The organism is Rhizobium cerradonense (assembly GCF_030182455.1).
GTDB lineage: Bacteria > Pseudomonadota > Alphaproteobacteria > Rhizobiales > Rhizobiaceae > Rhizobium.
Genome location: NZ_JAQJCK010000027.1, coordinates 1 through 50,078 on the forward strand (window position 1 = coordinate 1; position 50,078 = coordinate 50,078).

50 protein-coding genes and 1 other RNA gene are annotated in these 50,078 nt (G+C 61.0%); 17 read left to right on the forward strand and 34 right to left on the reverse strand.

Annotated features, from left to right (window positions below):
• Nucleotides 1-273, forward strand: a 273-nt coding sequence (locus tag PH547_RS30820) for an ISAs1 family transposase (protein WP_285169429.1), incomplete at its 5' end; no start/stop codon positions are given.
• A 29-nt stretch (nucleotides 274-302) separates the two neighbouring features.
• On the opposite strand, the gene PH547_RS30825 is transcribed toward PH547_RS30820, so the two are convergent.
• The 11 genes from PH547_RS30825 to recR form a co-directional block, all read right to left on the reverse strand.
• Nucleotides 303-1,154: an alpha/beta fold hydrolase gene (locus PH547_RS30825; protein ID WP_104821517.1), complete on the reverse strand. Its 852-nt coding sequence runs from the start codon at nucleotides 1,152-1,154 to the stop codon at nucleotides 303-305.
• A 91-nt stretch (nucleotides 1,155-1,245) separates the two neighbouring features.
• On the reverse strand, nucleotides 1,246-2,178 hold the full coding sequence (truB, locus tag PH547_RS30830; protein ID WP_285170289.1) for a tRNA pseudouridine(55) synthase TruB: 933 nt from the start codon (nucleotides 2,176-2,178) through the stop codon (nucleotides 1,246-1,248).
• 15 nt (nucleotides 2,179-2,193) lie between these two features.
• Nucleotides 2,194-2,607 carry a 30S ribosome-binding factor RbfA gene (gene rbfA / locus PH547_RS30835; RefSeq protein WP_285170290.1) on the reverse strand — a complete coding sequence of 138 codons (414 nt, stop codon included), beginning with the start codon at nucleotides 2,605-2,607 and terminating at the stop codon, nucleotides 2,194-2,196.
• A gap of 68 nt (nucleotides 2,608-2,675) precedes the next feature.
• Nucleotides 2,676-3,284, reverse strand: a complete 609-nt coding sequence (locus PH547_RS30840) for a hypothetical protein (RefSeq protein WP_104821520.1) — start codon at nucleotides 3,282-3,284, stop codon at nucleotides 2,676-2,678.
• 149 nt (nucleotides 3,285-3,433) lie between these two features.
• A complete protein-coding gene (infB, locus tag PH547_RS30845) occupies nucleotides 3,434-6,175 on the reverse strand; it encodes a translation initiation factor IF-2 (protein WP_285170291.1) in 2,742 nt (913 codons plus the stop codon).
• Between the two features lie 101 nt (nucleotides 6,176-6,276).
• A complete protein-coding gene (locus PH547_RS30850) occupies nucleotides 6,277-6,969 on the reverse strand; it encodes an RNA-binding protein (RefSeq protein WP_104821522.1) in 693 nt (230 codons plus the stop codon).
• Nucleotides 6,966-8,576 carry a transcription termination factor NusA gene (nusA, locus tag PH547_RS30855; protein ID WP_283048333.1) on the reverse strand — a complete coding sequence of 537 codons (1,611 nt, stop codon included), beginning with the start codon at nucleotides 8,574-8,576 and terminating at the stop codon, nucleotides 6,966-6,968. Before nusA ends, PH547_RS30850 begins: the two co-directional genes overlap by 4 nt.
• Nucleotides 8,577-8,637: 61 nt before the next feature.
• Nucleotides 8,638-9,243, reverse strand: coding sequence for a ribosome maturation factor RimP (rimP, locus tag PH547_RS30860; protein ID WP_107106459.1), 606 nt, complete (start codon nucleotides 9,241-9,243; stop codon nucleotides 8,638-8,640).
• A gap of 498 nt (nucleotides 9,244-9,741) precedes the next feature.
• A complete protein-coding gene (locus PH547_RS30865) occupies nucleotides 9,742-10,011 on the reverse strand; it encodes a cyclase (protein ID WP_283048337.1) in 270 nt (89 codons plus the stop codon).
• Nucleotides 10,012-10,268: 257 nt separating this feature from the next.
• A complete protein-coding gene (locus PH547_RS30870; protein ID WP_285170292.1) occupies nucleotides 10,269-11,525 on the reverse strand; it encodes a lytic murein transglycosylase in 1,257 nt (418 codons plus the stop codon).
• Nucleotides 11,526-11,539: 14 nt separating this feature from the next.
• A complete protein-coding gene (recR, locus tag PH547_RS30875; RefSeq protein WP_104821528.1) occupies nucleotides 11,540-12,145 on the reverse strand; it encodes a recombination mediator RecR in 606 nt (201 codons plus the stop codon).
• A gap of 57 nt (nucleotides 12,146-12,202) precedes the next feature.
• Here recR and PH547_RS30880 point away from each other — a divergent pair, with 57 nt between their 5' ends.
• Nucleotides 12,203-12,820 carry an MOSC domain-containing protein gene (locus PH547_RS30880; RefSeq protein WP_285170293.1) on the forward strand — a complete coding sequence of 206 codons (618 nt, stop codon included), beginning with the start codon at nucleotides 12,203-12,205 and terminating at the stop codon, nucleotides 12,818-12,820.
• Between the two features lie 100 nt (nucleotides 12,821-12,920).
• On the opposite strand, the gene PH547_RS30885 is transcribed toward PH547_RS30880, so the two are convergent.
• Nucleotides 12,921-13,457: an RBBP9/YdeN family alpha/beta hydrolase gene (locus PH547_RS30885; protein WP_285170294.1), complete on the reverse strand. Its 537-nt coding sequence runs from the start codon at nucleotides 13,455-13,457 to the stop codon at nucleotides 12,921-12,923.
• A gap of 111 nt (nucleotides 13,458-13,568) precedes the next feature.
• On the opposite strand from PH547_RS30885, the gene PH547_RS30890 reads away from it, so the two are divergent.
• Nucleotides 13,569-14,045 carry an Lrp/AsnC family transcriptional regulator gene (locus tag PH547_RS30890; protein ID WP_285170295.1) on the forward strand — a complete coding sequence of 159 codons (477 nt, stop codon included), beginning with the start codon at nucleotides 13,569-13,571 and terminating at the stop codon, nucleotides 14,043-14,045.
• 21 nt (nucleotides 14,046-14,066) lie between these two features.
• Here PH547_RS30890 and PH547_RS30895 read toward each other — a convergent pair whose 3' ends face one another.
• The 3 genes from PH547_RS30895 to ffs all read right to left on the reverse strand — a co-directional run bounded on the left by PH547_RS30895 (nucleotide 14,067) and on the right by ffs (nucleotide 16,532).
• Complete coding sequence (locus tag PH547_RS30895) at nucleotides 14,067-14,390, reverse strand: YbaB/EbfC family nucleoid-associated protein (protein ID WP_104821532.1); 324 nt, start codon at nucleotides 14,388-14,390, stop codon at nucleotides 14,067-14,069.
• Between the two features lie 111 nt (nucleotides 14,391-14,501).
• Entirely contained in the window at nucleotides 14,502-16,388 is a 1,887-nt protein-coding gene (locus PH547_RS30900; protein ID WP_285170296.1) for a DNA polymerase III subunit gamma/tau, read from the reverse strand.
• 47 nt (nucleotides 16,389-16,435) lie between these two features.
• An RNA gene (gene ffs / locus PH547_RS30905) (signal recognition particle sRNA small type) lies at nucleotides 16,436-16,532 on the reverse strand.
• 91 nt (nucleotides 16,533-16,623) lie between these two features.
• Between ffs and PH547_RS30910 the strand changes: the two genes are divergently transcribed.
• From PH547_RS30910 to PH547_RS30935, 6 genes are all read left to right on the forward strand, one after another.
• Nucleotides 16,624-17,034 carry an HIT family protein gene (locus tag PH547_RS30910; protein ID WP_104821534.1) on the forward strand — a complete coding sequence of 137 codons (411 nt, stop codon included), beginning with the start codon at nucleotides 16,624-16,626 and terminating at the stop codon, nucleotides 17,032-17,034.
• Nucleotides 17,031-17,990: an NAD(+) diphosphatase gene (nudC, locus tag PH547_RS30915; protein WP_104821535.1), complete on the forward strand. Its 960-nt coding sequence runs from the start codon at nucleotides 17,031-17,033 to the stop codon at nucleotides 17,988-17,990. Before PH547_RS30910 ends, nudC begins: the two co-directional genes overlap by 4 nt.
• Before the next feature lie 9 nt (nucleotides 17,991-17,999).
• Nucleotides 18,000-18,686, forward strand: a complete 687-nt coding sequence (locus PH547_RS30920) for a helix-turn-helix transcriptional regulator (protein ID WP_104821536.1) — start codon at nucleotides 18,000-18,002, stop codon at nucleotides 18,684-18,686.
• Between the two features lie 84 nt (nucleotides 18,687-18,770).
• Complete coding sequence (locus tag PH547_RS30925; RefSeq protein WP_283048354.1) at nucleotides 18,771-19,007, forward strand: hypothetical protein; 237 nt, start codon at nucleotides 18,771-18,773, stop codon at nucleotides 19,005-19,007.
• Nucleotides 19,008-19,202: 195 nt separating this feature from the next.
• Nucleotides 19,203-19,571, forward strand: coding sequence for a VOC family protein (locus PH547_RS30930; RefSeq protein WP_104821538.1), 369 nt, complete (start codon nucleotides 19,203-19,205; stop codon nucleotides 19,569-19,571).
• Nucleotides 19,572-19,742: 171 nt separating this feature from the next.
• On the forward strand, nucleotides 19,743-20,141 hold the full coding sequence (locus PH547_RS30935) for a VOC family protein (RefSeq protein WP_285170297.1): 399 nt from the start codon (nucleotides 19,743-19,745) through the stop codon (nucleotides 20,139-20,141).
• A gap of 206 nt (nucleotides 20,142-20,347) precedes the next feature.
• Here PH547_RS30935 and PH547_RS30940 read toward each other — a convergent pair whose 3' ends face one another.
• Together PH547_RS30940 and PH547_RS30945 are read right to left on the reverse strand one after the other, a co-directional pair.
• Nucleotides 20,348-21,202, reverse strand: a complete 855-nt coding sequence (locus PH547_RS30940) for a prephenate dehydratase (protein WP_104821540.1) — start codon at nucleotides 21,200-21,202, stop codon at nucleotides 20,348-20,350.
• Nucleotides 21,203-21,226: 24 nt separating this feature from the next.
• On the reverse strand, nucleotides 21,227-21,982 hold the full coding sequence (locus PH547_RS30945; protein WP_104821541.1) for a 3-deoxy-manno-octulosonate cytidylyltransferase: 756 nt from the start codon (nucleotides 21,980-21,982) through the stop codon (nucleotides 21,227-21,229).
• Between the two features lie 151 nt (nucleotides 21,983-22,133).
• On the opposite strand from PH547_RS30945, the gene PH547_RS30950 reads away from it, so the two are divergent.
• On the forward strand, nucleotides 22,134-22,715 hold the full coding sequence (locus PH547_RS30950; RefSeq protein WP_104821542.1) for a c-type cytochrome: 582 nt from the start codon (nucleotides 22,134-22,136) through the stop codon (nucleotides 22,713-22,715).
• 69 nt (nucleotides 22,716-22,784) lie between these two features.
• On the opposite strand, the gene PH547_RS30955 is transcribed toward PH547_RS30950, so the two are convergent.
• Entirely contained in the window at nucleotides 22,785-23,948 is a 1,164-nt protein-coding gene (locus tag PH547_RS30955; protein ID WP_104821543.1) for a patatin-like phospholipase family protein, read from the reverse strand.
• Nucleotides 23,949-24,154: 206 nt separating this feature from the next.
• On the reverse strand, nucleotides 24,155-25,099 hold the full coding sequence (locus tag PH547_RS30960; protein WP_104824933.1) for an AEC family transporter: 945 nt from the start codon (nucleotides 25,097-25,099) through the stop codon (nucleotides 24,155-24,157).
• 405 nt (nucleotides 25,100-25,504) lie between these two features.
• On the opposite strand from PH547_RS30960, the gene PH547_RS30965 reads away from it, so the two are divergent.
• Nucleotides 25,505-26,497 (forward strand): adenosine kinase, encoded by a 993-nt coding sequence (locus PH547_RS30965; RefSeq protein WP_104821544.1) that lies wholly within the window; start codon nucleotides 25,505-25,507, stop codon nucleotides 26,495-26,497.
• Between the two features lie 96 nt (nucleotides 26,498-26,593).
• Here PH547_RS30965 and PH547_RS30970 read toward each other — a convergent pair whose 3' ends face one another.
• Both PH547_RS30970 and PH547_RS30975 read right to left on the reverse strand, forming a co-directional pair.
• Nucleotides 26,594-27,202, reverse strand: coding sequence for a cadmium resistance transporter (locus PH547_RS30970; RefSeq protein WP_245463914.1), 609 nt, complete (start codon nucleotides 27,200-27,202; stop codon nucleotides 26,594-26,596).
• Between the two features lie 90 nt (nucleotides 27,203-27,292).
• A complete protein-coding gene (locus PH547_RS30975) occupies nucleotides 27,293-27,832 on the reverse strand; it encodes an SH3 domain-containing protein (RefSeq protein ID WP_104821546.1) in 540 nt (179 codons plus the stop codon).
• A gap of 181 nt (nucleotides 27,833-28,013) precedes the next feature.
• Here PH547_RS30975 and PH547_RS30980 point away from each other — a divergent pair, with 181 nt between their 5' ends.
• On the forward strand, nucleotides 28,014-29,015 hold the full coding sequence (locus tag PH547_RS30980; RefSeq protein WP_104821547.1) for a 2-hydroxyacid dehydrogenase: 1,002 nt from the start codon (nucleotides 28,014-28,016) through the stop codon (nucleotides 29,013-29,015).
• Nucleotide 29,016: 1 nt separating this feature from the next.
• Here PH547_RS30980 and PH547_RS30985 read toward each other — a convergent pair whose 3' ends face one another.
• The 6 genes from PH547_RS30985 to PH547_RS31010 all read right to left on the reverse strand — a co-directional run bounded on the left by PH547_RS30985 (nucleotide 29,017) and on the right by PH547_RS31010 (nucleotide 37,547).
• On the reverse strand, nucleotides 29,017-29,496 hold the full coding sequence (locus PH547_RS30985) for a GNAT family N-acetyltransferase (protein WP_104821548.1): 480 nt from the start codon (nucleotides 29,494-29,496) through the stop codon (nucleotides 29,017-29,019).
• Nucleotides 29,493-30,263 carry a molybdopterin-synthase adenylyltransferase MoeB gene (locus PH547_RS30990; protein ID WP_104824934.1) on the reverse strand — a complete coding sequence of 257 codons (771 nt, stop codon included), beginning with the start codon at nucleotides 30,261-30,263 and terminating at the stop codon, nucleotides 29,493-29,495. Before PH547_RS30990 ends, PH547_RS30985 begins: the two co-directional genes overlap by 4 nt.
• A gap of 38 nt (nucleotides 30,264-30,301) precedes the next feature.
• Nucleotides 30,302-31,429 carry a DNA replication/repair protein RecF gene (gene recF, locus PH547_RS30995; RefSeq protein WP_285170298.1) on the reverse strand — a complete coding sequence of 376 codons (1,128 nt, stop codon included), beginning with the start codon at nucleotides 31,427-31,429 and terminating at the stop codon, nucleotides 30,302-30,304.
• A gap of 308 nt (nucleotides 31,430-31,737) precedes the next feature.
• On the reverse strand, nucleotides 31,738-32,886 hold the full coding sequence (gene dnaJ, locus PH547_RS31000) for a molecular chaperone DnaJ (protein ID WP_104821550.1): 1,149 nt from the start codon (nucleotides 32,884-32,886) through the stop codon (nucleotides 31,738-31,740).
• A gap of 84 nt (nucleotides 32,887-32,970) precedes the next feature.
• Nucleotides 32,971-34,887 carry a molecular chaperone DnaK gene (dnaK, locus tag PH547_RS31005; RefSeq protein ID WP_104821551.1) on the reverse strand — a complete coding sequence of 639 codons (1,917 nt, stop codon included), beginning with the start codon at nucleotides 34,885-34,887 and terminating at the stop codon, nucleotides 32,971-32,973.
• 293 nt (nucleotides 34,888-35,180) lie between these two features.
• Entirely contained in the window at nucleotides 35,181-37,547 is a 2,367-nt protein-coding gene (locus PH547_RS31010; RefSeq protein ID WP_104821552.1) for a transglycosylase domain-containing protein, read from the reverse strand.
• 256 nt (nucleotides 37,548-37,803) lie between these two features.
• On the opposite strand from PH547_RS31010, the gene PH547_RS31015 reads away from it, so the two are divergent.
• The 3 genes from PH547_RS31015 (at nucleotide 37,804) to PH547_RS31025 (ending at nucleotide 38,796) form a co-directional block, all read left to right on the forward strand.
• Nucleotides 37,804-37,992 carry a hypothetical protein gene (locus tag PH547_RS31015; RefSeq protein ID WP_104821553.1) on the forward strand — a complete coding sequence of 63 codons (189 nt, stop codon included), beginning with the start codon at nucleotides 37,804-37,806 and terminating at the stop codon, nucleotides 37,990-37,992.
• A gap of 85 nt (nucleotides 37,993-38,077) precedes the next feature.
• Complete coding sequence (locus PH547_RS31020; RefSeq protein WP_260303263.1) at nucleotides 38,078-38,200, forward strand: hypothetical protein; 123 nt, start codon at nucleotides 38,078-38,080, stop codon at nucleotides 38,198-38,200.
• 353 nt (nucleotides 38,201-38,553) lie between these two features.
• Nucleotides 38,554-38,796: a DUF982 domain-containing protein gene (locus PH547_RS31025; RefSeq protein WP_104821554.1), complete on the forward strand. Its 243-nt coding sequence runs from the start codon at nucleotides 38,554-38,556 to the stop codon at nucleotides 38,794-38,796.
• Nucleotides 38,797-39,023: 227 nt separating this feature from the next.
• On the opposite strand, the gene PH547_RS31030 is transcribed toward PH547_RS31025, so the two are convergent.
• From PH547_RS31030 to PH547_RS31055, 6 genes are all read right to left on the reverse strand, one after another.
• Nucleotides 39,024-39,860 carry an SH3 domain-containing protein gene (locus PH547_RS31030; RefSeq protein ID WP_104821555.1) on the reverse strand — a complete coding sequence of 279 codons (837 nt, stop codon included), beginning with the start codon at nucleotides 39,858-39,860 and terminating at the stop codon, nucleotides 39,024-39,026.
• Nucleotides 39,861-40,604: 744 nt separating this feature from the next.
• Entirely contained in the window at nucleotides 40,605-42,062 is a 1,458-nt protein-coding gene (locus PH547_RS31035) for an efflux transporter outer membrane subunit (protein WP_104821556.1), read from the reverse strand.
• A 352-nt stretch (nucleotides 42,063-42,414) separates the two neighbouring features.
• Nucleotides 42,415-43,359 (reverse strand): phosphoribosylaminoimidazolesuccinocarboxamide synthase, encoded by a 945-nt coding sequence (locus PH547_RS31040; RefSeq protein WP_285170302.1) that lies wholly within the window; start codon nucleotides 43,357-43,359, stop codon nucleotides 42,415-42,417.
• A gap of 129 nt (nucleotides 43,360-43,488) precedes the next feature.
• A complete protein-coding gene (locus PH547_RS31045; RefSeq protein WP_285170299.1) occupies nucleotides 43,489-45,234 on the reverse strand; it encodes an SLC13 family permease in 1,746 nt (581 codons plus the stop codon).
• A gap of 78 nt (nucleotides 45,235-45,312) precedes the next feature.
• Nucleotides 45,313-45,996, reverse strand: coding sequence for a phosphoribosyltransferase (locus tag PH547_RS31050; RefSeq protein WP_285170300.1), 684 nt, complete (start codon nucleotides 45,994-45,996; stop codon nucleotides 45,313-45,315).
• The gene (locus tag PH547_RS31055; RefSeq protein ID WP_104821559.1) at nucleotides 45,983-46,819 is read right to left on the reverse strand and encodes a pseudouridine synthase; all 837 of its coding nucleotides are present in this window, start codon (nucleotides 46,817-46,819) and stop codon (nucleotides 45,983-45,985) included. The genes PH547_RS31050 and PH547_RS31055 overlap by 14 nt, the downstream gene beginning before the upstream one ends.
• Nucleotides 46,820-47,174: 355 nt before the next feature.
• On the opposite strand from PH547_RS31055, the gene PH547_RS31060 reads away from it, so the two are divergent.
• Nucleotides 47,175-47,894 (forward strand): response regulator, encoded by a 720-nt coding sequence (locus PH547_RS31060; protein ID WP_283048381.1) that lies wholly within the window; start codon nucleotides 47,175-47,177, stop codon nucleotides 47,892-47,894.
• A 3-nt stretch (nucleotides 47,895-47,897) separates the two neighbouring features.
• The gene (locus tag PH547_RS31065; RefSeq protein ID WP_285170301.1) at nucleotides 47,898-49,247 is read left to right on the forward strand and encodes an ATP-binding protein; all 1,350 of its coding nucleotides are present in this window, start codon (nucleotides 47,898-47,900) and stop codon (nucleotides 49,245-49,247) included.
• 63 nt (nucleotides 49,248-49,310) lie between these two features.
• Here the strand turns inward: PH547_RS31065 and PH547_RS31070 are convergent, their stop codons facing one another.
• Nucleotides 49,311-49,517: a hypothetical protein gene (locus tag PH547_RS31070; RefSeq protein ID WP_104821562.1), complete on the reverse strand. Its 207-nt coding sequence runs from the start codon at nucleotides 49,515-49,517 to the stop codon at nucleotides 49,311-49,313.
• Nucleotides 49,518-50,078 lie beyond the last annotated feature (561 nt).

Genomic DNA, 50,078 nt, shown 5'->3' on the forward strand with positions numbered 1-50,078 from the left:
TATATCTCCTCACGGTCGATGACCGCGCTCCAGTTCGCCGAGGCCATACGTGGCCATTGGGCCATCGAGAACTCCCTCCATTGGGTACTCGACGTCACCTTCAACGAGGATGCCGCCCGATCTCGAACCGGGCATGGACCAGCCAACATGGCCGTCGTCCGACACTTCGCCATCAACATGGTTCGAAGCCATAACGACAAGCGCAGTATCAAACTCAGACGAAACAAAGCAGGCAGAAACCCACAATACATGGCCGAAATCATCCGAGCATAACTGTTAACCCGGATTCAGAGCCGTGCTTTTCAGCGCCCCGCCATGGCATTCCGGATCAGCGCATCGTAACCCTTGGGATCCTGCAGCATGGCGAAATGGCTGACGTCTTTCAGGATGACGAGCTTCGCTCCCGGAATCTCCTTCGCCATCATCTGCGTATGGTCTAGCTTGACCGCCTCGTCATGGTCGCCGATGGCAAGCGTGACCGGCACCGTGATCTTTCCAAGGTCGGCGGCCGTCCATGTCGGTTGCGTGGCCCACATCTGCGAGAGTTGCTTGACAAAGGCATCGTATTCGTTCGGCGTCGGTGACAGTTTCTTGTAATACTCGCCGGCGACATTGATGTATTCGTTGAACGTCTTGTTGCTCATGACGTCAGGCTTTACGCCGTCGGTCGTGACATTTGCCGCCTGAGCGATCACGCGCGTCAGCTTGTCGGGGTATTTCATCGCCATGTCGATGCCGATGATGCCGCCATCCGACCATCCGACCAGCGTCACCTTGCCGATCTTCAGATAGTCGAGCAGCGCGGCGTAATCCGAGGTCATCAGGTCGTAACCGAAGGGCTGCTGGCTGCGCGTCGAGCGGCCATGCCCGCGGCTGTCGGCAACGATGACCAGATGATCCCTCGCGAAATCGGCAACCTGATGGCCCCAGACGTCGGCGTTCCCAAGTCCGCCATGGATGAAGAGGATTGGATCGCCCGCACCGTATTCGGCATAATACATCTTGATGTCGTTGACATCGGCCATGCCGCTCGTCTTCGGTTGCGGCATCGGTGGAAAAGCCGGCAGCCCGGCCCAGCGCTCGGCGGAATTCGCGCTCGCTGCTGTGAGGAACAACGAAAGGACTGCCAGTATTCCGATGGTAATTCTGCGCATGTTCTCTCCCTTGAGGGCCGTCATGGCCCGTCGAGGAGCATATCGCATCGCAAATTACCCGCAATAGCTGTATCTTTCGGCTGGCCGAAGGTCAGCCGAACACGCGCTTCGGTCGGAATTCGCCCTGGCCGATCTCTCCAATGGCGATCAGCTTGCCGCGCGCCGTGGCATAGGCCTCGCTCTCGGCCACCGGCGCGTCGCGCCCGCGCACGAGAATGGGGTTGCCCATCTTCAGGCGATGCGCCTGGTCGTCGTTGATGACGAGATGCGGCAGTGCCGACAGCGCTTCCGCCGTATCGATCAGCAGAGCATCGAGAGCGGCGAGCCGTTCGTCCGCATCCTCGATTGCTTCGAGCGCGACGAGATCGGCGAGCGGCACCATCGTCTCCTCGGCGAAGGGCGCGACGAAGCTGCGGCGCAGGCCGGAAATATGGCCATAGCAGCCTAGATCGCGGCCGAAATCGCGCGCGAGGGCCCGAACGTAAGTACCCTTGCCGCATTCCACTTCGAAATGCGCCGTGTTGGCATCGGGGCAGGCGAGCAGCGTCAGACGGAAAATTTCCACCTCGCGTGACGGAATCTCGACCGTTTCGCCATCGCGGGCCAGATCATAGGCGCGCTCGCCGGCGATCTTGATCGCCGAAAACTGCGGCGGGATCTGGTGGATGACGCCCGTATATTTCGGCAGCAGCGCGCGAATATCCTCTTCGCTCGGACGCTTGTCCGAAGTCGCGGTCACTTCGCCTTCGAGGTCGTCCGTGGCGCGTTCTTCGCCCCAGGTGACGGTGAATTCATAGATCTTGCGGCCGTCCATGACGTAGGGAACGGTCTTGGTGGCGTCGCCAAGCGCGATCGGCAGCATGCCGGAGGCGAGCGGATCGAGCGTGCCGGCATGGCCCGCCTTCTGCGCCTTGAACAGCCACTTGATCTTCGAAACGGCCTCTGTCGAGCCGAAGTCCACCGGCTTGTCGAGGATGAGCCAGCCGGAAATCGGGCGGCCTTTGGGCTTGCGTGGTTTGGACATTCTCTGTCTCTGTTATCAGTCTTTGTCGGTATCGGTATCGCCGTCTTCGAGATCGCGTTGGACCTCCGGCGAACGCAACAGCGCATCGATTTTCTGGTAGTTGTCGAAGCTGGTATCGTCGCGGAAACGGACTTCGGGCATGTACTTCATCTGGCGAAGCTGCGGGCCGAGACGGCCGCGGATATATTTCGCGTGGCGGTTCAGCGTCTCGATGACGGCGCCGTGGTCGGAGACGCCGAGCGGGGTCACGAAGGCGGTGGCGATCTTCAGATCCGGCGACATCCGCACTTCGGAAATGGAGATCACGGTGCGCTCGATCAGGTCGTCGCGCACTTCGCCGCGCTGCAGAACCTGCGTGATCGCTGAGCGCACCTGCTCGCCGACGCGAAGCATGCGCTGCGAAGGCGCGGAAGAAGTTGGTCTGGTCATGGTTGTTCCGTTAGCAGCGTCCCTTGGACGCGATAAAGCGGGTCAAATGACTCGATCCGGCGCAAAGGTCAAGGCTGGACAGGGTTTGCGGCCCGCCAGAAGCCGAGAATCCTTGCGAAAGCGGCGTCCTGTTCGGCCTGATCGGCAAAAGCGGATACCGGGATATAGGTGACGAAGGATTCGAGGTCGAATTCGATACGGTCGTTTCGGCGCCCAATATCTTGGATCTCCGACCAGGCAAGCCACATCGATGAGGCCTGCGTGTTCCATGATGCGCCTTCAGGGGTGATGACTACGGTGATCGTGATGTTTGGGCGAATGCGCGATTGCATCGCTGCCAGGCGTCGAGCTGCCAGCCAGCGGAAATAAGGGACCAGGACGACATAGAGAATCAGGGTCGGCACCAACCAGATAAACGCGATGTCGCCCGTATCGATTGACGCTGGTAGCTCGAAAATAGGAATGAAAAGATCGTTGCGCAGGAAATAGAAGAGCGCCGGCACGCCAGCGCCGCAGCCGATCGCCAACAAGAGGGCCCAGCCCAATTTGCCGTAGCGGCTCACAGCGCGGCGAGCGGTAAAGCGGCGTCCAGTTTCCTGCATGACGGCGACATGATCGCTTGGCTGACGGACGAAGGATATAGCGATCCGGTCATCGCTTTCAGGCATTGCCGTCATCTCGACGCTTCTTCCTGTTCTTTGGTTCGTTCCAGGCACGGTGCACAGCGGCTTTACTTGCGAGGTCGTTTAAAACAAAAGACTTAGCCCTCAAAGAAAAACCGCCGGTTTCGGCCGGCGGTTTTGATATCTGGCAAATCGAAGATTGCTTAGAGCGTACGGGTAATATGCTCGACGCGGAAGCATTCGATCGTATCGCCAACGCGAATGTCTTCGTAGTTTTCGAACGCCATACCGCATTCCTGGCCGACATTGACTTCGGAGACTTCGTCCTTGAAGCGCTTGAGCGTCTTGAGCTTGCCTTCGTGGATGACGACGTTGTCGCGCACCAGACGAACGCCGACGCCACGCTCGACCTTGCCTTCGGTGACGCGGCAACCCGCGACCTTGCCGACCTTCGTGATGTTGAACACCTCGAGGATCTCGGCATTGCCGAGGAAGGTTTCGCGACGTTCCGGAGACAGGAGGCCCGACATCGCCGCCTTCACGTCATCGACGAGATCGTAGATGATGTTGTAGTAGCGGATTTCGATACCCTGACGTTCGGCGAACTGACGTGCCTGCGCATTGGCGCGGACGTTAAAGCCGATGATCGCCGCATTGGAGGCTTCGGCCAACGACACATCCGACTCTGTGATCCCGCCTGCGCCCGAATGGACGATCCGGGCACGAACTTCGTCGGTGCCAAGCTTGTCGAGTGCGCCAGCGATTGCTTCGATCGAGCCCTGCACGTCGCCTTTGATGACCAGCGGGAATTCCTTCACGCCAACAGCCTGGAGCTGGGTCATCATCTGTTCGAGCGAGCCGCGCTGACCGGACTGGCGGGCAGCCGCCTTGTCGCGCGCCAGACGCTGGCGGTATTCGGAAATCTCGCGAGCGCGGCTTTCGCTTTCGACGACCGCGAACTTGTCGCCTGCCGCCGGTGTGCCCGACAGACCGAGAACCTCGACCGGCGTTGCCGGCGTTGCTTCCTTCACATGCTCGCCCTTGTCGTTGACCAGAGCGCGTACGCGGCCCCACTGATCGCCGGCAACGACGATCTGGCCCGGACGCAGCGTGCCCTTCTGCACGAGGACGGTGGCGACGGAGCCGCGGCCACGGTCGAGCTGGGCTTCGATGACGGTGCCTTCCGCCGTGCGGTTCGGATTGGCCTTGAGATCAAGGATTTCTGCCTGCAGCAGGATGGCTTCCAGCAGCTTGTCGAGGTTGGTGCGGTTCTTCGCGGAAACTTCCACGTCGAGCACTTCACCGCCCATGGATTCGACGAAGACTTCGTGCTGCAGCAGTTCCGTGCGGACCTTCTGCGGATTGGCTTCGTGCTTGTCGATCTTGTTGATCGCCACGATGATCGGAACACCCGCCGCTTTGGCGTGGTTGATCGATTCGATCGTCTGCGGCATCACGCTGTCGTCGGCTGCCACCACCAGGATGGCGATGTCGGTCGCCTGGGCACCGCGGGCACGCATTGCCGTGAAGGCGGCGTGGCCGGGGGTGTCGATGAAGGTGATCTTCTGACCGTTCTGCTCGACCTGATAGGCGCCGATATGCTGGGTGATGCCACCGGCTTCGCCGGCCACCACGTTGGCGTGGCGGATGGCGTCGAGCAGCGAGGTCTTGCCGTGGTCGACGTGGCCCATGATGGTGACGACGGGAGGACGGGAAATCAGTTCGCCATCCTCGTCGGCAACATTGAAGATGCCCTGTTCGATATCGGATTCCGAGACGCGCTTGACCGTATGGCCGAATTCGCCGGCGATGAGCTCGGCCAGGTCGGCGTCGATAACGTCGCCCGGCTTCATCATCTGGCCTTCCTTCATCAGGAACTTGATGACGTCGACGGCGCGTTCGGACATGCGCTGCGACAGTTCCTGAATGGTGATGGTCTCCGGCAGCACGACTTCACGCGAGATCTTCTCGCGCGTTTCCTGCATCTGGCTGCGGCGGAACTTTTCCTGGCGGCGGCGCATGGCCGAAAGCGAGCGGCCACGGGCATTGCCGTCTTCGTCGACATCGGCCGTCGTCACCGTCAGCTTGCCGCGGCGGCGGTCATCGTCGGTCTTCGGACGCGTGGTGACAGGCTTTGCCGGTTCAGGGCGCACGAGCTTCCCGCGTACCGGGCCGCCACGCGACGGGCCGCGATCGTCTTCCTCTTCATTGACCCGGCGGCGGCTGACCGGTGTTTCCGTGGCAGCAGCGCCGGGGCGCGCAGCCTGGGGAGCCGCATCCGGGCGACGAGCAACGACAGGGGCTGCGGCCGGCTGAACCGCCGGCTTCGGTGCTTCCACCTTAGCTTCGACCGGCGCGGGCGCCTCGACCTTGGCTTCGGCGGCGCGGGCAGCCTCTTCGGCGGCGCGGCGGGCAGCTTCGGCCTGTTCGGCGATGCGACGTGCTTCTTCTTCCTGCTGGCGGCGAGCCTCTTCCTCAGCACGGCGGACCGCATCGGCGGCATCGCGAGCCTGGGCTTCGGCCAGTGCGCGGCGCCGCGCATCCATTTCGCCGGCCGACAGATGGTTCAGAACCACCGGACGCGACGAACGATCCTGCTGCGGGCGCTGCTGGTTGTTCTGGTTGGATTGCTGCGGCCGCTGCTGCTGGCCACCCGGCTGATGAATGCGCGGAGCCGGCTGCGGCGGGCGTGGCGGCTGCGGTGTCGGTTCCGCGACGCGCGTCACGGATGCCGTTGCGGCGGCCGTTGTCGTCGTCGGGGTGATCATTGGCTTTTCATCTTCAGGGCGTAGCGGGCGACGCTTGCGAGTCTCGACCACGACCGCCTTGGTGCGACCGCGGCCCATGTCCTGGCGCACGGTCCCCTGGTTCACGCCTGAAGGCTTCAGGGTGAGGGTCTTCTTACCCGAAACACTCAGCGTCTTGTCGTCTTTACTATCGGTCATTCCGTTCCCGTTCCTTCGGACAGGGTACGGAATCGTCCGTCACACCCTGTCGTTCAATGCATGTACCTTAATGAGGCGTCCGGTATCGACCGGTGACCGCGTCATTGTTTTCGCCGGCCAGCGCCGCCCGTTGCCCGGGACTGACCGCCGTTGCGGTACCGTTCGAGCAGGTTTGCGCGCTTCACTACACCCTCTCCTGCCTGCCCTGCAAGCGCTGCGGCATGGATAAAAGCGTTCTGGCCCATCAGTTCTTCCATTTCCGCCTCCGTGAAGACACGGAATGACGGTATTTCCTCTTCAGTCTCCATGCCAAGATGCCAGGCCTTGCGTGCCTGGTCGATCTTGCGAACGCCGTCGGCGGCGGCATCCATCGCATGGAACACGGCACGTGCCGAGCCGTTGCGAACGGCGCCATCAACCTTCGACGAGCCGCTGACGAACTGGCCCGCCTTGCGCGCCATGTGCATCATCCCGGCAAGTTGCGCCGCAAGAAGGCGGTCGACGGTGGCGCCGAGATCGCTCGGTGCCGTCACCTCCGCCTTCAGGGCGCGGGAGAACATTTTCTTCGCCACTGCCTTGTCCACCAGCGCCCGGTCGAGTTTGACCCAGCATCCGCGTCCCGGCAGTTGCCGCTTCAGATCGGGAACCACGGTCCCATCCGGAGCGGCCACGAAGCGGATCAGCTCGTCCGGCGATCCGCTTTCGCGTGTTACGATGCACATACGGCCATTTGTGCCGTCGCCCGAGAGATCGTCGTCTTCGGGCGGAGCCTTCGGCCCATCTGCGTTTATCATGCTTCCTGCTCGGCCTCGTCCTCGTCCTCCGATGCCTCTTCGGCCTCGGCAGCGAGATCGGCTTCCGTGATCCAACCGGCCAGCAGACGGGCCTGCACGACCATCTGCTCGGCTTCGACGCGCGACACTTCGAGCTTGGAGAACAGGCCTTCGAACTTCTTCGTTTCGCCGTTCTTGCGCTCGGTCCAGCCGACGAGATCGTCAGCGGCGCAGCCGGCGAAGTCCTCGATCGTCTTGATGCCGTCCTCACCGAGGGCGACCATCATCTGTGCGGTCATGCCGTTGATCTGGCGCAGCTCGTCGGAAACGCCGAGCGCCTTGCGCTTCTCGTCCATTTCGGCTTCCAGGCGCTCCAGATATTCGCGGGCGCGGTCCTGGATTTCCTGAGCGGTTTCTTCGTCGAAACCGTCGATGGACGAAATTTCGTCGAGATCGACATAGGCCAGTTCCTCGACGGCGGCAAAGCCTTCCGAAGCCAGAACCTGGCCGACCATTTCGTCAACGTCGAGCGCATCCATGAACAGGTTGGTGCGCTCGTTGAATTCCTTCTGACGGCGCTCGGATTCTTCCGCTTCCGTCATGATGTCAATGTCCCAGCCGGTGAGCTGCGAAGCGAGGCGGACGTTCTGGCCGCGGCGGCCGATGGCGAGCGAAAGCTGCTCGTCCGGAACCACGACTTCGATGCGCTCGGCGTCCTCATCGAGAACGACCTTGGCGACTTCGGCCGGCTGCAGCGCGTTGACGACGAAGTTGGCCGGTTCGTTGGACCAGGGAATGATGTCGATCTTTTCGCCCTGCAGTTCGCCGACGACGGCCTGGACGCGCGAACCACGCATACCAACGCAGGCGCCGACCGGATCGATCGACGAGTCGTTCGAAATGACGGCGATCTTGGCGCGCGAGCCCGGATCGCGGGCAACCGACTTCACCTGGATGATGCCGTCGTAGATTTCCGGCACTTCCATGGTGAAGAGCTTGACCATGAACTGCGGATGCGTGCGCGACAGGAAGATCTGTGGGCCGCGCTGTTCGCGGCGGACGTCGTAGACATAGGCGCGAACGCGGTCGCCATAGCGGAAGTTTTCGCGCGGGATCATTTCGTCGCGGCGGATGATGCCTTCGCCGCGGCCGAGGTCGACGATGACGTTGCCGTATTCGACGCGCTTGACGGTGCCGTTGACGATTTCGCCGACGCGATCCTTGAATTCGTCGAACTGGCGGTCACGCTCGGCTTCGCGCACCTTCTGCACGATGACCTGCTTGGCCGACTGCGCGGCGATGCGGCCGAAATCCATCGGCGGCAGCGGATCGGCGATGAAGTCGCCGAGGGCGGCGTCGGGGTTGCGGTCGCGGGCGAGTTCCAGCGGGATCTGCGTGGAATAGTCCTCGGCCTTTTCGACGACTTCGAGCAGGCGCTGCAGGCGGATTTCGCCGGTCTTCGGGTTGATGTCGGCGCGGATGTTCGACTCCGTGCCATAACGCGAACGCGCGGCCTTCTGAATCGCGTCCGCCATTGCGGCAAGCACGATCTCGCGGTCGATGACCTTTTCGCGCGCCACTGCATCTGCGATCTGCAGAAGTTCTAGCCGGTTCGCACTGACTGCCATTGTCTTTAGTCTCCGTCTTCCTGCCCTGGGGTTCCCGTCCCGTGAGCGGTTCGTTGATCGGTTATTCTTCTTCGTCCGCTTCGTTCTGGTTCGCAGCCTCGGCTTTCGCCAGCTTGTCGGCGCGCAGCGCATCGCGGATGAGATCGTCCGTCAGGATCAGCTTGGCGTCGGCCAGCGTGCTGAACGGAATGGTCACCTTCGGCTCCTCGCCGTAAGCAACCTGGTCGCGCTCGATCGTAAAACCATCGGCGCTGACATCGGCGATCTTGCCGCGGAACCGCTTGCGGTTATCCACCAGGATCGAGGTCTCGCACTTGATGAGATGGCCGATCCAGCGGCTGAAATCCGACTTGCGCACCATCGGGCGGTCGATGCCGGGCGAAGACACTTCCAGATGATACGCTTTATCGATCGGATCTTCCACATCCAGCACCGGCGAAATCGCCGTCGAGACCTCTTCGCAATCCTCAACGGTCATGGTGCCATCGTTGCGCTCGGTCATGATCTGCAATGTCAGGCCGTTCTGATTGAGGAGGCGCGCGCGCACCAAGCGGAAGCCCATGCCGACGAGCACGGGCTCGATGATGGCGGCGATGCGCTGGTCGAGGCCAGTTTCGACGATCAGCCGCGGTTCATTGGCGTTGTCTGCGTTTGTCTCTTCCGACAAGCGTTCACTCCTGCATTGTCCATGCATTGGGAGATCGAGCTAATAAAAAAGAGCGGGTCCTTGCGGCCCACTCTTCATCACACGATCAAGAATTTGATGCCGATATAAGCCCGTTCCCGTCAAATTGCAAGGTCTTCGCGCCGAAACCCGGCTTTGGCGGTTATTTGCGGAATTCTGCGGTAAATACCGCGAAGCCTTCCGAACCCAGCGCATAACGCCATGGCTTGATTCTTTGGCGCAATGATCCGCAAGTGTGCACCATCAGTAGTAAGGCGAGATGCACAACCGTCGTGGACCGTAAGCGCGCATAGCACTAGCGCGCTGCGGAAAGGGCGGCAGCACTTGATTTCCAAGCTGGCGATCGCGCCGGTAAGGTTGACTTTGGTCGCCATTTCCCCCGCAACGGTGCAGTGCTGCACGGCCGACCGCATCGCTGGCGCCTCAAACGATCCGCAGCCAAGCCTCTCCATGCCCTGCGAAAGTCACCTCAACCGGTTTTCAGGCCTTGTTGGTGAACCAAACCGTCGGTGCGCCCAACACGCCTCCCCGGCGCATCGCGGCCCCTAGTTCTTCCAGCTTACCGAAGGCTTGAGCTGCTTCAATCGTGGCAAACTCATGGATGACGGTAACGTCGTTGGGATTGTCGGTGGCTTGAAAGACCGCCTCTGCTGTAACCCCGTTTGCCTTCTGTACGGGCCGAAATTCATCGTATACTTTACGCCAGGCCGCGTAGTCCGAAACGTCGTGCCTTACAAACAGCGTCGTCATCTCATCCTCCCGCTTTTGTATTTTCACGCTGGGACGTCTGGCGTGTCAGCATATCACCGAAGAGACTCTCGCGCTTGAGGAATATCTGGCCGCTCGCGCTTCTGGCGATTTCTTGAGAGCGCGGACAAAGCGGACCTTGCGTCTGGGTCAGGTAAGTTCCGACAATCCGGTCGGCGAGGGACGAGAGGGGAAAAGGCACACAACTTGCGGAAAGCGCTCAAAAGCCGCCGCAGGTCGCACCTGCCGCCAAATTCCGCTTATTTCAGCACGCCGAGCATCGAGCTGTCGGGATAGCAGGTGGGCTTGCGGCCGCTCTTTTCCTGCCATTGGCCGATCGACCGCCGGGTCTTGTAGCCCGGCAGTCCGTCGGTGCCGCCGACGTCGTAACCCTTGTGCTCCAGGGTCATCTGCATGCCGGCGACGTCGGAGCGCAGCATCTTGCCGACATCACCCCATTGGCCCTGGAAAGCGCCGGAGCCATAGGCGATGCGGTCGGCGAGATTGCCGATATAGAGGCCGTAGAGGTCGGAGTTATTATATTCCTTGATGACGTAGAAATTCGGCGTGACGATGAATTCCGGCCCGTCGCGGCCGGCCGGCACCAGCATCATGCCGCTGGCGCGCAGCTCATCGGACGGAAAAGCCTTGCCGGCAATCCTGGCGATCCCAAGCACGCTCCATTGTGAAATCGGCTTGGCAAGATCCGGCCCTTCCTGCGCGCAGGAAACATTTTCCGGGATCGTCACTTCATAGCCCCAGCCGCGGCCGCGCTGCCAGCCCTTCTGCACAAGATAGTTGGCTATGGATGCAAGCGTATCCGGCACGGACGTCCAGATGTTGCGATGGCCGTCGCCGTCGAAATCAACAGCGTATTTCAGGTAGCTGGTCGGCATGAACTGCGGTTGGCCGAGCGCGCCGGCCCAGGAGCCCATGAACTGATCCGGCGTGACATCGCCATGCTCGAGAATGCCGAGTGCTGCGATAAGCTCGGTACGGAACATTTCCTTGCGCGTCGACATGAAGGCCTTGGTCGCCAGCACCTGGATCGCCGAATTCGGCAGTTTCGCCGCTCCGAAGCCGGTCTCGCGGCCCCAGATCGCCAGCACGATCGGACCAGGCACGCCATAGACTTTTTCGATCCTCTTCAGCGTCGGACCATATTGCGAAGCGAAGCTGCGTCCGGTCGCCGCCAGTTTCTGTAGCCGTGCCTCGTTGAAATAGGGAGCAGGCGAGGAGAATTCCGCCTGCGTCTGCGGCTGTTCCTTGGGCTTTGGAAAGCCTGGTGGGGCAAGATCCGGCAGATTCCAATTCAGTGTCACGCCGGAAAAAGCCGCCTTGAAGGTCTTTTCAGAAATGCCGTCCTTCTTCGTTTCCGGCCAGAGGTCCTTTTGCACCCAGCTCTCGAATTGCGCTTCGACATCGGCCCGGGAAGCGGCAAGGGCGGGGAGGGGGAGGAGACCAAAGAGGATGATAAGCATGCGCAAAATATACCGCGCCGTGTGCACTCTCCTCATACTCTGTCTCTCCTTCAAATCGTCGTCCGCGCCCGCAGCGCCGCCGTCAGCGTGCCTTCGTCCAGATAATCGAGCTCGCCGCCGACCGGTACGCCATGGGCGAGGCGGGTGATTTTCACCTCCAGGCCGGCGAGCTGGTCAGTTATATAGTGTGCTGTGGTTTGCCCCTCGACTGTGGCGTTGACGGCGATGATGATCTCCCGGACACCGCCCTCGTTGACGCGCTCTATCAGCCCGCGAATGTTAAGATCGTCGGGCCCGACGCCATCGAGCGGCGACAGCACGCCGCCAAGAACGTGATAGGCGGCATTCATCGCGCCGGCGCGCTCCAGTGCCCAGAGGTCGGCGACATCTTCGACGACGATGATGACGGACTGATCGCGCCGGTCGTCGGTGCAGACGGTGCAGGGGTCGACAGTATCGACGTTGCCGCAGCGCGAGCAAATCTTCACCTTGTCATAGGCATCGCCCATGGCATGGGAGAGAGGGCCGAGCAACTGGTCCTTCTTCTTGATCAGGTGCAATGCGGCGCGCCGTGCCGAGCGTGGGCCGAGGCCCGGCACTTTTGCCAGAAGCTGGATGAGTTTTTCAATTTCGGGGCCGGTGACTCGCTTTGCCATGGGAGGCTTTTAGCTCATATGCTGAAGGAACGGAATCGCGGAAGGGATGAACGCCCTATGAAAATTCTGGCCGTCTGCATCGGCGCCGCCGAAACATTGCCCGGCAAGAGCTACAAGACCGGAATCAATAAGCATGCGGTCGGCGGCACGGTCATGGTCGACGCCGAGGGTATCATCGGTGATGCCGTCTGCAATGGCGAACATCACGGCGGACGCGATCAGGCCGTGTATGTCGAAGGTTCGCTGACGCTGGATTGGTGGTCGAACGAGTTGGGTCGCAGGCTGGAACCCGGAGCGTTCGGCGAAAATATCGTCATCGAAGGGCTCGATAACCGCGAGGTCGCGGTCGGCGACAGATTCATAGCCGCCGATCTAGTTCTGGAGGTTACCTCGGCCCGCATTCCCTGTGCGACGTTCGCGGCAAAGATGGGTGATCCGAAATTTGTCAAGCGCTATATGCAAGCGGGCCGTCCCGGCATCTATTGCCGCGTCATCAAAAACGGCACGGCCACCGCCGGGACGCCGGTGACCTATGTCCCCTATGCCGGCGCCAAGGTCACCATGCCGGAAATGATGGCGACCTTCGGTAGACGATTGTCCCCGGAGGATCGGACGCGTTATCTCTCCGCGCCCATTCACTACAAGCTCAGGGCGCTTCTCGACGATGATTCTTAAAGCATGTCGCGCAAAAGTGCGTAGCGGTTTTGCGATAACGACATGCGCAAAATCAAAGACCTAAAGCGCGAGGAGCGAACGCTAGAGATCGCGATGCGCTTTAGACGAGCCCGGTGCGAAAACGCTCGAACAGTGCCCGACCTTCCGGCCAATCGCCAATTCCGGAATTCGCATTGATATGGCCGAGCGCGCCGACATCGATCAATGCGCTGCCCCAGACCGCAGCACTTTCCGTCGCATAGTCGAACGAACCAAAGGGATCGTTGGTGCTTGCGATGAGAAGCGACGGAAATGGCAGTCTTAAGCGCGGCGGATTGGCGAAGCTGGGGGCTTCCGTCAGATAGACGTCGCCCGTGGGATCGGGCGCCGAGACGAGGAAGGCGCCGAGGATGCCTGCAGGCGCAGATGCCGCCCAGTGCGCGACCAACTGGCAGGCGAGGCTATGGGCGACGAGGACCGGCGGCGTCCTGGAGCGGCTGATCTCCCGGTCGAGCGCGGCGAGCCAATCGGCCAATTCCGGCCTGTCCCAGCTCGCCGGCTGAAAGCGGCGCATCTCCGGATCCCGCCGTTCCCACAGGGTCTGCCAGTGGCCTTCCCCCGAACCGCCAAGGCCGGGGAGGATGATGATATCACTCATGTCTTCCTCTCGTACTGTGTTGACGCAGGGAGGGTGGCACGCCGCATTGGCAATTGACATTAGAGTCTATCGGGCAAATCCTGCTCTGGCCGATGAATTCAAGGTGCGAGAATGGAAAGTTTCGAGAAAGACCTGGATCCGACCGATCTGTCGATGATCGAGATCCTGCAGGAGGATGGGCGAATTTCCGTATCGGAACTTGGCCGCCGGGTAGGGCTTTCACAGCCCGCCGCGTCGGAACGCCTGAAAAGGCTTGAGGAACGCGGCATCATTGCCGGCTATCGTGCCGTCATCGATCCCGCTGCCGTCGGCCTCGGTATGATGGCAGTCGTCCGGCTGCGCACGACCCATGAGCACATACGCCCCTGCTTGAAACAGTTTTCGGAGATGCCGCAGATCATCGAGGTCCTGCGGCTGACCGGCGAGGATTGTTTCCTGCTCAAGGTCCTGGTCCCGACATCCTCAGACCTTGAAACCATCGTCGATTCCATTGCTCGCCACGGCGCGGTGACCACGTCGCTGGTATTGCGGAACGAGCCGGCGAAACCGATCGGTCGCGAGCTCATCCGCAAGACGATGGCGCGTTGACCGCGTTGAAGCGAACGCTTCTCAGAAAGGCAGCTTGAAACCGGGCGGGATCGGCAGACCGGCGGTCAGTTCGCGGGTCTTTTCGGCGGCCAGCGCCTCGGCCTTTTCCTGGGCGTCCTTGTTTGCAGCGACGATCAGGTCCTCGAGGATTTCAACGTCTTCTTCCTTGAAGAGCGACGGATCGATCTTGATGCCCAGCATCTGGCTCTTGCCGTTCACAGTGACGGTGATGAGGCCGCCGCCGGCTTTGCCTTCGGCCCGGATGTCGGCGATTTCTGCCTGCATCTTCTCCATCTTGGCCTGCATTTCCTTCACTTTGCCCATCATGCCCATGATGTCGCGCATCGTTGCTGGTCCTTCTCTTCCGTCTCTTTGTCTTGTTATTTTTGGTTACAATCTACGTCGAAAACCGCTTTACGCTTTTATCCTACGGCTCTTCGATTTGGTATCATACCCTTAGAATTCGATATCATCGCCCGGCAGAATATCGCCGTCATCGGATTCGGCAGTCGCCGGGGCGGCAGTTTGTTCTTCTTCCTCAGGGTCAGGCGCGCGGACGCGAACGTCGATGATCTTGGCGCCCGGAAATTGCGATAGGATCGCCGCCACATCGGGGTCCTGGCGGGCATCGGCGACCCGTTGCCGCTGCTCGTTCGCCTCGGCCTCCACCAGGGTCGGTTCGCCTTCGTCGCGGCTGAGGCTGACGATCCAGTGGATGCCGGTCCATTCCTTCAGCTTGACGGCAAGCTCGTTCAGCAGCGTCCCCGGCGCACCCGGCGCCAGGCTGACATCGAGCCGACCGGGCTCCAGCCGCACCGGGCGAACGAAGCTGCGCACTAGCGCCTTCATCTTCGGATCGCGCTTCTGGCCGGCGAGTTCCGCAATATCGGCCATCGAATTGACGGGAACCAGTGGCTTCGGCGCTTCGCTGGGTTTTGGCTCGATCCGGCCGATCACAGGACTTGCCTGTGGCTGCGTATTCGGAACCGACCGCAGCATGGCGACCGGTGCAGGCGGCACCAGCGCGGGCCGCGATGGTGCGGCTTCCACCGCGCGCGCCATGACATTGCCCTGATAGGAGACAGGCGTTCCCATGCCGTTGCCGGCAGATGGGGCGGGCGATGGACGCGTTCCACCGCCATTGCCATCCGAAAATTCGGCAAGCCGCCGCGCTGCGTCTTCCGGCGCCGGCAGATGGGCGGCATGCGCCAGGCGGATCAGCACCATTTCGGCGGCACCGGCCGTGCGGGCTGCGCTTTCGGTCTCCGGTATGCCCTTCAGCAGCATCTGCCAGAAGCGAGAGAGCGTGGTAACCGCCACGCCCTGGGCGAAATCAGCCGCCTTGGTGCGCTCGACCTCGCTCAGCGACGGATCGTCGGCGGCATCGGGCACATATTTCAGGCGGGTGACGAGATGGGTGAAATCGGCAAGATCGGTCAGCACGACGACAGGATTGGCGCCGGCTTCGTACTGGCTGTTGAATTCCGCCAATGCGGCGGCGACATCGCCCTTGATGACATGGTGGAAGAGATCGACGATGCGGGCGCGGTCGGCGAGCCCCAGCATCGAGCGAACGGCATCCGCTGCAACCACGCCGCTGCCATGGGCGATCGCCTGATCGAGCAGCGACAGCCCATCGCGGGCCGAGCCTTCGGCGGCACGGGCGATCATGGCGAGCGCTTCCGGCTCCGCCTCGATGCCTTCTTTCGCGGCGATGGTGGTGAACAGGCCGACTAGGTCGGAAGCGCTGATGCGGCGCAGATCGAAGCGCTGGCAGCGCGACAGCACCGTGATCGGCACCTTGCGGATTTCGGTGGTGGCGAAGATGAACTTCACATGCTCCGGCGGCTCTTCCAGCGTTTTCAGCAACCCGTTGAAGGCGGCCGTCGACAGCATATGCACTTCGTCGATGATATAGACCTTGTAGCGCGCCGAAACCGGACGGTAGCGCACCTGCTCGATGATCTCGCGGATATCGTCGATACCGGTATGTGAGGCGGCGTCCATCTCGATGACATCGACATGCCGGCCTTCCATGATCGCCTGGCAATGTTCGCCAGGCTCGCGCAGGTCGATGGTCGGGCGGTCGATCTCGGCGGTCTTGTAGTTGAGCGCGCGCGCCAGGATGCGGGCCGTCGTCGTCTTGCCGACGCCGCGCACGCCGGTCAGCATATAGGCCTGGGCAATGCGGCCGGTCTCGAACGCATTGGTCAGCGTGCGAACCATCGGCTCCTGGCCGACCATTAGGTCCGTGAAATCCTTGGGCCGGTATTTGCGAGCCAGAACCCGGTAACCGGTGCCGGTCGAAGCGGCATCTTTTGCTTGTCGCTCGGTGTCGCTCATCGCCCTGCTTGTCGCCCGCAGAAAGCCGGGCCTTGCTTTCGGAAAGGGTGGGAGGCTGGCACGATGACCCGTGCCGGGCTCGTTAGGGCTGCTTCCTTCCGGACCTGACCCGGTTGGCGAGTGGCTCGTCCACCACCAACCTCCCGGATGCACATATCGGCAATATCGGCATCAAAAGCAAGCCAAGGTCAAAAAAAACTGCTAAACATTTGATAAAACACTGGAGGACAACCCATTGCAGGATTTTGCGCTCGACAATCGTCTGGCGAATGACAGCGTTTCCGTCGCCATTACCGGCCTTTGCGACGTGCGGCTGATGAAGGATCGCCGCTGGCCATGGCTGTTGCTGGTGCCCCGTCGGCCCGGCATGTCGGAAATATTCGAGCTGACACCGCTCGACCAGGTGCTGTTGACCTTCGAGACGAATAAGGTCGCAGCCGCCTTGAAGGCGGTGACCGGAGCGACAAAAATCAACATCGGGGCCCTTGGAAATATCGTCCGTCAGCTTCATGTTCATGTCATTGCGCGGTTCGAAGGGGACACGAACTGGCCCGGCCCGATCTGGGGCTACGGCAAAGCGGAACCCTATGCGGACGAAGATATGAACAGCTTCATAGCCAAGTTGCGGGAAACGCTTTCACAATGAACCATTCCATCTTCTCTACGGATGCCCCCCACCCGGAAGCCAGCAGCCTCACCGCCTTTGCGGAAAACCAGCTTAACCGGGACGCCGAGCACCGCGACGAGGAATCGGTCGAGCGAGCTCTTTCCAAGGACGGCACGCATATCCTTGCTTTCGCCAGGGACAGGCTGGTCCTGAAACATGACGGCCAGGTGCTCGATCCGCTGTTTGCGCGCTACGAACTGCAGGAACTCGATCCCGACTGGGAGGCGGCGGTGCTGCTCGGTTACCGCAAGACCGGCGAACCGCGACTGGCCGTGCCGGTGCGCATCAATGCCGACGATCTCGCCAGCCACTACAAGCCCGCCGACATGCGCTCGCTTTGGCGCGATCTCCTGCTCGAAGGTGAAATTCTCGGCGAAGCGGCGCAGGGCATGAGCCTTATCCGCTGGAACCACGACAATCGGTTCTGCGGCCGATGCGGCTCGGTCATGGAAAGCCGAATCGGCGGCTACAAGCGCGTCTGCACGGCCTGCGAACACATGATCTTTCCGCGCACCGATCCGGTCGTCATCATGCTGACGATCGACGAGGAGAAAAATCTCTGCCTGCTCGGCCGCAGCCATCATTTCGCACCCGGCATGTATTCCTGTCTCGCCGGTTTTGTCGAACCGGGCGAAACCATCGAAAATGCCGTGCGTCGCGAGACGCATGAGGAGTCTGGCATCCGCATTGGCCGTGTGCGCTACCATGCCTCGCAACCCTGGCCGATGCCGCACTCCCTGATGATCGGCTGCTATGCCGAGGCGAAGTCGAGGGAGATCCATATGGACACCGCCGAGCTCGATGACTGCCGCTGGTTCACACCGGAAGAGACGCTTGCCATGCTCGATCGCGTCTCGGCCTCCGGTAACACCTCGCCACCCAAGGGCGCCATCGCCCATCGCCTGATGCGCGACTGGGTGGAATGGAAGCGATAGGCGCTCGTCATGGCGCGCTCGGAACGGCTGCTGACCCTATTGCAGACGCTCAGGCGCTACCGACGTCCGGTCAGCGGCGCGACCCTTGCCGACGAGACTGGCGTCAGCCTGCGCACGCTCTATCGCGATATCGCCAGCCTGCAGACGCAGGGTGCCATGATCGAAGGCGAGCCTGGCATCGGCTATGTTCTGAAGCCCGGCTTCATGCTGCCGCCGATGATGTTTTCGCAGGATGAGATCGAGGCGCTGGTGCTGGGATCGAGATGGGTCGCACGCGCAACCGATTCGCGATTGGCCGCCGCCGGCGCCGATGCTCTTGCCAAGATCGCTGCGGTGCTGCCCGCCGAAATGCGCGAGGCGGTCGATCAGGCGGCGGTGGTCGTCGCAACGCGCCGCATAACGGAGGATAAGGCTGATCTTTCCCTGATGCGCAAGGCGATCCGCGGCGAACGCATGGTGCAATTGACCTATGGCGACGTCAACGGCGCTATCTCGACCCGGCGCATCTGGCCCTTCGCGCTCGGCTATTTCGATAATGCGCGCATCATCATGGCCTGGTGCGAGCTGCGCCAGGATTTTCGTCATTTCCGCGCCGACCGCATCGTCGATTTTGCGGTGCTGGACGCACGCTACCCGCGACGCCGTGTTACGCTGGCGAGGGAATGGAATGCCCGGGAGGGCATGCTTCACGATTGATCCTCAAGAGCAACGCTACTGCCAGAAACTGTCAGTAGGTACGACTATGATGGGCACCATCCCAAGCAGGAAGGAGGACCGATCATGGCAAGCCACGCTTTCATCGTCACGAAACAAACGCATCGCGGCGTCATCGAGGCGCGCAAAGGCAAAGATCTCTCTGTGCCGACATGGCCCGCCCGCTTCTTGCGGGTTGCACTGGGCTATTTTGTCGGCAGCCGAAATCACCTCGATCTCGAGGGAGCGTCTGATTTGGTCAAGCGCGATCTGGGCTTTCTGGACGGCCACGCGCCATACCGTGAGGAAGAACGGATGCACTAAGGCCGAAGCGATTTCGGCGATAAAGACATTCGTAAAATCAAGAGTTTAAGGCCAGAGAAGGCTATTCTGACAGATCTCGATGCGCTTTAGAAACGCATCTCCATAAACATCCAAATCTTCTGACACCGGCAGGCCTCGCCTGCCGGACCGCATCTTCATGCCCTTATATCCCCCTAAATTGAGAGGAATATCCAAATGACAAGCCCGAATCTCATCATCTTCTACGTTAAGGACCCGGCCGAAAGCGTGCCTTTCTATCGCGACCTGCTCGGCCGCGAGCCCGCCGTTGCCGCGCCGAATTTCGCTGCCTTCCCGCTCGACAATGGTTTCACCCTCGGCCTCTGGCGCCGCAGCAACGTCGAGCCGCAGCCCTCGGCCATCGGCAATCGCGGTGAACTCGCCTTCATGGTCGAAGGCGAAGGCGCGGTCGCGGAACATTACCAGGACTGGAAAGCCCGCGGCCTGCCGATTGCGCAGGAACTGACGACCATGGATTTCGGCCCGACCTTCGTCGTGCTCGATCCCGACGGTCATCGTCTCAGGGTTTGTGAGCCGGATAAGTGAATTGTGACCAGGTCACCCGCCCTCGTGGTTCGAGGCTGCAGCCCTTTGGGCTTTCGCACCTCACCATGAGGGCTGATCCTGTATGCTCCGCCACGGAACATGGTCCACGTCATGGTGAGGTGCATTCGCAGAAGAGACTGATCGATAAATTCAGAGCAATGCGAGGAACAATTGCTGCATCATATTTCATTCGGCGTCTCAGATATCGAGAGAGCCGCCACCTTTTACGACGCCGCCTTCGCACCGCTCGGCTATGTCAGGGTTTGGGAAGACTTGAACCCCGGCGATCCCAACCAGGCGATCGGATACGGCCCGCCGGGTGGGGGCGATAAATTCGCCATCAAATTGCGTGGCAAGGAAGCCCACGCGCCAGGTCCGGGCTTCCATCTCGCCTTTGTCGCGCCAAGCCGTGATGCCATCGTCTCCTTTCACAAAGCAGCGCTCGCCCATGGCGGTAAGGACAACGGGCCGCCTGATCTTCGGCCTCATTACGGGCCGAATTATTTTGCAGCCTTTGTCATCGATCCGGATGGGCACCGTATCGAGGTCGTCACCAAGGCTGCGGAATAGCCGCTCGGTGGCAACCATAAGGGTACCGCAACCCGCCCTCGCGGTTCGAGGCTGCAGCCCGGCGGCCTTCGCACCTCACCATGAGGGCTAACCCTTTGGGTCAATAGCGAAATTCTCCCCCGCCTCATCCTGAGGTGCGGAGCTCGAAGAGCGAAGCCTCGAAGGACGAGGCGGCCTCCGACGCCATTAAACTTAAAGGATCAGACTTAGAGATCGCCCCGCATCGGATGCCCCTTGTAAACGCCCAGAATACGGACCTTCTCGGAGAAGAACCGCAATTCCTCCAGCGCGCGGCGCACATGGGCATCGGACGGATGGCCCTCGATATCGGCATAGAACTGCGTCGCTACAAAACGGCCGCCGAGCTGATAGCTTTCGAGCTTGGTCATGTTGATGCCGTTGGTGGCAAAGCCGCCCAAGGCCTTGTAGAGCGCGGCCGGAATGTTGCGCACGTTGAAGACGAAGGTGGTGACGATCTTTTCCTCGGTCGAGCTGCGCTGCGCCCAGTTTTCGTCACGCGACAGGATGACGAAGCGCGTGACGTTGCTCTCGGTATCCTCGACATTTTCCGCAACGATTTCCAGCCCATAGAGGTCGGCCGCCAGCCGCGGCGCAAGGGCGGCCATGGTGCGGTCGCCGGTTTCCTGCACGAGCTTGGCCGCCCCCGCCGTATCGCCGGCGATGATCGGCTTCCAGCCATTGGCGCGCACTATCTTGCGGCACTGGCCAAGCGCATGGATGTGGCTGTGCACCGTGCGAATTTCTTCCTTCTTCACACCTGGCAGCACCATGAGCTGGAAATGGATCGGCATGAAATATTCGCCGACGATATGCAGCCGCGATTCCGGCAGCAGATGATGGATATCGGCGACCCGGCCGGCGATCGTGTTTTCGATCGGGATCATGCCGAGATCGGCTTCGCCATTGTCGACGGCGGTGAAGGCGTCCTCGAAGGTCTGGCAAGGCAGCGGCTCCATCGTCGGGAACATGTCACGGGAGGCCATGTCGGAATTGGCGCCGTAGTCGCCCTGGAAAGAGATCTTGTTGGTCTTGGTGATCATTGGACTGCCTTTGGGGAAATTCCGTCAGAGAGAGGCGCCGGAAAGGATACGGCGGGCCTTTTCGAGGTCGGCGGGAGTATCGACACCGAGCGGTATTGTGTCAACGATCTCGACATCGATGCGCATGCCGGCTTCCAGCGCCCGCAATTGCTCCAGTGATTCGCGTTTTTCCAGCGTCGAAGGGCCGAGGCTGACGAATTTTTCCAGCGCGGCGCGGCGATAGGTGTAGAGGCCAATGTGATGATAAAGCGGCCCGTTGCCGTAGGGAGCGGTGGCGCGAGTGAAGTAAAGTGCGCGCAGACGGCTGTCCGAAACGGGCGAGCCGACAACCTTGACGACGCTCGGCAGCTTCTTTTCTTCCTCGTCTTTGATCTCGACGGTCAGCGTGGCAATATCGACGGCTGGGTCTTCCAGCGGGCGCAGCGACGCGCGGATGGTTTCGGGATCGACGGTCGGCAGATCGCCCTGGACGTTGACGATGATCTCGGCATGACCCTCGGGATCCACGGCCTGCAGGGCCTCATAGATCCGGTCCGAGCCGGATTGGTGATCCTTGCGCGTCATGACGACTTCGAAGCCGGCATTCGCAACGGCGGCAAAGGTGTCCTCGTGGTCGACGGCGACGACGATGCGACCGATCGCCGCCTCGCGCGCCCGTTTGGCAACCTGTACGATCATGGGCAGGCCGCAAATATCGGCGAGCGGCTTGCCCGGCAGGCGGGTGGAGGCCATCCGGGCCGGAATGAGCACCAGCGTCTTGTCTAAGTTGGGATCTGTCATTGTTGGGCCTTCTATTCCTGCCGGAAAAGTGTCAAAAAGTCTCACGGTGGAGACCGTTTAGAGAGTTGCAAGAAACTGCCAAAAGACATAGGTTTCGCGCGAATTCAAGATGGGCCGGCAGCCGCTGCCGGAGGCGAGGGGAGCATAGCAGATGAATTCATCCTACGTGAACATGGGTGTCGGGGCACTTCTGGCCACACTTTTTGTGCTGAAGTCCGTGTCGCTCGCGTCGGGATTTATTTTCCATTCAGAAACGCCGGAAAAGCCGGGCTTCGCAATTATCGCCGCTGAAGAAACGTCTGCCGGCGCCGGCGGCAAGGGAGCCGCCGCCAAGCAGGAAACGCCGATCGCGCAATTGCTGCAAAAGGCCGACGCGAAGGCCGGCGAATCGATCTTCAAGAAGTGTCAGGCCTGTCATGACGGCACCAAGGGCGGGCCGAACAAGGTCGGTCCGGATCTCTGGGGTGTGGTCGATCGTCCGATCGCCTCGCACGAAGGTTTTGCCTATTCCTCCGCCATGAAGGATTTTTCCAAGGGCAGCAGCGAAAAGTGGACCTACGATCATCTCTACCACTTCCTCGAAGCGCCGAAGAAATTCATCGCCGGGACGGCGATGGGCTTTGCCGGCCTGCCGAAGGAAGAAGATCGTGCCAATGTCATCGCCTATCTGCGCACGCTGGCCGACACGCCTCAGCCGCTGCCTGACGCGAACGCTCCCGCGGCGACGAACTAAGCTGCCTCAAGCGAACGATTGCCAAAAGCCCGGTCGTCTCGGCCGGGCTTTTGCATGCCGGTCAGTCGCTCAGACGGCGTGCTTGCGCGTCCGCATCTTTTGATCCAGGTCGTAGACCTTGAGCCCGTCCTCGGCGCCGGGCGGCACGCGCCAATCTTCCGAGATCAGGGCCTTGCGGGCGTCGTGCAGGCCGGCTTGCCAATGCTCGTGCATCGACAGCGCCGAAAATTCGTAGTCCTTCGAATGGGCGCGGAACTGCTTGTTGCGGTAGATCAGGTGGATGATCGTGACGCTGTGATCGCAGCAATGTTGCTTCAGCTTCTGGATCTCCGGGTCGGCCTTGGCCTCTTCCGGCAGGCGCGCATAAAGCTCCGATATGGTACGGCGCAGACGGTGGCGCTCGAGAAAGAGGTCGGTGTTGAGCCGGGTGCGGCTGGAATAGCTGATATCCTTGCGCCGCTCCTCCACTTCTTCGAGGTCCTGCGGCAACAGGCCGGTAGCACTGAAGAGATCGACCTGGAAGACGACCGTGTCGACTTCGGCGGCGTTCCTCAGCACGTAACTCAGCGGCGTGTTCGAGACCAGGCCGCCGTCCCAGTAATATTCATTGCCGATCTTGATCGCCGGAAAGCCGGGTGGCAGTGCGCCGCTCGCCATGACGTGCTCGGGTTTGATTTTGATGTCCTTATTGTCGAAAAAGGCGAAATTGCCGGTTCTGACATTGACGGCGCCGAGGCTCAGTCGCACCGGGCCATGATTGATGCGGTCGAAATCGACATGGTCGAGCAGGGTCTGACGCAATTGCGCGGTGTCGTAGATACTGGTCGCACCCGCTGAGCCCCGCGGCTGGAACCAGGATGGGATCTGCCAGGGCGAAAAGAAACCGGGCACGCCGAAGGTCGATACCCACCAACTGCTGACCGTGCGGTAGAACCGACTGGTCTCGCGTTGGCGCTCCATCAGCACGTCGACCGGCAATTGCACGCTGACCTTGTTCCAAAAGGAGCGCAGTTTTTCCAGCCGCTGGCCCGGCACGTTGCCCGCCATGATCGAGGCGTTGATGGCACCGATCGAGATCCCGGCGATCCAGTCCGGCTCGATATTGGCTTCCCTCAATGCTTCGAAGGCGCCCGCCTGATAGGAGCCGAGCGCACCGCCGCCCTGCAGGACGAAGACCTTCTGCGCATAGGCCGAAGCGGGATTGGTGGTGGTGAGTGGAGCTGCAATATTCATGGTTCCATCCTTTGTTGCGCTCCACCCTTAGTTAAAGGCGGCGGTGCGCGAATATATGACCATTTTCCTGCCTGCTTCTCCGAAGGCGGAGATATATTGTCGCAGTGTTCAACCGGCGGTGAGCTCACGCAAAGCCGCCTGCACCTTTCTAAGATCACCTTGGAGCGCCGCGCGATGACAGGAATCCACACGGGCCGCTCGCGTCGCTAGCCGAGCATATAGGCCCAAAGTGACACTGAAAGTACGCCGAGCGCCGTTGTCAGCGTAATCGTCGAGGCCGCGAGACTGTGACCGACGCCAAAGCGATTGGCAATCAGCCAGGCGTTCACACCTGTGGGAACTGCGGCGGTGAGGACGATCGCCTCACGCCATTGCGAGCTAAGGCCAAGAAGATAGCCGGCCGAAAGCACGCAGGCCGGCAGCAACAGAAGCTTGAACGCCGAGGTAACGCTGGCGATTCCGAGATTGCCGGAAAGACCATATTGCCGCAGCGCCATGCCAAGCGAAATCAGCGCCGCCGGGCCTGCCGTGTTGGCGATGCTGTCGACGACGCTGCCGAGCGTTGCCGGCAGGGGAATACCGATGAGGTGCACGACGAGGCCGGCGACAAGTCCGATGACCAGCGGATTGCGGACAAGGTTTCTGCCTACCTGATGCAGTAGCTCGCCTGTGCTCCGCCCGCTGCCGCCATTCGCCTTGCGCTCAGCCTGCTCCATCAGCATCGTACCGGCGATCATCATGACAGGCAGATGCACAGCGATCAGGATCGATAGCGCCACGATGCCATCGGGACCGACCACACGGCTCACAAGCGGCAGGCCGATGAAGGTATTGTTGGCGAAAGCCGACGACACACCGGCGAGCACCCCGATCCGCGCATCCCGCCCGAATAGGCGCGTCGCCGCCAGATGGCCGGCTGTCCAGGCGACCGCGACGCCGGCAAAATAGGCGATCCACAATCGGAATGGCGAAGCCCCGTGGAAATGCGCGCCAGCAATGGTCTGGAAAAGCAGCAGCGGCACGGCAATCTTGAAGACGAACTCGCTCATCGCTTCGCCGACGCTGGCCGTCAATATTCCGGCACGCACGATCAACCAGCCGACGAGGATCAGCAGGAAAATCGGCAGAACATCGGAAAAGATTTCGGACATGCCGGCGAGCGAGCTGTGGCGGGATCTTGGGACTTGATCCCAGAGTTGTAGCAGCTTGCAGCAACGTGAGAAGCCGAAAAGCGGTCGGAAATAAAAAAAGCGGGCCACGCCCGCTTTCCCGCATCCGGCCCCGCCGGAGTCCTCCCGGTGCACAGGCCGCCAGTTCATCCGTGGTCGGCGCGCGTACCGGTGAGGCGGAAGGTATCATACCTTCCCAGAACTGGCCCGAATGCCTTGTCCGCATCCCATGCCCGTTCACTTGATAAGTGTTTACAGATGGAAAGTGACAGGCAAATGACTGGTTGAGATTTAGTTACCTCATCGGACACCGATTTTCCTTCCAAACTTCGGAAAAACCGCTAATACCGGATACCGGCTATCACCAATACCGGGACCCCCTTTTTGATGACTCGTTTCGATGTACTGACCGTTGGCAATGCTATCGTCGACATTATCTCCCGCTGCAACGATCAGTTCCTGATCGACAACAAGATCACCAAGGCCGCGATGAATCTCATCGATGCCGACCGTGCCGAGCTATTGTATTCGCGCATGGGTCCGGCGCTCGAAGCCTCCGGCGGCAGCGCCGGCAATACGGCGGCGGGCGTTGCGAATTTCGGCGGCAGGGCGGCCTATTTCGGCAAGGTCGCGGAAGATCAGTTGGGAGAAATCTTCGCGCACGACATCCGCGCCCAGGGCGTGCATTACGAGACCAAGCCGAAGGGCACGTTCCCGCCGACTGCCCGCTCCATGATCTTCGTCACCGAGGACGGCGAGCGTTCGATGAACACCTATCTCGGCGCCTGCGTCGAGCTTGGCCCGGAAGATGTCGAGGAAGATGTCGTCGCCAACGCCAAGGTCACCTATTTCGAAGGCTATCTCTGGGACCCGCCGCGCGCCAAGGAGGCGATTCGCGAATGCGCCCGCATCGCCCATGTCCATGGCCGCGAAATGTCGATGACTTTGTCCGACAGCTTCTGCGTCGGCCGTTATCGCCACGAATTCCTTGATCTCATGCGCTCGGGCACCGTCGATATCGTCTTTGCCAACCGCGACGAGGCATTGTCGCTCTACGAGACCGATGATTTCGAGAAGGCGTTGAAGCTGATTGCGGCTGACTGCAAGATCGCCGCCGTCACCACCGGCAAGGACGGTGCCGTCATCGTGCGCGGCAACGAGCGCTATGTCGTCGACGCCCATCCGATCGAGGAGCGCGTCGATACGACCGGCGCCGGCGATCTCTTCGCAGCCGGCTTCCTCTTCGGCTACACGCAGGGTCGCAGCCTCGAAGACTGCGGCAAGCTCGGCAACCTCGCCGCAGCTATCGTCATCGAGCAGATCGGCCCTCGGCCGATGCGGTCGCTCTCGGAAGCCGGCAAGGAATTCGGGCTTCTTTAAGCTCGCCCACTGGCTCATGCTGAAATTGAAAGCCGCTCGCAGCAGACCGCTGCAGCGGCTTTTGCTTGAGGTGTCACGGCCAGCAAACGAAATCTATCACCATAGCAACCGAAAGGTTCCGGCCTCGTGGAGAATGAGAATTCCAAGCGCCACGAGAACGAAGGGCACCACCCGATACCCATAGCGACGGATCGGCGCACCGATCGTCGGGTGATTGACCAGGAAGTGCGCGGCGCCGAGCCACAAAGCCGTCATGACGACAAACACAATGGCGATGATGGTGATCTCATCGCTCGTGCGCGTGGCAAATAGCGGCGTGTAGATGCCGATATTGTCGCCACCATTCGCGATGGTGACCGCCGCGACGGCTATGATATTGCCATGCCCGATCGACGCCTTTTCGTGATCTTCCGGATCACTCTCTGCCTCAAAGCCCTGCCACAACGTCCATAGCTTCTTCAGGCCAAGAATGATCGGCACCAAGCCGAGGAGGCCGATATAGGCGGCGGGAATAACGAGAGAGATCAGGGAGGCGAGCACGCTTACGCCGCAAAGAACGCTAATGCCCAGATATTGGCCGATGACGATTTGGCGCGGGTGGAATTTGCGGTCCGCAAAAAATCCGAGCAGAACAAAAATATCGTCCACGTTCGTCGATGCAAACAGGACGATCGCTATGCCGAGATTCCCGAACAAATATTCCACAATCACCGTTCCCGCTCTTGATGCCAGATGCATCGCCGCGTCGAAGAATCACGCGGTCGCGGCTACCATGGAGCTTTGAGGGGCTTTCTTTTACTTGAAGGCTTCGCCGGGGTAGGCGCCCCAGATTTCGGATTGCGCCACCCAGCCTTCGGTGCCGTCGGCGGTCGCCAGGCACCAGTCGCCAGTGCATTCGCGGATGTTCATCATCACGCCCGGCTGGAGCTTGGCGATGACGGTGCTCGACGGCTGCGCGTCGCGGCGCATATTGACGAAGACCGCCTTGCCCTTGCCCTTCATCCACGGCGCGGCGATTGCCGAGCGCTGGCCGGATAGCAGCGACTGGTTGACCCAGCCCTCGGTGCCGTCGGCATCACGCACGCGGCGCCAATTGTCGTATTCCTGGATGATTTCGACCGGCAATCCCTGCTTAAGATAAAGCCATGACACGGCGTAGTCGGCGCTCGGGCCGATGCGCAGGTTGACGCGCTTCGATTTCAGCGTGACGAATCGCGGCAGCGGCAATCCGCTCGGTCCCTTGGCGGCCTGGGCCGCGGCAAGATCGGCGGTGGCGCCGGCCATCATCAGGCCGATCGCGAAAACAGCGCAGGACTTCAGGACTTTGCCACGCATAGGGATTTCCGTTCGCTCATCATGACCAAGGCGGCCTATCGTTCCGGTTTATCGGCAAATCCCTGCGCCGCGCCCACGAGTTTTATTTGTCTTCGCCTGCGGGTCTGGTAGAAATGCTCGGAACGGGAAAATTATCCTGCTTCTTGGTTAATAACATCTGAACAAGGCATCGCCGGTCGCCATGACGACGAAGAAAAAACCGAAGGTCTATATCACGCGTAAACTGCCGGATGCAGTGGAGACGCGGATGCGCGAACTCTTCGATGCCGAGCTCAACATTGACGATACGCCGCGCACGCAGGCCGAGCTTGTGGAAGCCATCCGCTCCGCCGATGTGCTGGTGCCGACAGTCACCGACCGCATCGATGCCGCATTGATCGAGGAAGCCGGGCCGCAGATGAAGCTGATCGCCAGCTTTTCCAACGGCACCGACCATATCGACGTCGAAGCGGCGGCCCGTCGTGGCATCACCGTCACCAACACGCCGAATGTCCTGACCGAGGACACGGCCGACATGACCATGGCGTTGATTCTTGCCGTGCCGCGGCGCCTCGCCGAAGGTGCGCGCGTGCTGACGGACAAGCCCGGCGAATGGGCCGGCTGGTCGCCCACCTGGATGCTTGGGCGCCGCATTCACGGCAAGCGTATCGGCATCGTCGGCATGGGCCGCATCGGCACCGCCGTCGCCCGCCGCGCCAAGGCATTCGGCCTCTCCATCCATTATCACAACCGCAAGCGCGTCAGCCTGGCGACCGAAGACGAGCTGGAGGCGACCTATTGGGACAGCCTCGATCAGATGCTTGCCCGCGTCGACATCGTCTCCGTCAACTGCCCGTCGACGCCGGCGACCTTCCATCTGATTTCGGCGCGTCGGCTCGCTCTGCTGCAGCCGACGAGCTACATCGTCAATACAGCGCGCGGTGACGTCATTGACGAGACGGCGCTGATCAAGATTTTGCGCGAAGGCAAGATCGCCGGCGCCGGCCTCGACGTCTTCGAGAACGAACCGGCCGTCAATCCAAAGCTGGTGAAGCTCGCCAACGAGGGCAAGGTGGTGTTGCTGCCGCATATGAGCTCAGCCACGCTCGAAAGCCGCATCGACATGGGCGACAAGGTCATCATCAATATCCGCACCTTCATCGACGGCCATCGCCCGCCGAATCGCGTGCTGCCATTTCGCTGAATTAAATCAGGGCTTTGCGCATCTCGATCGACGTCGTGCGGTCGAAGCCGGCGTGGCGATTCTCTGCGGTTTTGGCGAATCCCCAATTGGCAAAGGTGGCGTGATTGCCGGTTAGCTCGATCCGCGTTTCCAGCCGCAGCACACGAAGGCCACGCTCCTGCGCCGTCGTTTCCGCAAGACTCAGCAAGCGCCTGCCGATCCCCTTGCCCTGTGCGCTCGGCAAAACAGCGAGCTTGCCGATATAGAGGCTGTCCGGCTCCGGACGGCAGAATATGCAGCCGGCTAATCGATCGCCATCAAATGCGATATAGCCGATTTCGGCTCTCGCTTTTTCCCTGAGCGATTGCGCGGTCAGCGACAGCGCCGAGGAGGGCGGATCGATCCGTCCGTCCATATAGGCGAAGGAGGCGAGAATGAGCTCAAGCAGCTCATTCCAGCGGCCGAAATTGTCGTCGAGACGCTGAAGGGTGATACCGGTCATTCGGCCGCGGCCTTGGCGCGCTTGCGGCGATAGCGGATGGTTTCGAAGCGGGCGGCGAGCCCGTCATAGAGCAGCAGCCGGCCGATCAGCGGTTCACCGATGCCGGTAATGACTTTGATCGCCTCCATCGCCATCAGCGTGCCGATGACGCCTGTCAGCGCGCCGATGATCCCGGCCTCGGAGCAGGCGGGAATGAGGCCTTCGGGCGGTTGCGTGGGGAAGAGGTCGCGATAACCAGGGTTCAGCGTGCCGTCGGCGCTGGCCTCATAAGGTTTCAGCGTCGTCAGTGAGCCGTCGAAGCGGCCGACCGCGCCGGTCACCAGCGGCAGGCGCGCCAGCTCGGCCGCGTCGGCCGCGGCATAGCGCGTATCGAAATTATCGGAACCGTCGACAATGAGATCGAAACCGGCGAGAAGCCGCTCGGCGGTCTCGATGGAAAAACGATCCTCGAAGCGAATGGTGCGCACATGTGGGTTCAGCCGTGCAATGGCGTCGGCCGCACTCTGCGTCTTCAGCTCGCCGATCGTGCCGGTATCGTGGATCACCTGCCGCTGCAGGTTGGAAAGCGAGACGCGGTCGTCATCGGCAATCCCAAGCGTACCGATGCCTGCGGCGGCGAGATATTGCAGCACGGGCGCACCGAGCCCGCCGGCGCCGATCACCAAAACCCGCGCCGCTTTTAATTTTTGCTGCCCGGCGCCGCCGACTTCGGGCAGCAGGATGTGGCGCTTGTAACGGGCGATTTCGTCTGGGGTCAAAGGGTCCATGGCCATGATACTATCACGCTCCGCGGAAAATTCTCCGCCTATGATTTCGAAATGCCGCCATGCGCGACGGTAAAGAATTGCGCCCGTTCGCCGAGCGCTGAAAACATTGCCTTGTCCGTGCCGGTCATGAAGGCCTGGCCGCCGAGCCCGTCGATCAGGTCGAAGAGCGCTGCGCGCCGGCCTTCATCAAGATGCGCGGCGATTTCATCGAGCAGCAGGATCGGCGCATGGCCGGTCAAGTTGCCGACGAGGCGGGCATGGGCGAGGATGAGGCCGACGAGCAGCGCCTTCTGTTCCCCCGTCGAGCAGCGCTCCGCCTCCATATGCTTCTCGCGATGACGCACCAGCAGATCGGCCCGATGCGGGCCATCAAGCGTGCGTCCGGCGGCCGCGTCGCGGTATCGTCCTTCGCGCAGCATCTCGGCATAGCTGTCCTCGAGATCGACCGCCGGGCGATCGAATTGCCCGTCGAGGAAACCGGAGAGCTCGAGTGCGGCGGATGGAAAGGGCGTCGCCTCGCGTGTTTCCGCGATCAGCCGCGAGAGGAGGCCGAGCATCTCCTGCCGGGCGAGCGCCATGGCGATGCCGAGACTCGCCATCTGCTCCTCGATGCCGCTAAGCCAGGACGGATCGAATCGGCCTTCGGCGAGCAGTTTGTTGCGGCTGCGCATGGCGCGCTCGAAATCGCTGGCGCGGCGGCCATGGGCGGGATCGAGCGACAACACGAGCCGGTCGAGAAAACGGCGGCGCTCGGAGGAGCCGCCGGTGAATAGCCCGTCCATCGCCGGTGTCAGCCAGAGCACGCGTAGATGGTCGGTCAGCTCGTCCACGGTCTTGGCCGGTGCGCCATTGATCCTGAGCTTGCGCGCCGTCGCCTCGTCGGTCGCGTCGACGCCGGTCCCGATTTCGACTTCGCCATTCATGCCCTCAAGCTCGGCAAAGATCGAAAAGCCGCCGGATGCATCGACGCGGATGATATCCGCATAGGCCGCGCGCCGCATCCCGCGTCCGGGCGAAAGGAAGGAGACTGCCTCCATCAGATTGGTCTTGCCGGCGCCATTGTCGCCGGTCAACACCACATGCCGCTCGTCAAGCACAAGCGACGCCGCCGCATAATTGCGGAAGTCGGTCAGCTTCAGGCGCGAGATGAAAACCTTGTGCGGCATCGGGCATCCGGATTCGTGTCGATGGCCGAGGCGTATGCCGAACCCTGCGCAAGTGCAAGGATTTTGCCGATGGGCATTGAAGAGAGGTGCATCGGAGCGACGGCGGGGCCACCCGCGTCCTTCGACAGGCTCAGGATGAGGGTGGAGAAGCTCCCGAGCCGAACCGCATAGATCAGCCCTCATAGTGAGGAGGCCCATGAGGCCGTCTCGAACCACGAGGGCGGGTGATTCGCCCTCAAAATAAAAAAACCGGCCGAATCACCGGCCGGTTTCACGTGAAGCAATGTGATTCGCCGCTGTTTTGTAGCTCAGTCGCTGAACGTGTCGAAGAAATCCTTCATGCGGGCGAAAAAGCCCGTTGATTCGGGATTGTTGTCCTTCGAGGAGATCTGCTCGAATTCCTGCAGCAGCTCGCGCTGGCGCTTGGTGAGTTTTTGCGGCGTTTCGATCTGGATCTGGATATAGAGATCGCCGACCTGGCTGGAGCGCAGCACAGGCATGCCCTTTGCCTTCAGGCGGAATTGCTTGCCGACCTGCGTGCCTTCGGGAACCGTGACGCGCGATTTCGTGCCGTCGAGGGTCGCGACGTCGAAGGTGCCGCCAAGGGCAGCCGTCGTCATCGAGATCGGCACGGCGCAATAGAGATCGGCGCCGTCGCGCTGGAAGAACTCATGCGGCTTGACGGAGAGGAAGATGTAGAGATCGCCCGAAGGCCCACCGCGCAAGCCGGCTTCGCCTTCGCCCTGCAACCGGATGCGCGTGCCATCCTCGATGCCGGCCGGGATGTTGACCGAAAGCGAACGCTCTTCGGTCACGCGGCCCTGGCCGTGGCATTTGGTGCAGGGATCGGGAATGATCTGACCGCGGCCATGGCAGGTCGGACAGGTGCGCTCGACCGAGAAGAAACCCTGTGCAGCCCGTACGCGGCCCGCGCCCTGGCAGGTGCCGCAGGTCTTCGGCTGCGTGCCCGGCTTGGCGCCGGAGCCGGAGCAGACATCGCAGGTGATCGAGGTCGGCACGCGAATCTGCGCCGTCTTGCCGGTAAAGGCCTCTTCCAGCGAGATTTCCATGTTGTAGCGAAGATCGGCGCCGCGTTCGCGACCGCCGGAGGAGCGCCCGCGCGAGCGTCCGCCACCCATCATCTCGCCGAAAATATCTTCGAAAATGTCGGAGAAGCCACCGCCGCCGAAGCCGCCGCCGCCAAATCCGCCGCCATTGCCCATGCCGCCATGCTCGAAGGCTGCATGGCCGTAACGATCATAGGCCGCCCGCTTCTGCGGATCCTTGAGCGTCTCGTAGGCTTCGTTGATTTCTTTGAACTTTCGCTCGGCGTCCTTATCCTCCGGGTTCTTGTCCGGATGAAATTTCATCGCCAGCTTGCGAAAAGCGCTTTTCAGCTCTTTTTCGTCCGCCGTTCTGGCGACACCCAACGTGTCGTAAAAGTCCGCTTTTGCCATTAAGGAATAGACCCCGGAAATGGATTTCCGGCTGCCCTAAGGCAGCCGGATCTGAGTTGCAGCAAAACCTGTTGAGGCTTGCGATTATGCAGACCGCTTGCGGTCGTCCTCGTCCTTGATTTCCTCGTAGTCGGCATCGACGACATCATCCTTGCCGCCTGCCGACGCATCAGCGGTGGAGCCTTCCGCCTGCTGGGCCTCATAAATGGCCTGGCCGAGCTTCATGGAGACTTCCATGAGGGTCTGGGTCTTAGCCTTGATGTCTTCGGCGTCCGGCTCGGAAGCTTCGGTCGCTGCCTTCAGCGCTGCGATCGCCTCGGAGATCGCGTTGCGGTCGGCTTCGGTGACCTTATCGCCGTAATCCTTCAGCGACTTCTCGCTGGAGTGGATCAGGCTTTCAGCCTGGTTCTTGGCTTCCACGCCTTCGCGGCGCTTCTTGTCCTCGGCAGCATGGGCCTCGGCATCCTTGACCATCTTTTCGATGTCGGCGTCGGAAAGACCGCCGGAAGCCTGGATGCGGATCTGCTGTTCCTTGCCGGTGCCCTTGTCCTTGGCCGAAACCTGCACGATGCCGTTGGCGTCGATATCGAAGGTGACTTCGATCTGCGGTACACCACGCGGAGCCGGCGGCAGGCCGACGAGGTCGAACTGGCCGAGCAGCTTGTTGTCGGCAGCCATTTCGCGCTCGCCCTGCGAAACGCGGATGGTCACGGCCGACTGGTTGTCGTCGGCGGTCGAGAAGGTCTGCGACTTCTTCGTCGGGATCGTCGTGTTACGCTCGATCAGACGGGTGAAGACGCCGCCCAGCGTTTCGATGCCGAGAGACAGCGGGGTCACGTCGAGCAGCAGAACGTCCTTGACGTCGCCCTGCAGAACGCCAGCCTGGATGGCAGCGCCGAGTGCGACGACTTCATCCGGGTTGACGCCCTTGTGCGGCTCCTTGCCGAACAGTTGCTTGACGATTTCCTGTACCTTCGGCATGCGGCTCATGCCGCCGACGAGAACGACCTCATCGATTTCAGCCGCGGTAACGCCGGCATCCTTGAGGGCGGCCTTGCAGGGAGCGATGGTGCGCTGAACGAGATCGTCGACCAGGCTTTCCAGCTTGGCGCGGGTCAGCTTCAGCGTCAGGTGCTTCGGGCCGGTGGCGTCTGCCGTGATGAAGGGCAGGTTGATTTCGGTCTGCTGCGAAGACGACAGTTCGATCTTGGCCTTTTCGGCAGCTTCCTTGAGGCGCTGCAGAGCCAGCTTGTCGCCCTTGAGGTCGATGCCGTTGTCCTTCTTGAACTCAGCAACGAGATATTCGACGAGGCGCATGTCGAAGTCTTCACCGCCGAGGAAGGTGTCGCCGTTGGTCGACTTCACTTCGAAGACGCCGTCGCCGATTTCCAGGATGGAGATATCGAAGGTGCCGCCGCCAAGGTCGTAAACGGCGATCGTCTTGCCGTCCTTCTTGTCGAGGCCATAGGCGAGCGCGGCAGCGGTCGGCTCGTTGATGATGCGCAGAACTTCAAGACCGGCGATCTTGCCGGCATCCTTGGTTGCCTGGCGCTGCGCGTCGTTGAAGTAAGCGGGAACGGTGATAACGGCCTTTTCGACCTTTTCGCCGAGGTAGGATTCGGCGGTTTCCTTCATCTTCTGAAGGATCATTGCGGAAACTTGTGCGGGCGAATAGCCCTTGCCCTGTGCCTCGACCCAAGCGTCGCCGTTGTCGCCGCGGACGATCGTGAAGGGAACGAGGTGCTTGTCCTTCTCGACGGTCGGATCTTCGTAGCGGCGGCCGATCAGGCGCTTGACAGCGAAGAGGGTGTTGGTGGGGTTGGTGACCGCCTGGCGCTTGGCCGGCTGGCCGACGAGGCGTTCGCTGTCGTCCGTGAAGGCTACCATCGAGGGGGTGGTGCGGGCGCCTTCGGCATTCTCGATCACTTTCGCGTCCTTACCGTCCATGACGGCGACGCAGGAATTCGTGGTTCCAAGGTCGATACCAATTACTTTTGCCATGTCATTCTCTCCTTGAAGCAAGCTATCGGAACCCCTGTCAGGCATTCCATTGACAGCCCCTTACGGGATGGTCTTGAGGATTGCGCAGCCATGACTGCGGTGATGCCGCGTATATAAGTAGCGGTTTTACTGACTGCAAGGCAGGAAATCACCCGGAATCCAGCAAAACGAATGGTTTGTCGCGCAAATTCCACAGTGCCACATCGAGGTTGTGAACCCTTGGGAAATGGCGCGACCATCTATCAGATCAGCCTTGCCCCCGCCATGCAAGCGGCAATGCCAGGAATCGCTTCTTATTGCCCGAGGATGACATCGAGAAGCGAGGAGCGGTGCCGCCGTACTGTCGCCGTTATCGGGCCGGGATCGCCGATATCGGCAGGCGGGATATCGCCGTTATCATACTCGTCCGAGCTGTAGGGATTGTTGTCGGCAAGGCCCACGGGCGGCAGATCCTCGGGATCGTCATTCAGCGTTGCCTGATCGACGGGCTGTTGGCGCTGTTGAACCGGTTGCTGCGCCGGCCGTTGCTGGAGCGTCGGCTGGCCCTGCTGCAGCGAAGCCTGCCCGCCATTGCCGCCGAGTGCGCCGGAGATGATCGAGCCGATCGTCGTCTGCTGGTCGGTATTCGGCGCGGATGCTACCACCGGCGCGCCATTGTCGATGATCTGGCCGCCGCCGAAGATCGGCGTCGGCGTCAGGCCCTTATGAGCGGCGACCATGAATTCCTTCCAGGCCTTGGCCGGCAGCCCACCGCCTGTGACCTTTTTCATCGACTTGCCGTCGTCATTGCCGAACCAGACGCCCGTCGTCAGATGGCTGGTGAAACCGACGAACAGCGCATCGCGGAAGGACTGCGTGGTGCCGCTCTTGCCGGCCGCCTGCCAGCCGGGGATGCGGGCCGCCTTGCCGGTGCCGAAATTAATGACGCCGGTCATCATCGTGTTCATGTTGGTGACGACATCGGGATTCAAAACCCGCGGCGGATTGTCGAAGTTCGCCTGGTAGAGCACCTTGCCGGAGGCGGTCGTCACCTTGGTGATGACATGCGGCGTCGCCTTGTAGCCGCCATTCATGAAGGAGGCATAGGCCGAGGTCAGCTCCAGCAGCGAAACTTCCGATGTGCCGAGCGCGATCGAGGCATTGGCCTGCAGGTCGGATTCAATGCCGAGCCGATGCGCGACCTTGACCACCTGCTCCGGTCCGACTTCCATCGCAAGTTGGGCGGCCACCGTGTTCAGCGAATGGGCGACGGCCGTGGCGAGCGTCACGGGTCCGTTATATTTCTGCTCGTAATTCTCCGGCGCCCAATTGCCGATCTTCACCGGCGCGTCGTTGCGGATCGAGTTCGGCGTCAGGCCCATTTCCAGCGCAGCGGTATAGACGAAGGGCTTGAAGGCAGAGCCCGGCTGGCGCTTGGCGGTGACGGCGCGGTTGAACTGGCTCTGCGCATAGTCCCGCCCACCCACCAGTGCACGGATGGCGCCCGTTGCATCTACGGAGACGAGGGAGGCCTGCGAAGCGTTGAGTTTCTTGCCGTCCTTCGCAAGCACATCGTTCAGGGACTGTTCGGCCTTCTGTTCCAGCGAGGTGTCGATCGTGGTGTCCACCGTCAGATCTTCTTTGACGGCGCCGCCGATCAGGCCGGGAAGCTGGTCCATGACCATATCAGCGACATAGTTCTGGGCGCCGTTCCAATAGCTCGTCGCGTGCGTCGGCGGCTGCGACATCGCCGTCTTGATATCGGCTTCGCTGATGAAGCCCTGGTCGCGCATCGCCTGCAGCACGAGTTGGGCGCGAGCCTCGGCCGCGGCGGGATCGCGCGCGGGCGACAGCTTCGACGGCGCCTTGACGAGGCCAGCAAGCATGGCCGCTTCGCCGAGATTGACGTCGCGGGCTGATTTGTTGAAGTAGCGTTGTGACGCCGCCTCGACGCCATACGCGTTCGCGCCGAAGTAGACGCGGTTCAGATACATCGTAAGGATCTGGTCCTTGGTGTACTTGTGCTCCAGCCAGATGGCGAGCAGCACTTCTTGCACCTTGCGTTCCAGCGTGCGTTCCGGCGACAGGAAGAGGTTCTTGGCTAGCTGCTGTGTCAGCGTCGAGCCGCCTTGCACGGCATGCCCGGTCAGCACGTTCGTCACCACGGCACGGCCAAGCCCGATCGGATCGAAGCCGAAATGTGAATAGAAGCGGCGGTCCTCGATGGCGACGATCGCCTTGGGAATATAGGGCGACATATCGCTCAGCGTCAGAGCTTCGCCGCCGGTCGCGCCGCGATTGGCGATGATGCTGCCGCCGAGATCGGCGATCTTGACGTTCGGCGGCCGGTCGGGAATGGCCCAGGTGCTGGCGTTCGGCATGCGCGATCCGTAATAGACCACGAGACCGGCGGCACCGATGCCGGCCCAGAGGCAGAGCACGAGGCTCCAATAAATCACAGAGCGCACGAAGCCGAAGAAACCACCGCCGCGCTCGCGCCGCGGCTGCTTGCGCCGGCTCTTGGCGCGGCGCGGCCTGTCCGGCGGAGGGTCCTCGCTGCGCCGGGAAGAGCGCCCGCCGCCGGCAATCCGCTCGCCCGCGCTGAAACCATCATCGCCGCGTTCGCTGCCGCTTGAAAACGAGGGCTCTATCCTCTGGCCTGATCTGCTTTTGCCTGCCATTGCGGACCGGTCTTACCCCCGATGGTTCCATATTCCGATGTCTGGTGCCGGGGCCGCTACGCGCCCGCTCGTTCCCCGCGTTTACGCCGCCTGGGCATCAAAGCCCCGGTGAACTGTAAATGCGGCGATTTAAGGAGGAATTAAAAACATCCTTAACCGGTCGCAGCGGCAGCATTTGTCCATCCACAACGGGTTTGTTCAAGGAACTTTTGTTTTTCTCGTGCATTCTCTCCTCATAAAATAAGAGGGCGAGCAAATGAGTTCACATATCAACTTCGAGAAGGTCGGCGAAAATAAGCTGCGGGAAGTCTGGAGTGTCGAGGATTTCGTGCGGCGCCATCGGATTTGCAAGGAAGAGGAAATTCGGCTGAAGAAGCTGTTCGGCGACTTCGCCACCAAGCAGGAGTTGCTGTCGAACGCGCAGAGGCCCCCACTATTTCGCTAGGAGCTGTTTCGCTAGAGCGGATGGATAGGCCGGACGCGACGTTCATCCTGGGCGACCAGTTGGTCCGTTGCGGGGGAGCCTTATCATGTGGAAACGCTTTGAACTGTGGCTGATCGATCAGCTCGATCGGATTTTCGGATTGGAACGGCTGGCCCGTCGCGCCGGCTTTTCGGCCGATGATGCCAAGCGGATTGCACGGGAAAAGTAAGTGCATTTGGCGGCTCACCGCAAAGAGATCATCAATCGGCCGATAGATCCGTAGCGCTACGGGTGGGACGGTTTAATTCCAGATCGCAAAAATCCTGATATCGTCCCGTTTGGCGGAAAATGCCGCGTGCTCCAGTCACACTGGAACTTTACGCTCGCTAAAAGCTTTATCCTTACGTGAAACTCTACTCATTCGTCGGCCGCTTCATCCAGCCGGCGAATTTGCCTCTTCAGATGGTAGAAGCGTTTGCAATGTTCCATATTTTCGAATGCTCTGATTGAGGTTATAGTGGAGTTGTGCGGCCGTCTTCAGGACGGTTCCAAGCACGTGGTAGCGCGTGAGGAGGAGTATTCATGCGACATATCAAATGGAGCAACCCGATCGAGATCGGTTTCGCTCAAGGCAGCTCTCAGATGGTCACCGGCCCTTCCGAGGCCTTGAATTGCATGGCTAACCTCTGGCCAGATCGGCGCGGTCCGCTTTATGTGGCTGCGAGAAGCGTCTGCCGAGCTGCGATCGACGGACGGAAATCCGCTGAAGAAGCCCGCGAGATGTTTATTTCGGCGATGCGCGAAGCGCATTTGAAAATCCATTGAGGCAGCGCGGCGCTTCGACGCCGCCTGATTGCTCAACCCTTCTGAGCCGGCGAACGCCGGTCGCCGTCGCGCAGCTTTAAAGACGCGCTCATCCCCCACATCGTCAGTCCCGGTTTCGCCGTCGCATCCCCGCTGAACGGCCGGATTTTCCGATCCCTAATGAACCCATGCAAAAGGCCAGCGATGTCAGTCGCTGGCCTCATCATTTCGCTGCCATGAAGGCAAGATTACCGGTTGGAGCCTCTTGGCGTCATACGGCAATTAGGTTGATCTGCCGGGCAGGGATCGACATGGTCTGGGCTATATGGACCTGGCGAACCGGCATTCGGCCGTGGATTGTTCTGTTGTGGTTGCACCTGCTGAGGCTGCACCTGCCGCGGCTGCGCCTCTTGTTGTTGCGGCTGGGGACGGCGCTGCTGGTCGTCCTGGCGGTTGCTGTCACGCCGACGGTTGCCCCAACCCTGATTGTCGTCGGGCTGCTGGCGACCCCAGTCCTGGTTATTGTCCCAGTCGCGATTGCGGTCTCTTCGCCGGCGCCAATCATCATTGTCCTGCTGGTCGCTCCAGTCGCGGTTTCGGTACGGGCGACGATCCCAATTGCGGTCCGGTTCATCGTTCCAATCCGATCCGCGGTCCCAACCCGGGCGGCGGTCTACCCAACCTGGTCCGCGCCGCCAGCGGTCACGGTCGCGGTAGAAGTCGCGGCCACGATAATAACGATCCCAATAATCATCGAAATTGAAGGTGATGGTCGGAATGCCGAGCGGCCGGTAATATCGCGGTCCGACATAGATGCGGCGCGATTGGTAGGTTGCCTGGATGTACTGACCGGCGACCCAGCCGCGCCCGCCAAAGAAGGAGACGTCGCACCATGGCGTTTCGTTGAGGCAGCCGTTGATTTCCAGCGGTGTGCCGATGGGGATCATGGTCACTGCCGGATACCGCGTGCTCGGGCCGGACCTCATGTTGACGTTGGCGGTGGAAAAACCCTCTGCGGCTTCCGCGATTGCCGGGATCGCAATGAATGCGGTCAGCGCAAGTGCGGCAAGAAGCTTATGTCTCATCAATGCTCTCCTTTGCGCGTCGCCGGCAGGATAGGATTGCCCGGCGGCTGCGCTGATTGCTGTTGCCCGCTTGCCCAGCATATCCACCAAGGGACATGCGGTGCGGTTACAGGACCCGGCACGCCGTTTCCAGTTTCGATAAGATAAAAGTTAGCGCGGTCGCGGGATTTGGTTAGGGCCCAGCGCTATTCCTTCAATCTTTTCAGCGGTTTTACGAGAATTTGCATGAATGCAGGTTGAACGGATACGCGCTTAACTCTCAAAATTTGCATTAAATTTTAGGCAGCTTCACTTATTATCTTGAGGGTTACTAAGGCTTTAGTGCGCGGAATGGCGCGTTCTGCAGTAATAAGGCTTTGAGAATAAATTTAACGGCCTTGAAATCGCCACCTTGCCACCCGATATGGGCTGCAGTCAGACAGCCGGTGGATGCTTGGCGCGCTTAGAGCGAGCCGTTTTCATTCCCTGGCGGTTGCGGAACTGACGTTGACCTTGCGTTAACCTTTCGCGATCAATCTGGCTGCAGTTCTACCTTCCCTTTGACCACGGATGTACTGGCACTGATGTGAGGGTGGATGACGAAAGGCCGGTTTGCTCCGGCCTTTTTGTTTTTCGATGGCGTGCTTTGCGGAAGCGGAGCGCGCCATTTTTAATTTGGCCCCATTTATTTCGACCAAAGAAAAACCGCCGCAGTTTCCTGCGGCGGTTCGTATGAGAAGCGCCCGACGAAGCCGGGCGGTATCCTTAGTTGACGGTCTTCTTGGCAGCGACCTTGACGACCTTGGCATCCGGCTTTGCGGCTACGGTTACCTTTTTGGCGGGAATGTAGCCGGCGCCGATATTGACGTTCAGAGAGATGTAGTCGAGAGCGCTTTGCTGAACCGCCTGGGCGAGGCTTTCCTGCGCCGTTGAAACGTTGCGCTGCGCATCGAGAACGTCGAGCAGCGAAGAGGCGCCGTCCTTGTAGCTTGCCGTCGAGAGTTCGAGGGCTTCCTGATAGGACTTCACCTGCGCCCGCAGTGCGGCAACCGTCTGAGCATCGCGGCTGACAGCCGACAGGGCGTTTTCGACCTGTTCGACACCAGACAGCACGGTCTGCTTCCAGACGATATACTGCTCGCGGCTGGTGGATTCGGCGTTCTTGACGTTGGCGCGCAACGCGCCACCGTCGAAGATCGGCAGCGACAGGCTTGGGCCGAACGACCAGGTCGTCAGGCTGCCGCTGATGGACTTCGTGTGAATGTAGGACGGCGAAATCGAACCGCCGAGCGTGATCGTCGGAAAGAGCTGGGCCTCTGCCACGCCGATCTGAGCGGTCGCAGCGGCAAGGTTACGCTCGGCGACACGGATGTCGGGCCGGTTGCGGATGAGGTCGGCCGGGACGCCCGTATCGACGCGGCCGCGGAATACCGGCTGGCTGCCGCCACCGTGCAATTGGGCGATAATGGTCTGCGACGGTACGTTCAGCAGGGTCGCGATATGATGCACCGCCTGGCGGTAGCTGATTTCGAGGCCTGGAATTTGAGAAAGCTGCGAATTGACGAGACCTTCGGCCTGGACGACGTCGAGGCGGGACGCGGCGCCGGCGTCGAGCTGGAACTTGGTGAGTTCAAGCGTTGAGCGGCGGGACTTCAGGTTGTCCTGCGCGATCGAGATGAGGGCCTGATAGTAGCGGACGTTGACGTAGCTGTTCGCCAGATCCTGCAGATAGGTCAGGCGAGCAACGTCGACGTTGGAATAGGCCGCATCCAGCGATGCGTTGGCGCTTTCCTTGGCGCGACGATATTGGCCCCACAGGTCGAGCAGCCACGAAGCCGTGGCATCGCCGCTGGTGGTGTTTCGCGTTTCGGTTTCCGTACGCAGGCCGCCCTTCTGGCCGCTGGTCGTATTGCCGCCTGACACAAGGAGGCTAGGCATTCCGCCGGCTGCGGCCGAGACGACCTGCGCCTGCGCCTGATTGATGCGTTCCAGCGCCTGCTGGATATTGAGGTTTTCTGCAAGTCCCTGCTCAGCCAGGGTGTTCAGCTTCTTATCGCCGAAGGCGGTCCACCATTGTGAACTCGAGACGTCGCCGTTGATCTTCGTACCGCCCTCCGAGAACTTGGCCGCGAGGGGCATTTCCGGTGGCTTATGATCGGGGCCGCTGACGCAACCTGCCAGAAGAAGCAGCAGGGCGGGGGCGGCAGTACGAATGGATACCATCACATTATCCCACAATTCATTTTACATGATCACTAACTTACGGGGTCAGCGTGACCCCCATGTGTGTCGGCGCTTCTGTCTACGCAATACCAACAAACGACCCGAAGCATTCGGCGTCAATCTATCAACAAGTTTGCAATAGCACAGTGCCTTTTGCGATTTTTCGCGGCGGAACACGTGTGGGAACATGACAAATAGGGGGGTTCCGGTAAAAAAATTATGAAGTGTTGCAAAAAAATACCCTCCGCCTTGCTACTTTAAGCGGTAAGTGCGCAAAAATACCATATTTTGCGCAACTAAAGGACGGTGTCTCCAGACACTCGATGGGCGAAATGACCATTCGGACGGTTTGTTATGGGAAATAAGGGGAGAGGTTTGCGCGAACCCTATCCCGCGGTGTTGCACCGCGGTCGTCGGGAACAAAGGGCGTAGCCGTGATCGCTTCGTAAGCGCGGATATACACCTTTGAGGTCTGCTCGATCAGGTCGAGCGGAATTTCGGGTATCTCGTCCTTGTAAGGATCGCACCGCTCGGTCACCCAGGCGCGGACGAAATCCTTGTCGAAACTTGCGGGGCGCGCGCCCCTTTCGAAGCTGTCTTGGTAACTGTCGGCCAACCAGTAGCGGCTGCTGTCCGGCGTATGAATTTCGTCGGCAAGAAGGATGTTGCCGTTTTCGTCGGTGCCGAACTCATATTTCGTGTCGACGAGGATCAGCCCCCGTTTGCGGGCAATCTCCTGGCCGCGGGCGAATAAAGCCAGCGCGTAATCCGATAATGTCTGCCATTGCTCCTTCGTCAGGAGTCCATGCTCGATGATTTGCGCCGGCGTCAGCGGTTCGTCATGGCCGCCGTCGAATTCCTTGCTGGTCGGCGTGATGATCGGCTCCGGCAGGATCTGGTTGTCGCGCATGCCGTCCGGCAGCGTGATGCCGTACATCTCGCGCTGACCTTTCTTATAGAGCGTCAGGATCGAGGTGCCGGTGGTGCCGGCAAGGTAGCCGCGCACGACAACCTCCACCGGCAGGATGTTCAGCCGCTTGCCGACGACGACGTTCGGGTCGGGATAGGCGATGACGTGATTCGGGCAAATGTCCTTCGTCGCCTCGAACCAGTAGCGGGCTGTCTGCGTCAGCACCTGTCCTTTATAAGGGATGCAGGTGAGGATGCGGTCGAAGGCGCTCAGCCGATCGGTGCTGATGATGATGCGGCTCCCATCCGGCAGGTCATAATTTTCGCGCACCTTGCCGCGGTAATAATTGGGCAGTTCCGGAAAATGGGCTTCGGAGAGAATTCGCAACATAGTCACCAGTAGGCTCGTGCATCCGCCCGGCGGACGCTTCATGGTTGGACCCTTAACGCATAATGCCGAAAATCGGAATCGATTTTCGGACGGGATCATCGTCATCCGTTCAGCGCGGCTGCGCCCTCAGATCCAGAACCAGCCGATCAACGCGAGCGCCAGGCCATAGCTGAAAATGGTCAACAGCCAGCCGGCACGCAGGAAGTCGGTGAAGCGATAGCTGCCGATGCTCATGGTTAGCGTATTGTTGTGATGGCCGAAGGGCGTGATGAAATCGAGCGAGGCGCCGGCCGCGACGGCAATCAGATAGGCGTTGGCGGAATGCCCCGCCTTGGCCGCCAGTTCGAAGGCGACCGGCGTCAGCACGATGGCGACCGTGGCGTTGTTGACGAAAGGGGTGATCACCATCGCCAGGAACAGGATGAGCGCTACACCGAAAACCGGTCGCTCGATCGGCACGATCGTGCCGAGCCCGCCCGCCAGCATCTCCGCCGTCCCGGACGTCGCCACCGCGGCGCCGAGCGGGATCATCGCCGCCAGCATGATGATGATCGGCCAGTTGAGATCGGCGATCGCGGCGCGCAGGTTGATGAAGTTCAGCAGCGCCATCGCCAGGATGACGCCGGCAAACGCGATCTCGGGGCGAAGCAGACCGGTGGCGGCGACAAGCACGCCGCAGGCGAAAATGAAAAGCGGCCAGAAGGAGCGCAGCGGCGGTGTATGATCATAGCTTGCGGCCAGCGGCAGGCATTCGCATTCCTCCAGTGCTTCGGCGATGGCGTGTCTCGGCCCTTCCAGCTTGAGGATATCGCCGATCGACAGCGTAAGATCGTCGAAGCGCCCTTCGATGCGCGGCGAGCGCATGGAAAGCCCGGTTATCGCAACCCCTCGCGAGCGAAAAACCTCCAGCGATTGGATGCGCGAGCCGATCAGCGTGCTTTGCGGCATGACTACCGCTTCGCTGCGAATGAAATCGGATCCATAGGGGTCGGGATGGGATTCGAGCATCAGCACGCCTTTTGCCAAGAGTCGGTCGAACAGAACATCCGGCCCCTCGGCAAGCAGAATGTCGCCAGCCTCGATCGCAGTGCCTTCGACTGCGGGGACGAAGAGGCTGCCGCGGATCAGGGCATGCGGCTGAAGACCGAAGGCCCGGCGGCAGTCCACCAGCCGCTGCCCGACCAGGGGAGAGCCATGTGGTATCCGGCGTTCGGTAATCATCTGCCGGTCTATGGCTTGGCCCGGCGCCGCATCCTCCTCACCTGATTTGGGAAACAGCCGTGGAACGGTTGCGGCGATCAAAATCACGCCGACCACGGCAACCGGCAAGCCGACATAGGCGAAATCGAAGAAGTGAAAACCGTGTCCGGTCGCCTTCAGCAGGGCGTCGCTGACCAGAAGGTTGGCCGGCGTACCGATCAGCGACACCAATCCGCCGAGGAGTGCCGAAAAGGAAATCGGGATCAGCAACTGTCGCCGCGGAATGGCGGTGACATCGGCAATGCGCAGCGCCACCGGCAGCGCGATGGCATAGGCGCCGATATTGTTCATGAAGATCGAGATGAAGGCCGTCAGTCCGGCAAGCGCTCCGATAATCACAGAGGACGGCAGGTCTGTTGCGAGCAGGCGATCCGCCAGCGCGCCGAAAAGCTGCGCCCGCGCCAGTACCTGCACGATCAGCAGGATTTCGATCACGGTGATGACGACCGGGCTTGCGAGGCCGGAAAACACCCCTTCCGCCGGATAGAGGCCCAGCGCATATCCGGCAAGCAGCCCCGCGATCGAAACGACCTCGATCCGGAAACGGCCAAGACAAAACAGCGCCAGCATGAGGCCCAGAAGGATCAGCAGGGATGCTTGTTCGAACGTCATGGGCGGGTCCCGGAGATTCGCCAGGACCTAGAATGAACCAGCCTGCCGGTCCTGTACAGCCCCGGCACCGAACTGCCGTCAGGCAGGCTTGTTCCAGCCGCCGTTTCCTGCTTTTTCAAGAATCGGCGTCGAAAACACGCCGACAATCCGCTCGCCCCATGGCTTGCCGGTGGCATTGAGCCGCTCCCGCCAGCGCTCGGATTGCAGCATGGCCGCCCCGATCACGACAGGTTCGATGCCGCATGCGGCCAAAAGCTCCAGGCCGGAAACGATAGAGGCACCGCTCGAGATCACGTCGTCGATCAGCGCAACCCGTTTTCCCTGCAGGAGCGGCAGCATGCGCGGGTCTATATAAAGACGTTTTTCCTGGTTCGGCGTCGTAATGGAGGAAAGCGAAACCGACAGATCCTCGCGATACCAGAACTTACGCGAGGTGCCGAGCGGCACATAACGCTGATGGCCGAGGACCCGGGCAACCGCGCTTGCCAGCGTCAGCCCGAGGGTCGGCAGTCCGGCGACGACATCGACATCATGCGCGGCAATGCGCACGGCAAGCGCTTCGGCCAGCGCGTCCTGCACAGGAAAACTTGCCTGATTGATGATCAGCGAAGCGAGCGCATGGTCGCCATCGGCGAGCAGCCGGATCGGCAGGCGCAACTGCCGCCCATCGGGCAGTTCCGCGACATAGAAATCGCGGAATTCACCGATTGCATCAAAGCTTCGCGGTGGATCAATCTCCTGCCAGAAATCATGAGGCTGCATCGCGTCCGGCCTTCAGTCCATTTCGTCCGTTCTTTTCCATGCCCGCCCGGCGGCGAAGTCCGACAATCTCGGCTTCCGTCAGCGCCCGGACCGCGCCTTTCGCAAGGTCGCCGAGCGCGATGTCGCCAAAGGAGACGCGCACCAGCCGCAGACATTCTATGTCGAGAGCCTCCAGCATCCGCCGAATCTGCCGGTTGCGCCCCTCCCTGAGCTCGACTTCGATCCAGCCATTGCGGTCGCCACTGCGCAGCAGACGGGCGGAGATGGCCGTCAGAAGTTCGCCATCGTCGACGATCCCCCGTTCCATACGGCTCAAGAGCTCCTGGTCCATGATGCGGTTAACCTGCACATGATAGATCTTACTCACATGCGTGACAGGATCGAGCAGCGCCTGCGCCAGCACGGTATCATTGGTGAAGAGAAGCAGCCCTTCGCTTGCCTTGTCCAGCCGTCCGACCGGCGCTAGATGCCGGGCGTCGATATCCCTCAGACAGTCGTAGACCGTCGGCCGGCCCTCGGGATCGTCGCGTGTCGTCACCAGACCGCGCGGCTTGTTCAGCATGAAATAAAGCTTCTTTTCCGCCGAGATTTCGATGCCGTCGACGGCAATCCGCGCCCGGTCGAGATCGATCCAGGCAGCCGGATCGGTAATCTTGCGGCCATCGACTGTAACGCGGCCGGCAGCGATCAACCCTTCGGCCTGGGTACGCGAGCAATAGCCGAGCTTCGACAACGCCCGCGGCAGGGTCACGCGCTTACCCTCCGCCTCCTGCCGGGCCTTCCCCGCCTTGCCCGATCTTTGCGGCGCACGCCTTTGGCTCACCCCGTTGCCTCGTCCTTGTTGTGTCGATGGTTAGGCGTACCGGCCCGATAAAGCATGAGGCCAATCCTTCGCACGACGAACGTCGCGACGCAAATCGCGTCAAAGGGAAACACACAGGAGAGACAGGGCTCGCGCCTTGTCAACGCGAGCCCTGCCGGCGGACCGGAGCGGCGATGGGTCGGGTGCGGCGGTGCCGGGGTAGCTGCCGCCGCCCGCTCCGGAGGGGGGCCGTCGCGGCGAAACCTGCATGGCGTCTGTTGCCGGAATTTTTCAGAACGGCGGAAATTTGTTACAGTTTGTATCACCGGCCGTTTCCCTGTTGTCAAAACCGCCCTTCGCCTCACATGGATGATCCATGGTTTCTGCATCGCTTCTTCTGGTCGAGGACGACCGCGAAATTCGGGCGCTTCTGGAGGAGTTCCTGAGCCGCGAGGGTTTTGCCGTCGATGCGGTCGAAAGTGCCGCCGCCATGGATCGCGCGCTGGCCAGGGGTTTTCCCGATCTCATCATTCTCGATCTGATGCTGCCGGGCGAGGATGGCCTTTCTGCTTGCCGTCGCATACGGGCGCGCAGCCAGGTGCCGATCCTGATGCTGACGGCGAAGTCCGATGATATCGACCGGATTCTCGGCCTTGAAATGGGTGCGGACGATTATCTCGGCAAACCCTTCAATCCGCGCGAGCTTTTGGCGCGCATCCGCGCCATCCTGCGCCGCGCCGGCCCCGAACGCCCCGAGGAGGGCGGCGGCCCGCGCCGACGCAAGAGTTTTGCGGGCCTCATCGTCGATCTCGACGGCAGGGCGATCGAGATCGAAGGCGAGGGGCCGGTGCGCCTGACGACCGCGGAATTCGATCTGCTCGTCTGCTTCCTGGAGCGGCCGCGCCGGGTGCTGTCGCGCGACCAATTGCTGGATTGGACGCGCGGACGCGGCGCCGATCCTTTCGACCGCACCATTGACGTGACCGTCTCGCGCCTGCGCACCAAGCTAGCGCACTACCTGCCCGATGGCGCACAGGTCATCACTACCGTGCGCAATGCCGGTTATCTTCTGACCGTCGATGTGAGGGATGTCTGAACCATGCTGAAACTTGGTCTCGTTTCCCGCATCATCATGATCGTCGCCGTGGCGCTGTTCATTATCCAGCTCGCCGCCTTCGTTGCCGCCAGTTTGAAACCGGACTCACCGCTCAGTCATCAGCTATCGCCGGCAATGCAGGTCAAGTCGGCAGTACGCCTCCTCGATGCCATTCCGCCCGAGGCGCAGGAGCAGGCCGTACGGGCGCTGAATGCCACCGGTCTGGATCTGCGTCTGGTCGAAGCCGCAGCGCCCGCGCAAAGTGATGCAACCGACCCGACGCTTGGCCGCAAACTGGCCCGCGAACTTGCCAATTTCGCGCTCGGCGACCGCTATTTCAGCCTGCGCTCGCTGCCCGAACGGCCGCAGGGCTGGTTTTCGGTCGGTGCTCCCGACCGGACGATCGAAGTGTCGATCGGCGTTGCCGGCGGCAAGGTTGCCGTCTTCAGCCTGGCCGATACGCCGACGGTGCGTCTGCGCGGTGTTCCCGTGGGTTTCATGGCCGGGCTTCTCGGCGTGTTGGTGGCGGTGATCGCGGTCGTCGCCGTGGCCCGCGAGACCCGGCCACTGACGCGCCTGTCGCGCAGCGTCAATTCTATCGGCAAAGGCCTGCAACCGATCGATATTCCGGAACGGGGCGCTTGCGAACTTCGTATGCTGATCCGCGCCATCAATGGCATGCAGTTGCGCATCGCCGCCCTGATCAACAACCGCACCCTGATACTCGGGGCGATTTCTCATGATCTCAGAACCTATCTCACCCGTTTTCGTCTGCGCATGGAGATGATGCCGGATACGCCGCACCGCGAGCGGGCGATTTCCGATATCGAGGCCATGCAGCGCCTCGTGGAGGAGGCTCTGGGCCTTGCCCGCAGCACCGTCGTTTCCGGAGGAAAGGATATCGCCGATCTCAATGCGGCTGTTTGCGCGCTTGTCGCCGAGCGCCAGGACGGACCGGATCTCGTTTCGTTTTCACCGCTCGGACGAGAATTGGCGGTGACGATGCCGCAGACGGCGCTGGCTCGGGTGCTGGATAATCTGATCGACAATGCCCTGCGTTATGGCGTCAGGGCCGATATTTGTACCGAGCGCCGCGGTGATCATGCCGCTATTATCGTCGGCGATCGCGGCCCCGGCATTCCGATGGAACGGCGCAAGGACGTGCTCGAACCCTTCGTTCGTCTGGAGGAATCGCGCAATCGCGATCTCGGCGGGAATGGTTTGGGGTTGACGATCGTCCGGCAGATCCTCGATGCGCACAATGGCGCGCTCTGTTTGGAGGATCGTGATGGCGGCGGGCTCAATGCCATCGTGCTTTTACCGCTTGCAGCGAGCAGTCGGGTTGCCGCCTGAAATAGAGCACGCCGAAGGGTTCGCGCCTAAATGCGCGGCCTGTGCCATCTGTCGCGTTACCGCTCAATGACGGGTGAGGAAGCGCTTCAGTTCCTCCCGGCTAACGACGATGCCTGCGGCAGCCTTTTTCGGGTCCGGATGCGTATAGGTGAAGCTCGGCAGGTCAGGCAGATCCAATGCCTGGCGCATATTCATGATGCCGAGCGCCCGCCGTCCCGTGGCGCTGTCGACGCTGACTTCGACGATGCTCTCTGGTCTTGTTGTTTCCATGGTGTCCTCCCACCTTCTTATATAGCAGAAATCTCATGTAAAATATTGGTTTTTATGAGACCTCGCTTAGGTAAAAAGGATTAACGAGGCGCGGCGGCCGCAGGGATTTATTAACCATAAGCTGTCTTCCGGACGAGGAGATGCAATTATTCCTGCCGCTCCGAAGGGCTCCGCACATGCCGCAAGGCGAAAATTTTGACCGGTCGGACAATATTTTCCGGCGGATTAGTGAGGGCTCGAAGGCCTTTCCGTTCGAATGGCGAAAATCCCACAATAGAATCAGTCACTTACAAAAATGTCAGAATTTTTACAGTGTTGGTGTTGACTAAGGGAAAGCGGTGGGATTATAAGCCCACTCACTGAACGAGGGCGGCGGCGCTGCTGGCGACGGAGTTTCTCGCTCATGTGTTTCCTTGATTGGCTGCGATGCTGATTTGTGGTTCTGGGCTTTAAGTCTTGGGCTTGAGGGGACGGTTTTGACTGGGGTGACTGGTCGGCTATTTGACAATTGAAGATTGGAAGAAAGAGAAACGTGGGCGGCGAAGCTTGCGGGACCTGAAG

Excerpts from the sequence above, each read along its gene's own strand:
- PH547_RS30870 (WP_285170292.1), bottom strand. The coding sequence starts at position 11,525 with ATGAGGAGAGTGCACACGGCGCGGTATATTTTGCGCATGCTTATCATC.
- PH547_RS31010 (WP_104821552.1), bottom strand. The coding sequence starts at position 37,547 with ATGGCAGGCAAAAGCAGATCAGGCCAGAGGATAGAGCCCTCGTTTTCA.
- PH547_RS31045 (WP_285170299.1), bottom strand. The coding sequence starts at position 45,234 with ATGACGTTCGAACAAGCATCCCTGCTGATCCTTCTGGGCCTCATGCTG.
- PH547_RS30930 (WP_104821538.1), top strand. The coding sequence starts at position 19,203 with ATGACAAGCCCGAATCTCATCATCTTCTACGTTAAGGACCCGGCCGAA.
- PH547_RS30885 (WP_285170294.1), bottom strand. The coding sequence starts at position 13,457 with ATGAGTGATATCATCATCCTCCCCGGCCTTGGCGGTTCGGGGGAAGGC.
- dnaJ (WP_104821550.1), bottom strand. The coding sequence starts at position 32,886 with ATGGCAAAAGCGGACTTTTACGACACGTTGGGTGTCGCCAGAACGGCG.
- PH547_RS30950 (WP_104821542.1), top strand. The coding sequence starts at position 22,134 with ATGAATTCATCCTACGTGAACATGGGTGTCGGGGCACTTCTGGCCACA.
- PH547_RS30965 (WP_104821544.1), top strand. The coding sequence starts at position 25,505 with ATGACTCGTTTCGATGTACTGACCGTTGGCAATGCTATCGTCGACATT.
- PH547_RS30975 (WP_104821546.1), bottom strand. The coding sequence starts at position 27,832 with ATGCGTGGCAAAGTCCTGAAGTCCTGCGCTGTTTTCGCGATCGGCCTG.
- PH547_RS31065 (WP_285170301.1), top strand. The coding sequence starts at position 47,898 with ATGCTGAAACTTGGTCTCGTTTCCCGCATCATCATGATCGTCGCCGTG.
- PH547_RS30925 (WP_283048354.1), top strand. The coding sequence starts at position 18,771 with ATGGCAAGCCACGCTTTCATCGTCACGAAACAAACGCATCGCGGCGTC.
- PH547_RS31015 (WP_104821553.1), top strand. The coding sequence starts at position 37,804 with ATGAGTTCACATATCAACTTCGAGAAGGTCGGCGAAAATAAGCTGCGG.
- PH547_RS31020 (WP_260303263.1), top strand. The coding sequence starts at position 38,078 with ATGTGGAAACGCTTTGAACTGTGGCTGATCGATCAGCTCGATCGGATT.
- PH547_RS30980 (WP_104821547.1), top strand. The coding sequence starts at position 28,014 with ATGACGACGAAGAAAAAACCGAAGGTCTATATCACGCGTAAACTGCCG.
- PH547_RS30920 (WP_104821536.1), top strand. The coding sequence starts at position 18,000 with ATGGCGCGCTCGGAACGGCTGCTGACCCTATTGCAGACGCTCAGGCGC.
- truB (WP_285170289.1), bottom strand. The coding sequence starts at position 2,178 with ATGTCCAAACCACGCAAGCCCAAAGGCCGCCCGATTTCCGGCTGGCTC.
- dnaK (WP_104821551.1), bottom strand. The coding sequence starts at position 34,887 with ATGGCAAAAGTAATTGGTATCGACCTTGGAACCACGAATTCCTGCGTC.
- PH547_RS30900 (WP_285170296.1), bottom strand. The coding sequence starts at position 16,388 with ATGAGCGACACCGAGCGACAAGCAAAAGATGCCGCTTCGACCGGCACC.
- PH547_RS30865 (WP_283048337.1), bottom strand. The coding sequence starts at position 10,011 with ATGACGACGCTGTTTGTAAGGCACGACGTTTCGGACTACGCGGCCTGG.
- recF (WP_285170298.1), bottom strand. The coding sequence starts at position 31,429 with ATGCCGCACAAGGTTTTCATCTCGCGCCTGAAGCTGACCGACTTCCGC.
- rbfA (WP_285170290.1), bottom strand. The coding sequence starts at position 2,607 with ATGACCAGACCAACTTCTTCCGCGCCTTCGCAGCGCATGCTTCGCGTC.
- PH547_RS30940 (WP_104821540.1), bottom strand. The coding sequence starts at position 21,202 with ATGATCACCAAGACCAACAAGATCTCTTTCCAGGGCGACTACGGCGCC.
- PH547_RS30945 (WP_104821541.1), bottom strand. The coding sequence starts at position 21,982 with ATGACAGATCCCAACTTAGACAAGACGCTGGTGCTCATTCCGGCCCGG.
- nudC (WP_104821535.1), top strand. The coding sequence starts at position 17,031 with ATGAACCATTCCATCTTCTCTACGGATGCCCCCCACCCGGAAGCCAGC.
- PH547_RS30985 (WP_104821548.1), bottom strand. The coding sequence starts at position 29,496 with ATGACCGGTATCACCCTTCAGCGTCTCGACGACAATTTCGGCCGCTGG.
- PH547_RS30960 (WP_104824933.1), bottom strand. The coding sequence starts at position 25,099 with ATGTCCGAAATCTTTTCCGATGTTCTGCCGATTTTCCTGCTGATCCTC.
- PH547_RS31035 (WP_104821556.1), bottom strand. The coding sequence starts at position 42,062 with ATGGTATCCATTCGTACTGCCGCCCCCGCCCTGCTGCTTCTTCTGGCA.
- PH547_RS31060 (WP_283048381.1), top strand. The coding sequence starts at position 47,175 with ATGGTTTCTGCATCGCTTCTTCTGGTCGAGGACGACCGCGAAATTCGG.
- PH547_RS30825 (WP_104821517.1), bottom strand. The coding sequence starts at position 1,154 with ATGCGCAGAATTACCATCGGAATACTGGCAGTCCTTTCGTTGTTCCTC.
- PH547_RS30880 (WP_285170293.1), top strand. The coding sequence starts at position 12,203 with ATGAAAATTCTGGCCGTCTGCATCGGCGCCGCCGAAACATTGCCCGGC.
- infB (WP_285170291.1), bottom strand. The coding sequence starts at position 6,175 with ATGACCGATAGTAAAGACGACAAGACGCTGAGTGTTTCGGGTAAGAAG.
- PH547_RS30990 (WP_104824934.1), bottom strand. The coding sequence starts at position 30,263 with ATGGACCCTTTGACCCCAGACGAAATCGCCCGTTACAAGCGCCACATC.
- PH547_RS31025 (WP_104821554.1), top strand. The coding sequence starts at position 38,554 with ATGCGACATATCAAATGGAGCAACCCGATCGAGATCGGTTTCGCTCAA.
- PH547_RS31070 (WP_104821562.1), bottom strand. The coding sequence starts at position 49,517 with ATGGAAACAACAAGACCAGAGAGCATCGTCGAAGTCAGCGTCGACAGC.
- PH547_RS31030 (WP_104821555.1), bottom strand. The coding sequence starts at position 39,860 with ATGAGACATAAGCTTCTTGCCGCACTTGCGCTGACCGCATTCATTGCG.
- PH547_RS31050 (WP_285170300.1), bottom strand. The coding sequence starts at position 45,996 with ATGCAGCCTCATGATTTCTGGCAGGAGATTGATCCACCGCGAAGCTTT.
- nusA (WP_283048333.1), bottom strand. The coding sequence starts at position 8,576 with ATGGCAGTCAGTGCGAACCGGCTAGAACTTCTGCAGATCGCAGATGCA.
- recR (WP_104821528.1), bottom strand. The coding sequence starts at position 12,145 with ATGGCAAAGCGAGTCACCGGCCCCGAAATTGAAAAACTCATCCAGCTT.
- PH547_RS30850 (WP_104821522.1), bottom strand. The coding sequence starts at position 6,969 with ATGATAAACGCAGATGGGCCGAAGGCTCCGCCCGAAGACGACGATCTC.
- PH547_RS30895 (WP_104821532.1), bottom strand. The coding sequence starts at position 14,390 with ATGCGCGACATCATGGGCATGATGGGCAAAGTGAAGGAAATGCAGGCC.
- PH547_RS30890 (WP_285170295.1), top strand. The coding sequence starts at position 13,569 with ATGGAAAGTTTCGAGAAAGACCTGGATCCGACCGATCTGTCGATGATC.
- PH547_RS30840 (WP_104821520.1), bottom strand. The coding sequence starts at position 3,284 with ATGACGGCAATGCCTGAAAGCGATGACCGGATCGCTATATCCTTCGTC.
- PH547_RS30955 (WP_104821543.1), bottom strand. The coding sequence starts at position 23,948 with ATGAATATTGCAGCTCCACTCACCACCACCAATCCCGCTTCGGCCTAT.